Source organism: Granulicella mallensis MP5ACTX8 (assembly GCF_000178955.2).
GTDB lineage: Bacteria > Acidobacteriota > Terriglobia > Terriglobales > Acidobacteriaceae > Granulicella > Granulicella mallensis.
Map to the genome: position 1 here is coordinate 5,983,320 of NC_016631.1, position 57,671 is coordinate 6,040,990.

A 57,671-nucleotide genomic window follows, 5' to 3' on the forward strand; every position below is an offset into this window, starting at 1 on the left:
CGCAGCAGGACGCGTTCGACGTTGCCGTCCACCACAGCGACGCTCTCTCCGAAGGCGATGCTGGCAATCGCGGCGGCCGTATAGTCGCCGACACCCGGCAAGGCCTTCAGCTCTGCCGCCGAGCGCGGCATCTCCCCGTGCAGCTCGCCCACCACAAACTGGGCTCCGCGATGCAGCATGCGCGCGCGCCGGTAGTAGCCCAGGCCGCTCCACAGGGCGAGCACGTCGTTCTCTTCCGCTGCGGCCAGGGCCTGCAGCGTGGGGAAGCGGGTAAGGAACTCGCGATAGCGCTCGATCACCGTAGCCACGCGCGTCTGCTGCAGCATGACCTCCGACAGCCACGTCGCATAGGGGTCGTCGATCCCGCGCCAGGGTAATACACGGGCATGTTCGCGGTACCAGCCCAGCAACAACCGGCGAAATTCAATCGCGGGTACTTCAATTTCAGGAGCGATACCGGTCCCTGCAACAGCCTGTTTCATCGACTTAGTCTACTTGCCGGTTTGTGATGGGTACTCCGGGGCGTACACTTGGAGGAGTGCAGGCGGCCGGATGATCGCTGCCTCCCGCGGCTTGCTGTCGGGAGGGGGAGGAAAGTCCGAACTCCGCAGGGCAGTGTGCCGGATAACGTCCGGGACCCATGCGTCAAGGCATGGGGACGGCCAGTGCAACAGAAAGCAAACCGCCTCAGGCTGTTGAGCGGGCTTCGCAAGAGGCACGTTCATGCAAGCGGTCTGCGGTAAGGGTGAAAGGGTGGGGTAAGAGCCCACCGCGTTCGCAGTAATGCAAACGGCACGGTAAACCCCACACGGAGCAAGACCAAATAGGCAGGGAGACAGCCGACCCTCTTCAGTCGGCAGTCGCGCAACGGCCCGTTGCGCCCAGGTTGAAGGGCAAGAGCGTGCGCAAGCATGCTGACCGGAACCTGCGGGTAGGTTGCTGGAGCGCCGCAGTAATGCGTCGCCTAGAGGAATGATCGTCTAAAACAAAATTCGGCTTACGGGCCGCCTGCACAGAATTTCACATCGCTACACGGGAACAGACAACAACGATCGCCCCGGAGCATTTCATCTTTGCTCGGCACGGAATTTCCGTCGGCCCGGTTGACGGAAATTCATGGCTACTGCTGTGGGAATAGCGTAAACTTTGCCCATCATGGCCTCTTTTCGTACGCGCTCTCTGTCCAGATTTGCCCTGGCCTTCTCCGCTTCCGTCTGTCTGGCCTCTGTGTTGACCGGCTGCGGAACCGGGGCTCTCGATACCTCCAGCACAGGAACTCTCGGCATTCAGGGCCATGTTTTTGGTGGCCAGCAGCCTGTCTCAGGCGCCTCCATCTTCCTCTACGTCGCGGGTACCGGCGGCAACGGCTCTGCCGCGACCCCCATCCTCCAGGGTGCGGTCACGACCAGCGCGGACGGCACCTTTAGTATCGGCACCAACTACTCCTGCCCCTCCGGCACGGATCAGACCTATATCGCGGCGGTCAACGGCAATCCTGGGCTCGGCACGGGCAACAACAATGCGCTCGTCCTGATGGCCGCACTTGGAGACTGCAGCAACCTCAGCAGCTTCTCCTTCGTTAATATCAACGAAGTAACGACCGCAGCCGCAGCCTGGGCACTGGCACCGTTCACGACGTCTTACACCAACGTCGGCTCGAGCTCGACGAACACCAAGGGCATCCAGAACGCCTTCCTGGACGCACAGCTGCTCGCCGACTCCAGCACAGGCCTGCCCCCCACAACGCTTCCTTCGAACCTGACCTTCGAAACCAGCAAGCTGTACACCCTGGCCAATGCCATCGCCTCCTGCGTCAACTCGGATGGCGGGTCTTCCTGCAGCCCCCTGTTCAAGGCCGCAACGCCAAGCGGTGGGGTCGCACCGACCGACACCCTCGGTGCCGCGCTGAACATCGTCAAGCACCCTGCTCAGAATGTCGCGGCGGTCTTTACAGCAGCGTCGTCCCAGCCGCCCTTCCCGTCGCTGCCCAAGGCGCCGAACGATTGGACGATGACGATGACGGTCACCGGCGGCGGGTTGAGCAATCCTGACCCTATCGATATCGACAGCAACGGCTTCGTATGGGCGGGCAATCACAACGACTCTACCGGCCAGCCCAACACCTCCAGCATCAGTGAGTTCTCGCCGCAGGGCACTCCGCTCAGCCCCTCTACAGGGTACGGTTTTGGCCTCCTGGATGAGGTTCTGGGCCTGACCATCGACTCCAGCGACAACGTCTGGGTTACGAATGAGGAGAACAAGGGCGCGCTCAATGGAAGCCTCACTGGATTTTCCGGTGCAAGTTCGTCGACGCCGGGCACTCCTATCGTCAACAGCGCCAGCGGCGTGCCCTACTTCCTGGACCCCGATCCCACGAACGGGACCTACTTCCCGGTCGCCCTCTCGACCAACGCCAGCGACCAGATCTTCGTACTCAACCAGAATACGAACCACGAATCGGTCTTCAATCCCACCACGGGTGCCTTTTCGCCCCTGGCCATCAACAATGTCAACTTCCCTGTAGCGATTGCCGCCGATGCATCGGGTGGCCTCTGGATTGCCAATTCATGCGTCTCGGGCTGCAGCGCTACCGGCGGGCCTCCGAATGGGGCCGGCGACAGCACGGTTACGCACGTCGCCTCCGACGGCACGGCCATGCGGCCGGTGTGCTGCTTCACGCCGAGCAGCCTGGCTACTGACGGCCTGGGGAATGCCTGGATCGCAGACGGCGGAAACAACTCTGTCAGCGAGATTTCGCCCGCCGGCACGGTAGTCGTCAACCAGCTCCAGATTGGTGGACTTCAGAACCCTGCCCTTCTCAGCAGCCTGTCGATCGACGCGGGTGAAAATCTCTGGATCGCCAATCTTCGCTCGATCACGCCCAATAGGCAGGGAACGCTTTCGGGCATCGCAAGCACGAGCCTGACGAGCATTTCGCCGAACACCAGCGGATGCACGACCACGCAAGACGGAAACACCACCTGCACAGTCCCAGGCGGCTTCGGGCTGGATATCAATCTGCAGGCGCCGAGCGCTACGGTTCCCGATCGCAGCGGTAATGTATGGATCTCGAGTTCCAATTCGAACAGCATCGTCATGTTCTTCGGCCTCGCCGTCCCCACGGCGACGCCGATCCGGCCGACACCAACAGCACCATAAGGCAGAAAACAGCAAAACAGGAAACAGCACAGACGGGGCACGGCTTTTCGCCGTGCCCCGTCTAATTTGAGTAGGGTTGAACTTTAACCCAGGCACAACCGTTTTCTGTTAGCCCTTGAATTGAGCTGTTTCCCGTTTCCTGCCTTTAACCTTATGCCCTTGTCGAATCCTTGGCGCGTGCTTGCCTTCGTCCTGTTCACCGTTGACGCAGTTACGCTGGGTCTGCGAGCGCAGGCGCCTGCTCCCTCCTTCGAGATCCTGACCCATCGCATGGATGTCGACGTGGACGGCGCTCCGACAGCCTATGGCCCACCCAGCAAGCCGACGCTCGATTACCTTCGCAATGCGCACCTTCGCGGTATCCCCGGAGCGGAGATCGTCGGCTACCTTACCGACGACGACAATCCAAACATCCCCGTGGTGCAGGGCCCGCACGATCCGGCCCCGGGCTACTACATCTCGCAGACCGCCTATACCGATCCCGCGCTCACCAATGCGCGCGATCTCCGCCGTTACGTGGACGCGACACGGATCAACTACGTTGTGCTGGGACGGGAAGCTACGCGTAAGGGCGCCCGGCTCGGCGACTTCGTTGCAGTACACTCGCAACGCACCGGGCACAGCGTCTACGGCATCGTCGGCGATGATGGCAATCCCAGCGGCAATGAGGGTTCGCTGCATCTCTTGCAGGCCCTGGGCTATCCCTTTCACGATGGCAAGCAGGATGCCGTGGAGCGCAGAGAGATTGTCATTCGCTTTTTTCCACACTCCAATCCACAGCATCGGTTCTTTCACACCCAGGCTGCGCTGGATGATGCGGCCCGGAAGCTTGGCCTGAGCTGTGACTTCCCCGGGAGTCCCGCAGCCTCCAGCTCGCATCCAAAGAATCGTTAGCGCTGCATCCTCCTCAGGGGCAGTTCGATCTTCGGAAGAACACGGCTTCGGCCATGTCAGCCGATCGTTTACGACGCATAAGCACCGTAAGCACAGACGAAAACGTTGGGGTATCCTGATTCGGCATGGCGAAGGCCATGCTCTTCCGGGGCATGCCCTCCGGCCTTCAACCTCCCACCACACTGGAGTTCAAATGGAATACCGCTCTCTTGGCCGCTCCGGCCTCAAAGTCCCCGAGCTCTGCTTCGGCACCGGCACGTTCGGCGCCGGCAACGAATTTTTCAAAGCCTGGGGCGATACCTCGCAGGATGACGCCCGCAAGCTGATCGACATCTGCATGGAAGCCGGGGTCAACTTCTTCGATACCGCCGACATCTACTCCGACGGCGCCAGCGAGACGATGCTCGGCAAAGCGATCTCGCACCTCAAGCGCGAAGATGTGCTGCTCTCGACCAAGGCGACCTTCCGCTTCGGCAAGGGACCAAACGATGTGGGCAGCTCGCGTTATCACCTGACGCAGGCGCTTGAAAACTCTCTGAAGCGGCTCAATACCGACTACATCGACGTCTATCACCTGCACGCGTTCGACGCGACCACGCCGGTCGAAGAGACGCTGAATACGCTCGACACGATGGTGCGCGAGGGCAAGGTTCGCTACATCGCCTGCTCGAACTTCTCGGGCTGGCACCTGATGAAGTCGCTCTCCGTCAGCGAGCGCTATGGCTGGGCAAAGTATGTGGGCCACCAGGTCTACTACTCGCTGATCGGCCGCGACTATGAGTGGGAGCTGATGCCGCTCGCCGTGGACCAGGGCGTGGGCGCTCTGGTATGGTCGCCGCTCGGCTGGGGACGGCTCACCGGCAAGATTCGCCGTGGCCAGCCTCTGCCGGAGACCTCGCGCCTGCACAAGGCCGCGGACGGTGGGCCGGTGATGTCCGACGAATACCTCTACAAGGTCGTCGATGCTCTCGACGAAGTCGCCAAGGAGACCGGCAAGACGGTTCCGCAGATCGCGCTGAACTGGCTGCTGCGCCGCCCCACGGTTTCGACGCTGGTCATCGGCGCGCGCGATGAGAAGCAGCTTCGCGCAAACCTCGACAGCACAGGCTGGAAGCTGACGCCCGAACAGGTGGCCAAGCTCGATGCCGCCAGCGCGGTCAACCCGGCGTATCCGTACTGGCACCAGGTGCAGTTCGATGAACGTAACCCGTTCCCGACGCCGCAGACGTTTGGGAAGTAACGGCGCACACAAACAAGAAAAGGACGGCGCTGATGCGCCGTCCTTTTCTTATTCCTTCTTCGACCCCGCAAGACTGCAGCAGATCAATGTTCTTTGAATCATCTCGAAGTACTATTTTTCGACTTACACCAGAAGCGTCATTCTGAGCGGAGCAGCTCGCGTACTTTGCGAGCTGCGAAGTCGAAGAACCCCGAGAGCTTCTACATCGCCTCGACTTTCCGGAAATTTTCCACCCCTAACGCTCGTGCTTCTAACCTCTTCGGTTGGAACGGTCCTAGCAGCAGGAGCAAAACAAACTCTTCGGGGTCCTTCGACTTCGCGTCTCGCAAAAAGCGCGAGACGCTTCGCTCAGGATGACGTTTTTGGGGAGGGAAAGCGAAAAGCATAGGCGTTATAGCTATAGGCGCATCGAACAGGTCTATTGAAGCGTCAGTGCTAACCTAAATGCGTTTCTCTCAATGACCGAATCCTCCTCGCCAATTCGCATCGGCACCGCTGCCTGGACGCTCCCCAAACAACACGCGTCTCTGTTTCCGGAAGAAGGCTCTCACCTCATCCGCTATGCCCAACGCCTGAACTGCGTCGAGATCAACTCCAGCTTCCATCGGCCTCACAGACTCAAGACATGGGAGCGCTGGGCCGCGACCACGCCGGACGACTTTCGCTTCGCCGTCAAGGTTCCCAAGACCATCACGCATACTGCAAAGCTCATTAATACCGGAGCGCTGTTGCAGGAGTTTCTGGATCAGGTCCGCGGCCTTGGCGACAAGCTGGGTCCGCTTCTCGTGCAGCTTCCGCCCAAGCTGGCCTTCGATGAAGGCATCGCACATGAGTTCTTCACTACGCTCCGCGAACTCCATACCGGCGCGACCGTCTTCGAACCACGGCATGCAAGCTGGTTCGCTCCTGCCGTCGATCGTTTGCTCCGGGACTTCGAGATTGCGCGCGTTGCCGCCGATCCGCCCAAGGGCTCCACGCTCGCCGCGAAACCAGGCGGCTGGCAGGGGCTTCGCTACTATCGGCTGCACGGAGCGCCGCGCACGTACTACTCCGACTACAGTGAGGAATTTCTTCGGCAGCTTGCGAAGGATCTGCGCACGAGCAAGGTCGAGACATGGATCATCTTCGACAACACGGCCCTAGGTTATGCCACAGCGAATGCTTTGTTCTTGAATGAGCTTCTCGCGAATGAAACGGCATCCTGAGACGCTATTTGTTCCTAGTGTCCTGCACTCGACGACGCGTTCTTTGGTGGCCGAGGAATCAGGAACAGCAATGGAAGCATGCAAGCGCAAAAGACCGCGAGGTCACGAATGATATCCACGTAGGCCAGGTTCGCCGACTGCCGGTGAAGTTGGTTGTAGATGTAGGCCTGCGCCTGGTGCATCGCTCCGAGGGAAGGGCCGCCATCCGCCGGGCCTGTGCCGTTGCCTATCTTGAACGATCCAGCCATCGACTTTACCTGAGAATTGAATCCCTGATTGGCCGTCGTCAGATTTCGCACCATCATGCTCTCGTGCGCAGCCGTGCGGCGCGTCAGCATGGTCGCCATAAACGCCGTGCCGCACGAGCCACCGATATTGCGCGCAAGATTCGTCAGGCCCGAGACATCGTTGCTCTCGCTCTGCTTCACCCCAATGTACGCGATGGTGTTGATTGGAATGAACAGGAACGCGAGGCCCGACGCCTGGAACATACGCATGATGACGAGTTGGCCGTAGCTCAACTGCAGGTTCAGGTTCGTCATGTAGAGCAGCGATAGCGTCAGCATGAGAAAGCCATACGCAATCAGCTTGCGGGGATCGATCTTGCCCGACAGATAACCCACCACGGGCATCATCGCCATCATCATGAAGCCGGCAGGAGACAGTACTTTTCCTGCAAGCTCCGCTGTATATCCCATCAGCGTCTGCACGAACTGCGGAATCAGAATCGTCGTGCCATAGAGAGAGAAGCCGAGCACGAACATCAGTACAAAGCTGACGGCAAACTGCCGCCGCGTAAAGAGCGTGAGATTCAGGATCGGTCGATGACCGTCGCGCAGTTGTTTGAGCTCCCACCAGATCATCACGATGAACGCGATCACCATCGTCACGCAGAAAAACATGATGAGGTGTGAAGAGAACCAGTCGTCTTCCTGCCCCTTGTCGAGGACGAACTCCAACGATCCAAAGGTAAGACCCAGCAAGCCGAAGCCCAGGAGATCGAGTCTGATCCCGCCCTTTTGCGACTCCTTGACCTGCTTCTCGACCCAAGGTGGATCTTCAACGATGCGCGAGGTCAGATAAAGCGAAAGCAGGCAGATCGGCACATTGAGATAGAAGATCCAGCGCCAGTCGAAGTTATCGGTGATGTAGCCGCCGAGCGTCGGCCCAATGGCTGGGGCGACGACGACCGCCAAACCGTACATCGCAAAGGCCTGCCCGCGTTTTTCCGGCGGAAAGGTATCGGCAAGAATCGCCTGTTCGCTGGGTGCGAGACCGCCACCGCCAATGCCCTGCAGAACACGGAAAAAGACCAGCAATGGAAGCGTCGGAGCCAGCCCGCACATGGCGGACGAGATGCCGAACAGCGCGACGCAGATCATATAGAACTTCTTGCGGCCGATGAAGGTCGTCATGTACGCGCCCGCCGGCAAAATCACAGCGTTTGCAACAAGATAGGCCGTCAGAACCCAGGTGGCTTCATCCTGCGTGGCACCCAGGCCGCCCGCAATGTGCGGCAGCGCAACGTTGGCGATCGAGCTGTCCAGCACCTCCATAAACGTCGCGAGCGTTACGGTCATCGCGACAATCCACGGATTGATTCTCGGCCGCCACGGCACTGCCGGAGCGGAGGAGGTTTGACCTGCTGGAAGTTCGATTGCGGTTGCGGCTGCCATGAGTTGTTACTTCAGATTCCATGAAACGGCCAGCGATTCACGAATTTGCCGTAATTTCTACCTTTACGATCCGCTCCCTCGGGTGAGGGATCTTTACCGTGGCCATTCCGGCAGCCACTGCCGCCTGAATTCCCAGGTCCGCATCCTCGAAGACCAGGCAGTCTTCGGGTGCTACGCCCAGCCTCTTTGCAGCGATCAAGAAGGGTTCAGGATCGGGCTTGCCGCGCTGGTAGTCCCCGGCACAGACCAGGGTCTCGAACTTGTCCAGAATCTTCAGCGTCGTCAGCGATGCCGTGACCGCCTCTCGTGTGCCGCCGGAGACAACAGCAAAGGGAATCTTCCCGTAGCTGGCTTCAACGTGTTCCAGCACCTCCGGGACGGCCGTCAGGTCGGGAAGAATCTCGAAGTAGATCTCCTCTGTGCGCTTCATGACGGCAGCAATCGGCATGGTCAGCCCCTGCTGCTCATTCAGAGTGGCGATGATCTCGGCCATCGGCATGCCGCCCCAGGCGTAGAACAGGTCTTCGTGGAACACGCCACCCCACTCCGCGAGCGCCCGGTTCCAGGCAATGAAGTGCAGCGGCATGGAGTCGGCGATGGTGCCGTCGCAGTCGAACAGGTACGCCTTGAAGGGGCCATCAGGTAGCTTGAGTTTCATACCTACCAGTTTAGGGGATGACCCATGCGATCGACGGGCGGTGCCTCATCCTGCTGCAACGTGCTAGCCTTTTCCATTGGGCAACAACCGCTCGAAAGGAGCACGATGAACGCCAACCTCGAGCATCTCGTCGTACTCCAGGCGCAGGACCTGGAACTGAAACGCCTCCGCGAAGAGCTCGCCGAAGCACCCCGCCGCGTAGCCGCCGCAGAAGCCGCGCGTAGCAAAGCCGAGGCCTTGCTCGCCGCCGCCAAACAGGCGCTTACCAAAGAAGAAGTGCTGCGCCGCTCGCAGGAGTCGGACGTAACCGACCGCCGTGGCAAGATCGCGCGCTTGCGCAAGCAGATGGACTCCGCCACCAGCGCCGCGCAGATCACCGCGCTGGAACACGAGATTAAGTTCTCCGAAGAATCGATCTCCAAGCTTGAAGACGAAGAACTCGCCTCGATGGAACGCACCGAGCGCTTCGATGCCGAGAAAGAGACCGCCACCAAAGCCGTCGAAAAAACCACTGCCGCGCTTGAAGCCGAACGTGCTCGCGCCGCAGAGGTCACGCAGAGCAACAACGCAGCCGTCCAGGGAATCGAGGGCGAACGCCAGACCCTGCGCGCGCAGATCAAGGAATCCGACGCGGGAGAGGCGGCGCTCTCCACCTACGACCGCATCTCGAAGGCCAAGGGCACGGGAGTGTCCGAGGCGATCGACCACAAGTGCTCGGCCTGCCAGATGATGGTGCGTCCGCAGCGCTGGAACGACCTCACGGGCCGCGAGCACGACCACGAGATCTTTACCTGCGAGACCTGCGGTCGCATGCTCTTCTGGGATCCTCGGCGCGACGCTCCGGGAAGCTGGGCAGCGGGTGAACGGCTGGCCTCGGCCAAGGCTGTCGCCAAGTCGCTGGAGTCGCGCGCATGACCTCGCCGCAATCCCAGGGTTCGGAGCGCAAGATCATCTGCGTCGACATGGATGAGGTCATCGCCGACGCGCTGGGTGAACACCTGCTGCGCTACAACCGCGACTTCAACGAGAGGCTCACGCCCGCCGACCTGCACGGCTCCTGGCTCTGGGACTACGTGCCTGCCGAACGCCTCAAGGCACTCGATCAATACATGCGGACGGACGACTTCTTTGGCGTGCTCGACGTGATGCCGCACGCCCAACGGGTTCTCGAACGCCTGCAGAAACGCTACGACATCTACATCGCCACGGCAGCGATGGAGGTGCCGACGAGCTTCAACGCGAAGTTCCGCTGGCTGGCCCAGCACTTCCCCTTCATCCCGACATCGCACATCGTCTTCTGCGGCAACAAGAGCATCCTCCGCGCCGACTACCTGATCGACGACAACCCCAGGCAATTGCGGCTCTTCCACGGCGAGGGCATTTTGTTCAGTTCCCCCGCGAATGCCTTCGTCACCGGCTTCCGCCGCGTCAATAACTGGCTGGATGTGGAGAAGATGTTTCTGGGGTAACGCTGACCTTTCGTCTCAGGTCTACACAGATATCTAAAACTCTCCATTTAGTGGAAGCGATGCTAGCCTCAATGTGATGGTTCTGAATCGCCGATGCCCCGTCCTTGTGCTTCCGCTGCTGGCCCTTGCTGGGCTGGGGATGGTGGGGTGTGCCAATCCTGGGCCTCCGCGACCGCCTTCGTTGAAGTTGCCGGCGTTTGTGAAGGATCTTGCCGCTACTCGGCGGGGAGACGTCGTTGAGTTGCGGTTTACAGTGCCGCAGCGGACTACCGATGGCCTTCCTCTGCGCCTTACGACCGTCACGGCAAAGTTCTGCCGGGCTGTCGATACGGGTTCCTGTGTTCCTGTCGCTGAGTTGCCGGAGCAGAACTTTGCGGTGACGGCCAAGAGGCAGCCCGGTCAGACGAACGGGACTCAAGCGGGCGTGAATCAACCGGCGAAAGAGCAGGCGGACCAGCCGAACATAGCCGTGGCGCACGATACGCTGCCTGCTACGCTGACCGCAGGAGCGGCGCGGGTGCTGACCTATCGCGTTGAGCTCTATAACGATACCAACCATACCGGCGGCTTCTCGGAGCCAGCCTATGCCGCCGGGGGAGCTACACCTTCGCCCGTCGAAGAGCTGCATGCCCAGGGGTCTCGGCTGGGAGTTGTGTTGAGCTGGAAGCCCTCGGCCAGGCCTGCGACGGATGACGGTATCGTGGTGCTGCGTCGCGAGGATCTTGCACCAAAGCCGAAGGCGCCCGTCGCCCACAAGGCAAAGGTCGCGGCTCCTGCAGCCAGTTCCTCGGAGAAGAAGCCGGTGACGACGCACGGCAGTTCGACGGAGCCCAAGCCGGCGAAGACCAAGAGCGACGCCGAGTCCGATATTGTGTGGCTTACCACCGCTCCGCAGCCCGATCCGCTTGCGGGAGATTCTGAGGCGTCCGCTCCTGCGCAGCCGGTTCGCGACGGCATCACGCTGGACGATACCGCGATCGCGGACGAGCCCTATCGCTATACCGCCGAGCGGCGGCGGTCGGTCCAGGTCGGCGGGCGCACGATGGAGATGCAGAGCGAGGTCTCCGCTCCGGTTGAGTTCACCCTACAGGATGTCTATCCGCCGCCCGCGCCTACCGATCTCAATGCGGCGAGCTTTGCTAATCCGCAGTTGACGGTTGATCTGATCTGGCAGCCGGTCGATACGCCTCATCTTGCCGGGTATAACGTCTATCGCGAGACGCTCGATAGAAATGGTTCGGCTACGGGTGCGAAGACGCGCCTGAACCAGGTGCCGGTTCCTGCGCCTGGCTTCCATGACGTTACGGCGGTGGCTGGTCAGCGTTATCGCTACAGCGTTACGGCTGTGGATGCGAAGGGGAATGAGAGTGAGCCGGCGGTGACGGTGCTTGGGCCTGAGGGGCAGTAGGCCTGGCGCTGCTTGCCTGTGCCCCAAGCCAAATAGTGCCTGACGAATCGGAGATCCCGGTTTTAGAGTGAAATCAAGCTCGCTGCATGCATTGATTTTTGTTTTACGTCTCCCACCAAATCGTCATCCTGAGCGTAGCGTCCCGGCCTTTGGGGACGCGCAGCCGAAGGACCCCGAGGGTGGCAGTCTTGCCCAAAACTTGTGCAGCGTTTCTACCTCGAACGTTCGTGCCTGAACTTTCGCGCTGGAAAAGGTCCTGACCTCCTGGGTGAGATCAAGTCCTTCGGGGTCCTTCGACTGCGCACCTCGCAAAAACGCGAGATGCTCCGCTCAGGATGACGGATCTTGGGGGAAATGACGGATCTTGGGGGAAAATTTGTGGGAGGGAGATGCGAAGAGAGCCCCGGCTGAAAAAAACCGCGCCTATCCGGTTCGTGCCTTGCCTGATGGACCGTGGCAGGTGAGAAGCAGATTCCCTGCGGGAATGACAACAAGAAAGGCAAGAACAACTGCAAAGGCGCAAATTGCCAAGAATTGATTAGTTAAATGGGATAAGCCGCCACTCGCGCTTCCATCAAATGGGGCCCGTGAGTTGCATGACAACTCAAATATGCGCGAGCAGCGGCTCCACTTTATAAGACGCGGGCAACCGGCGAAAAGGTTGGTCGACCTTGTCTTTTGGCCGAAATCTTTGAATCTGGAACTTCCCACAGGGGCTGCGCGTCCAATCGCGCATGAGCGCTTCTGCAAATACCCCAATAAGTTACCGCAATCTTGGCTCTACAGGCACCCGTATTACGCCGCTGTGCCTCGGCATGATGACCTACGGCTCCAAAAAGTGGCGCGAGTGGGTCCTAGAAGAAGACGAAGCCCGTCCCCTGGTGCGCCGCGCCGTTGAGGCCGGTATCAATTTTTATGACACCGCGGATGTGTACTCGCTCGGCGAGAGCGAGGTTGTCACCGGCAAGCTGCTGCAGGAGTTCCAGCCGCGCCGCGAAGAGCTGGTCATCGCCACCAAGGTCTTCAATCCGTTGAGCGACGGCGCGAACGACCGCGGACTCTCGCGCAAACACATCATGGCCTCGATCGACGCTAGCCTGAAGCGCCTGAAGGTGGACTATGTCGACCTGTACCAGATCCATCGCTTCGATCCGCATACGCCCATCGAGGAGACCTGCGAGGCGCTGCACGATGTCGTGAAGGCGGGCAAGGCGCTGTATCTCGGCGCGTCGAGCATGTATGCGTGGCAGTTCCTGAAGATGTTGAACTTCCAGCGCGAGAATAGCCTGGCGCAGTTCGTGACGATGCAGAACCACTACAACCTGGTGTATCGCGAGGAAGAGCGCGAGATGATTCCGTTGTGCCTCGACCAGAAGGTGGGCTGCATTCCGTGGAGCCCGCTGGCACGCGGCTTCCTGACCGGCTCGCGCAAGCGCGGCGACGGCAAGAGCGAGACGACCCGCGCCCGCACCGACGACTTCGGCCATAGCCTCTACTATCGCGAGACGGACTTCGACGTCGTCGACCGCGTGATTGAGATTGCCCAGCAGCGCAATGTGAAGCCCGCGCAGATTGCCCTTGCGTGGATTCTCGCGAAGCCGGGGATCAGTGCTCCGATCATTGGTGCGAGCAAGCCGTATCAGTTGGAGGATGCGCTGGGGGCGTTGTCGTTGAAGCTCACGGAAGAGGAGATCAAGCAGCTCGAAGCGCCGTATGAGCCGCATCCGATTCTGGGGCATAGCTACTAAGGTTGGGCATAGCCCTGTAAGGGCGATCTATCGCGACTCACATCGATAGATCGCCCTTTCAGGGCTTAGCTTTTTCTCTGCGCTGTAACCCAGGGTTCCACCCTGGGCTTTGATGGCATCGCCCCTTCGGGGCTGGAGTCTGGGGCCCCGTTTCAGGGCAATGACCGTGGGAAGAGTGGAAGCAGATTCCCTGCGGGAATGACAACAAGAAAAGCAAAGGCAACAACAACAGCAAAGGCAACAACAACAGCAAAGACAAAAGCAACGGCAAAACAAGGAGACGGAGGGAGATGGACGGTCGGTTTCCTGCGGGAATGGCCCAGAAAAAAGAATGGGCAGGAGTAGTCGTGCATCCGACACATTTCTGCCGTGCCGTCTTGGTAGAATCAAAGTCTCTTGGCTACTTATCTCATTACCGGTATCGCGGGCTTCATCGGCTCGCACCTCGCACAGGCGCTCGTCGAACGGGGGCACCATGTTCGCGGCATCGATAATTTCTCGACAGGGCGGCGTGAGAACCTCGCGCACATCGCCGAAAAGGTCGATCTGCTCACCGTCGATCTGGTGAACGCCGACGCTGTGGCCCGCGCCTGCGTGGGGGTGGACGCCATTCTGCACCAGGGAGCGCTGCCCAGCGTGCCGCGTAGCGTGAAGGACCCTCGGCCGAGCCATAACTCCAATCTCGACGGCACGTTCAACCTGCTCGAAGGCGCGCGCGCGGCGGGCATCCAGCGGGTCGTCTATGCAGCGTCGAGCTCGGCCTACGGCAACCAACCGGGGTTTCCGCGCGTGGAGACGATGGCCCCGCAGCCCATCGCACCCTATCCCGTGCAGAAGCTCGCCGGCGAGCTCTACATGCAGAGCTACGCGCGCGTCTATGGCATGGAGACGGTATGCCTGCGCTACTTCAACATCTTCGGCCCGCGCCAGACACCCGATTCGCCCTACTCCGGCGTGATCGCGAAGTTCTGCCTGCAGATGCTGAAAACAGGTAAAACCAAGGACGAGCAACCGACCATCCAGGGCGACGGCGAACAGGGCCGCGACTTTACCTACATCGCCAACGCGGTAAGCGCGAATCTGCTGGCGCTGGAAGCACCGGCCGAGAAGATTGCGGGCCGTGTCTTCAACGTCGCCTGCGGCGAGCGCCATAGCCTGAACGAGACCTATCAGATCCTCGCCAGGCTCACCGGTTATAAGAAACCGGCGGTTTATACCGAAGCTCGCGCGGGCGATATTCGTGACTCCCTGGCCGACATCTCGGCGGCGCGGGAGGCCTTTGGCTATGAGCCGATTGTCAGCTTTGAGGAAGGTCTTGCACAGACCGTGGCCTGGTATCGCGAACAACTAGCATCCAGACATGGGGCACGAGCGTCAAAAGCAACAACATGATCTACACAAGTACTCTCCCCGACTGGCTAGCCCAGGTCGCTGCTCGTGAAACCCATATTGCCATCATCGGCCTTGGCTATGTGGGATTGCCTCTCGCTCTTTTATTCGCGGAGGAACGTTTTCGTGTAACCGGCCTCGATATCGATGCGGAAAAAGTCGCCACCCTGAACGATGGCCGCTCGTATATCCATCGCATCGAGCCCGAGCACATCGCCACCGCAAAGAAGGCGGGCTTTCGCGCCACGACAGATTTTGCCGCGCTGCAGGAATGCGACGCCATTCTGATCTGCGTGCCTACGCCACTGCATCCCGACCATACGCCGGACATGAGCTTCGTCACCAGCACCGTGGAAGCGCTGGCGCCGCACACGCGCGCGGGGCAACTCGTGGTGCTCGAGAGCACGACGTGGCCCGGCACGACCGACGAGCTCGTCGTCCCCATGATCGAGCGGCTGGGACGCAACGGCCTGCGCGTTCTGCGCAACGACGACAGCGACGACAGCCTGGAAGGTCTGATGGTTTCGTTTTCGCCGGAGCGCGAAGATCCCGGCAATCTCATCACGCCGCGCCGCGAGATTCCGAAGGTGATTGGCGGCGTGGATACGCGCGCGACACGCGCGGCCGCCGCACTCTACGGCGCCATCTTCAACCGCACGGTCGCGATGTCATCCCCCGCCGCAGCCGAGATGACCAAGCTGCTCGAGAACATCTATCGCTGCGTGAACATTGCACTGGTGAACGAGCTTAAGCAGCTCTGCCTGGCGATGAATATCGACATCTGGGAGGTTATCGACGCGGCCTCGACCAAGCCCTTCGGCTTCCAGGCGTTCTATCCGGGGCCGGGCATCGGAGGCCACTGCATTCCGGTTGATCCGTTCTACCTGAGCTGGCGCGCCAAGCAGTTCAACCAGCCGACGCGGTTCATCGAACTCGCCGGAGAGGTGAATGAGGCGATGCCCGCGTTCGTCGTCCACACGGCGGAGCGAGCTCTGGGGCGCGAAGGCAAAGCTCTTGCCGGAGCGAAGGTGCTGGTGCTCGGCATCGCCTACAAACGCGATGTCGACGATCTGCGCGAGTCGCCCGCGCTGACGATCTTTGAACTGCTGGAGCGCGCTGGGGCGAGCGTGTCCTACAACGACCCATTCTTTGACGAGGTTGGCGTAGGCCGCAAGTACACGCTCAAACGCCGGTCCACGCCGCTCGACCGCGTGGGTGAATTCGATTGCGTGCTGCTGGTTACGGACCATTCGATCTATGACTATGAGGCACTAGTCGAGGGCAGCAAGTTGTTCGTGGATACCCGCAATGCTACGCGGGGGATGGTGTCGGAGAAGATCGTCCGCTGCTAAGAGCTGTTGTTTGTTTTTCGTCGTCATCCTTGAGAGAGCGTAGCGAACGAAGGACCCCAACAAGCGCAAAGTACGCGCATGCAGGGGACCCCGGTACGGCTCAGGATGACGATGAAAACAAGCAACGGCGTTATGCGTAAGCCCATAGCAGTTACGCCACACTACCCGCCGACACCGCACTCGCCCACGCCCACTGAAAGTTGTACCCGCCCAGCCACCCGGTCACATCGACGACCTCGCCGATGAAGTACAGACCGGGCATGCGGCGGCTCTCCATCGTGCGTGCGTCCAGCTCGGAGGTGTCGATGCCACCCACCGTCACCTCCGCCTTTGCAAAGCCCTCTGTGCCCGCGGGCGTCAGAGTCCAGGCGTGCAGTTCGGCCTCCATGCGGGCGATTCCGGTGTTCGTCCAATCATGCGAAGGCTGCGCCGCAACCCAGCGCTCGGCCATGCGTGCCGGAAGCACTGTACGCAGGGCGCTCACAAGACTTGCCGGCTCACGCCGCGCGTTCTTCTCAAGCAGCGATGCGAGCACTTCACGGCTGGGTGCGAGATCGAAGCGTACCTGCTCGCCGGGCTTCCAGTACGACGACACCTGCAGCACCGCAGGGCCGCTCACTCCGCGATGCGTGATGAGCAGCTTCTCTCGAAACTCCGGCGTGGTTTGCGGACGCGATTTGGCCTTGCCGGAGGCTCCTGCGCGAGCCATTACCTCAAACGAAACGCCGGAGAGATCGCACCAGCGCTCGCGGTCCTCAGGGGCGAATACCAGCGGCACCAGAGCGGCGCGCGGCTCAACCAGCGAATGCCCGAACTGCTGCGCGAGCTCATAGCCGAAGCCCGTTGCGCCCATCTTCGGGATTGATAGACCGCCCGTGGCTACCACCACCGACTCACACGTGAAGTCTCCCACGCTGGTTTCGACAATGAACTTCGTCGCATGCGCGAGTGTGCTTTCGCGGCGCACAGTGTTTACCTTCACGCCACATCGAATCTCGACACCGGCCTCACCACACTCGCGCTCGAGGAGCGTCACGATGCGCTGCGCGGAGTCGTCACAGAACAACTGTCCCAGCGTCTTCTCGTGGTAGCGGATGCCGTGCTTCTCCACCAGTGCGATCATGTCCGACGGCGTAAACCGCGCCAGTGCTGACTTCGCAAAGTGGGGGTTGGCACTGAGAAAATTCTCTGCGCGGGTGTGGACATTCGTGAAGTTGCAGCGTCCTCCGCCGGAGATCAGAATCTTGCGGCCTACGCGTTCACCGTGATCGAGCAGCAGCACCCGCCGTCCGCGACGGCCGGCCTCGAAGGCGCACATCATTCCTGCTGCGCCGGCGCCGAGTACGATCACATCGAATTCAGGTAAGAGTGGAGACATCCTTTTCGATTCTATGGATAAAGCTGAAGGGAGCATGGGCCTTTAAGTTGCGGACAAAAGGTCTTTTGTTTATATCCCCACGAAATCGTCATCCTGAGCGAAGCGTCCCGGCCTTTGGGATGCGAAGTCGAAGGACCACGAGGGTTGACCCCTTGCCCATACTCTTAGCACCTTTTCTACCTCAAGCGCTCGAGCCTGGACCTTTGTGGTGGAGAAGGTCCGGAGATCATGGGCGAGGTCAAGTCCTTCGGGGTCCTTCGACTCCGAGCCTCGCAAAAAACGCGAGGCTCTCCGCTCAGGATGACGATTCTGTGGGGAGGACGTGAACAAGAATTTCCGGCACTACTTGCGCCGCCTGTAGGGCAGATATACCGGCTCCCAGATGTTCGCGCGCAGGGCTTGTTCGAAGGCCTCGCCGCGCACGGCAGCCAGGCCTTCCGCAGCGGCTTCTCGTCCGACCGCCAGCGCGACGCTGATTGAGACCTCTCGCAATGTGTCGAGCGGTGGCAGCAGCGCACCCTGCGAATTTTTTACCGTTGGAGACATGCTCGCGAGCGCCTGCGCGGCGGCCATAATCATCGAGTCGCTCACCCGTTTGGCGCGTGCACTGAGAATGCCCAACGCCATTCCGGGAAAGATGTACGAGTTGTTCGTCTGTGCGATGCGATGTTGTTTACCCTCGTAGTCGACCGCACCAAATGGACTTCCGGTGCCGACGATCGCACGGCCTTCGGTCCATCGCAACAGGTCCGCCGGATGCGCTTCACTGCGGCTGGTTGGGTTCGACAGCGGGAAGATGGCCGGCCGCGCAACCCCAGCGGCCATGGCGCGAATCACATCCTCCGTGAACGCGCCGGGCTGGCCGGAGACGCCGATCAGGACCGTCGGCCTCACGCGCTTCACGACCTCCAGCAAGCCGATACCGTTGTCTCCGCGTTGCCAATCGGCCACCGAGGCTTTTGGCTGCGCGAAGGCTGCCTGCTCTGTGCGCAGGCCGTCCATGCCTTCCACCAGCAAGCCGTCTTTATCCACGGCGTAAAAGCGGCTACGCGCCTCAGACTCGCTCAGCCCCACCTGCGCCAGCGCGCTACAGAGCAGCCCGGCGATTCCCCGCCCTGCTGAGCCGAAGCCCAACACGGCAAATCGTTGCTCCCGTAGAGGCACGCCAGTGACGTTGACCGCAGCCAGCACGGTAGCCGTTGCCACCGCAGCCGTGCCCTGGATGTCATCGTTGAAGCTCGGCAGTGCGTCGCGATAGCGATCCAGCAAGCGCCCGGCATTATGCCCGGCGAAGTCCTCCCACTGCAACAACACATGGGGCCAGCGCTTCTTTACGACGCGCACGAAGCGATCGACGAAGCGGTCGTACTCTTCGCCGCGCACCCGTTCGTGCTTCCAGCCGAGATACAGTGGGTCGGCGATGCGCTCGGCGTTGTCCGTGCCGACATCGAGAAAGACCGGCAGACAGCTCAGCGGATGAATGCCCGCCAGCGCCGTGTACAGCGCGAGCTTGCCGATGGGAATGCCCATGCCGCCCGCGCCCTGATCGCCGAGGCCCAGGATGCGCTCGCCGTCTGAGACCACGATGCAGCGCACGCCGTCATAGCGCGGGTGCTTGAGGATCGTCTCGATACGCTCACGATTCGGATAGCTCAGGAACACGCCGCGCGGCTTGCGCCAGATCTCGGAGAAGCGCTGGCAGCCTTCGCCGACAGCGGGCGTGTAGACCACCGGCAACATCTCCTCGACGTTGCGGGTGATGAGTGCGTAGAAGAGCGTCTCATTCACGTCCTGCAGGTCGCGCATGAAGGTGTAGCGGGAGAAGTCGTCAGGCAGCGCGTGAAACGCCTTCATGCGCCGGGCTACCTGCTGATTGAGGTCGCCCACCTGGGGCGGCAGCAGGCCGTGCAGCGAGAAAGCATCGCGCTCGGCTTCGGTAAAAGCCGTGCCTTTGTTGAAGATCGGCGTACTCAGCAGACCGAGACCGGTAAGGGAGGTCTCGACAAACTCGGGCGTTGCGCGCGGCGGGGCCATCCCGCTGATTTTACAGAACCGGGCTTTGGGAATCGCTTATTTGGTCTTCTTGAAGCTCTTCTTCAGCAAACCCCAATCGTGCTCGGTCTTGTCGGCATAGGAATGCGCAAAGGCGAGAATCGCGCGATCGAAGCGATCGGAATTGCCGAGATACGCCGAGATGGCCACCGGATCACCCGCCCGCGCATGCCCGCGTGCGAGCAACTCGCCACAGAGATCAGCATAGCCCTGCAGGCCAACGGCATCGAGGGTCAGGAGATCGAGCGAGGCCTTGTGATCGTTCAACTGACGCACCAGGTAATCGCGCCCTTCAATGGAGGTATAGCCGAGGAAAGGATCGGAGGTAAGCTGCAGGGCACGCTGGCCGTCGACTACGCGATGTCCCTGGTGCGTATGACCCGAAGCGTCCTCAGGGAGATACGGAGCGTAGGCAGAGGCCGCCTCTTCCTTGATCTGCAGGAAGAGCGGATCGGTGGACTCGGCGCGGCTCCAGCCTTCGAAGTACACACAATAGTCGCGCTGCCCGACGGAGCCGGTGCCGACGACCTTGAACGCCACATCGACTGCGCCGTACTGCGCGAGAAAGTGGCGGCGCTCCGGCTGCAGCGTGCGGACGTAGGGCGTCAGCGCATCGAGCACCGTCTGCGCCTCCTTGGGTCCGAGCCTTTCGAGCAGCGGCGGCTCGGATCGAAAGCGGCGCGACGCCGTTGCATTTTTGACGGCCGCCTTCGTGCCGGGACGAGCGGGCTCGGTGAGCTTGACCAGCAATCTCTGCGGCGTGGAGCGTTCGGCTGTCTCCAGAATCGCCGGGATGGGATCGATGTGCCCGAGCCGGTGGATCTGATACCGCGCAATCTCCAGCACCGGCATGACCGAGAACTCGCTCATCGAACGGCGATAGCGCTCGGTGAAGGTCGCCACCGCCTCCTGACGGGCAGCCCGCCGAATGCCGGCCTCGCGGCCCGCAAGCAGGAGACTCGTGGCCATCCGCTTGACGTCCCACTCGAACGGCCCGTGGATCGTCTCATCGAAGTCGTTAATGTCGAAGACGATGCGGCCGTCGAAGCCCGCATAGGCGCCGAGGTTGTTGACGTGCGCATCGCCGCAGAGCTGGGTGGTGATCCCGGTGTTGGGATGGCAGGCGAGATCGGCAGCCATGATCGGCACGGCACCGCGAAAGAATCCAAAGGCTGATGCGACCATGCGCTCGTACTTGACCTGCACCAGCCGGGCGATGCGGCCACGCATGGAGTCCCGCAATAGATCGAGCGGCGCCTGGGGGCAGGCCGAGAGGTCAAAGTGGGCGTGAGCGCTGCGAGCCAGTTGTTTGCGGGCACGAACCCCCAGGGCGTGGCGGTCGGCATGAGTCAGCGGTATGGACATAGGATCCTCTGTAGGCAATCAAGGGCGTTTGCCCGATGATAGTGGATGGAGAGGACACCCGAATGAATGCAGCGGAAGATCTTGCAGTAATCGAAGAACAGGAAAAGGCGTTGCGCTTCACCGCCTTCGACGCGGACACGGCCTGGAAACTGGGCGGCATCCTGCGGTCAAAGCTGGTCGAACGCGGTGCGGGCGGAACGGTGGAGATCGAACTTGCCGGACAGGTATTGTTCGCCTGCACGACGGCAGGCGCAACGCCGGGACAGGCGGACTGGATTCGCCGCAAACGCAACACGGTAAAGAGGTTCGCGCGCAGCTCCTATGCCATCGGCCGCATCCTCGAACGGGATGGGGAGACGCTGCTGGGGAGGCATGGGCTGGAGCTCAAGGACTATGCCGCGCATGGGGGCGGGTTTCCGATCCATGTTGTTGGGGTGGGATTCGTGGGGAGTTTGATCGTCTCCGGATTGCCGCAGCGTGATGATCATGGGCTGGCGGTTTCTGCGCTAGCGGAGGTGCTGGGGATAGCGGTGCCGGAGCTGGGATAAAGACGGGCAAGAAAGCGTCTTTGTCTTTGCTGTTGCCTTTCTTGTTTTTGCTTTTTTTGTTGTCATTCCCGAAGGGAATCTGCTTTCTCCCGTTCTTTGGTTGTACTGCGTAGAAGGTGCGGGCAAAAACGGGAAGGAATAATTTTCGCTAGCGCATAACGTTTGTCGTGATACGAGCGAAGACGGGAAGCAGATTCCCTTCGGGAATGACAAGCAAGAAAGGCAACAGCAAGAACAAGAAAAGCAACAGCAAGAGCACACACTCGCTACACTTGAACAACATGTCAACACTCCGCATTACCCGCCGCGCCGCTGACCGTCTCCTCTCAGGCCACCTTTGGATCTACCGGACAGACCTTGAGGCCATAGAAGTCGAACCCGCGCCCGGCTCGCTTGTCACCGTCACCGACGCACGCAACCAGCAGCTCGGCACGGCACTTTATTCCAGCGCCTCGAAGATCGCGGCGCGTCTTGTCTCGCGCACACCCGAGCTCTCCCGCGAGCAGTACCTCAGCGACATCCGCACCCGCATCGAGGCAGCCCTGCAACTGCGCCGTGAGCTCGCGCCCGTCAACGAAGAGAACAACGCTCATCGCCTGCTCTTCAGCGAGGCCGACAACCTTCCCGGCATCCTTGCCGACCGCTACAACGACCTCGTCATCCTGCAACTGCTCTCGCAGGGCACCGCGCAGGACGACGTTCGCCAGACCGTCGTTGCGGCGCTTCGTGCAGGCCTTGCTCCCAATGGCGAGCCGTTGACCCTGTGGGAGCGGCCCGATCCCCGTATTCGCGAGATGGAGAAGCTTGAAGCGCCCGCACCCGGCCCGCTCTTTTCGGCAACGGATTCTCCCGCGACGACGACCCAGTTCACGCTCAACGGCCTGCGCTTCGGGTACGACGTCGGCGCCGGGCAGAAGACCGGCGCGTTCCTCGACCAGCGTCTGAACTACGCTGCGGCAGCGGCCCAGGTGCGCGCTAGCGGCCGCACCGGCCGGGCACTCGATGTCTGCACCTATCACGGCGGCTTCGCGCTGCATCTGGCGCAGGTCTGCGAACGGGTCACCGGTGTCGACGCCAGCCGCACCGCGCTCGAAGTTGCCGACCAGAACCTCGCGCTCAATCCACAGTTGAAGGCCGAGACCGATTGGATCGAAGCGGACGCCTTCGAACTGCTGAGCGCCTACGACACACAGCACGAACGCTTCGACGCCATCGTGCTCGACCCGCCTGCCTTTGCGAAGTCCAAGCGCGCCGCAGAGGGCGCATTGCGCGGCTACAAGGAGCTGAACCTGCGTGCGCTGCGCATGCTCTCCGCCGGCGGAACGCTGATTACGAACTCCTGCTCGCACCACGTCTCGCTCGAAGACTTTACCGGCATCATCGCCTCGGCCGCAGCCGATGCCGGACGCCGCGTGCAACTGATCGAGACCCGCGCCGCTGCCCCCGATCATCCCGAGGTGCTCACGCTGCCCGAGACGCGCTACCTCAAATGCCTGATCTGCCGCGTGGATTAGGGAGTGTCTGACGAATCGAGGACAACAGCGAATCACATATTTTGTTTCCCCACAGGGACGTCATCCTTCGGCTCGGCGCCTCGCGTTTTTGCGAGGCGCCGAGCCGAAGGACCCCGAGGGACTTGGCCTAGCCTATGATGTTGGGACCTTTTTCCAGCACGAAAGTCCGAGCTCGGGCGCTTGAGGTGGAAAAGGTGCAAAAGGTATAGGCAAGATTGCAACCCTCGGGGTCCTTCGACTCCGCGCCCCAAAAGCTGGGACGCTACGCTCGGGATGACGATTCTGCGGGGAGACGTAAAACAAAAGCTATGAGTGCAGAGAACTTGGTTTCGCTCTAAGGCTGGGTCTCCGATTCGTCAGACACCACCTAGCCCCTCACCATTAAACGTTGGCCCGCATCCAACTAGGATTGAGAGAAGATCATGCGACTTTTAACTGCGACTTACCTTTTGCTTCTGACTTTGAACACCTCGGCCCACGCCGCCACCGGCGTACTCGGCGACTGGATCACCCCGACCCAATCCGTCGTACGCCTCTACCCCTGTGGCAGTGATGTATGTGCGAAGATCGTCAAGGTTTCTCCCACTTCGCCTGAAACAACGGACCTGAAGAACCCTGATGCCGGGCAGCATAACCGACCGCTTTGCGGGCTCGATGTCGGCATGGGTTTCCAGCGGATCGATGCCAATCATCTCGATGGCGGGCATCTCTACGATCCCCAGTCCGGCAGAACCTACAAGGGGACGATCACCGCAGAGGGCGATGACCTCAAGCTGCATGGGTATATCGGGATTTCGCTGTTGGGACGTACTGAGATATGGCATCGCGTGTCGACGGTCGTTGCCTGTAAATAATCGCCAACAGTGCCGGGTTTTAGGTAGTGTCTGACGAATCGAGGACTGTTTTTTGTCTTTGCTTCTGAGATAGGCCCGGGCTTTAGCCAGGGCATGACGGGACCAATACGAATGGGGCTTCAGCCCCTGGGACGAGCCTTCCTCTCTCTTGGCATCTCTGCCTGCGGGGAGGAGAGCCTATCCCAGGGGCTGAAGCCCCATTTATCGACCGTTCTGAATGTCCGGGCTAAAGCCCGGACCTATCTCAGAAGCAAAGACAAAAACAAAAACCGCTATCTTCGATTCGTCACACTACCTAGTGTCGCCTTCGTTAGAAGAGAAGCTTCAAAGCCAGCTGAGTGTTGAAAGGTTCGCCAGGACCGATGCCGGGCGCTCCGTTGAAATCGCCGATCGTATCCGTGCTGCGCCCGAAGGAACTCGATCCAAAAGACGAAGAGCTTGGAGGCGCGAGATTGATACGGTTGGTGATGTTATAGAACTCAGCACGGAACTGGGCCGAAACGCGTTGCGTGATGTGCGTCGTCTTGAAGAGTGATAGATCTGCCGACGCATAGCCCGGTCCGTAGTAGGCATTGCGACGCAGTGTGCCGAAGGCTCCGACCGCAGGCGCAGCAAAGGCCGCTGGGTTAACCCACTGCACATAACGCGAGGTCTTCGTCGGAATGAAGTTGTGTGAGACGTCGAACGGCTTACCGACGAGATTGACCCGTTGATAGCCTTCGTTCGTTCCCGTTGTATCGCTGGAGGTAGTGATGTTGAACGGCGCGCCGCCATGCAGATTGATCAAGCCGTTGGCTTGCCAGCCTTCCGCCAGCCACTTAGGACCTTTGCCGAATCTGGGCAGCTCATAGCTGACAGCGCCATTAAAACCATGACGAGTGTCATAGTCCGAGTTGCCGTATTCACCTCTGAAGTTATTGCTGTTCTGGGGCAGCTTGCTGCGGTACTGCGTCATGTCGTCCAGATTGTGGCTCCAGGTGTAATTGAATTGTGAACTAACACCATGCCACGCACTGGTACGCACCGTTGCCTGCAGAGAGTTGTAGTTGGAGTTTCCAATCGTCTCCACCTGGTTAATCACACCGTAGGTTGGGAACTGCGAGTAATAGGGACGGGAAGATTGCTGTACCGATCCGGGCTTGCCGCCAAGAACTCCTACGAGTGGATTGGTTGGCGAAGCCGGATTCAAACCAGACTGATTAATATCCACCAACGCCACCTGATGCCGGCTTTGGCTGCCCACATATCCCAACGAGAAGATGGCCTTCGACCCTAAAGACTGCTCGATGCCCAGGGTGTAGTTGGAGGTGATGGGTGTCTTGAAGTTCTGGCTCACTGAAAACAGGTTCAGGATGCTGGAAGGACTTCCCTGGAAGAGAGGCACGCCCGTCTCCCAGGTATAAGCATTCTGGCTGATGGTCTGTACGGGTGAAGTGCCAGTAGGATTGCCTTCAAAGCCGTTGGGGCCGCCGTTGCCGGGACGGTTGTCGAGGAAGGGGCTCAGCGAAGTTGAGTCATAGAAAACGCCATAGCTGCCCCGCAGAACGAGGCGGCCATTCTCCTGTGGCTGAAAGGAGAAGCCGAGGCGTGGAGCGACGTTCGTGTACTGCGTTGGGTAAAGGCTGCCAATGCCGTCTCCCTGCACAACGAGGCCGCCGAGCGAAGGAACAAAGGTGGGCAGATCTTTGGTGCCGTCATGCAATGGACCTTCATAGTCGTAACGAACACCATAGTTCACATTCAAGCGATGCGTGACCTGCCATGAGTCCTGGGCAAACAAATCAAAGTTATTCACGTACACCAAACGCTCTGCGTTGCCGCGCGCCAGGGATGACGAGACTACTTTGCCGGCAAGGAAGTCCGCCAATGCGGCCACATTCGAATCGGAACTATAGGGGTTTGTCTTATACCCGCCCTGCGAACCATCGAACGTAAAGGTTCCCAGTCCGTTGCGGTAGTAGAACTCATCAAGCTGGGCCTTGCGGAACTCCCCACCAAAACGAAGCTGGTGCGAGCCGATGTTATACGACAGAGCTTCCGTGACGTGCCCAACAATGTCGTTGCGACCCTCCGGAGGCGTCTCACCGGTTGGATCGAAGCTACCGATCTTAATGAGCGGTGCGCCATTGGCGACATCGGTAATCAGGCCTGCGGCATTCACATCGAAGCTGTGATTGAAGTCGTGAAATACCTGGTTGTAAGCACTGACACCAAACAGCAACTGATTCGTCAGGCGCGGCGTAACAACAGCGTTATACACGATCGAATAGTTCTGAACGTGGATAGGAGCTACCTCGTAATAATCCTTGATATAGGACCCTACAGGCGCTGTCTGATTTCCCTGGCCGACGATCCAGCGGGCGGAGATACTATTTTTCTCGTTGAAGTTGTGATCGAGTTTGATGACTCCATTGTTGCTATAGCCGTTTTCAGCCGAGGGAATATAGTTGTTCGCGGTCGCGGGCCCAGTCAGAACAGAAGCTGGCCAGAGAAGATTTAATACATTTGTTGAAAGTGGATTGACTGAAAGCCCATTCAACCCAAGCAGGTTTTGCGCCTCTGCCTGATAGGCAGTCGAGGGCTCGGTTCCGGTCGTCAACACACCGATGAGAAACTGCTGTCTTTCATACGAAGCAAAGTAGAAGGTGCGATCGCGGCGGATGGGACCGCCAAATGAGAAGCCATACGCCTCGTTGCGCAGCTTCGTCCTGGGAACGAAGACCGGGTCCGCGGCGAGCGCCTCGTTGCGGTTGTAGTAGTACGCGCTGCCATGCAGGCTGTTAGTCCCGGACTTGATCACCAGGTTGGCCGTTGCACCTGGATTGCGTCCGGTTTCAGCGGTCGATTGTGTCTGGATCGAGAACTGGTCGACGGCATCCAGCGGCAACACCGTTCCTGCAATGCCGCCAATACCGCTCTGGTTGATAGCCGAGTTATTGGCCCAGAGATCGTTGTTGTCCGTACCGTCGAGCTGCCAGTTCGTCTGGTTGGTGCGCGCTCCGTTGATGGCGCCGAGCACGCCGGTATAACCGGCAAAGCCGGGAATGACGCCAACGATCTTCTTGAAGTCACGGCCATTGAGCGGCAAGGACTGCAGAGACTTGCCCCCGATAACAGTCGTCTGCTGCGTTGTCGTCGTGTCGAGCGACAGAGCATCGGCCAGAACTTCAACGGAGGTGCTTTGATCCGCAACGTTCAGGTGCAGTGGCAAGGTATAGATTGCACCTGCGCTTACCGTAACGCCCTTTATATTGATCGGTTGAAATCCAGAGGTGGCGACGTGGATTGTATAGCTGCCAAGCGGCAGATCCTGAAAACTATAGCCACCAGACTTTGAAGTTATGGTGGTGTGAACTACACCTGTCTCTTCATCGGTTGCCGTAACCTGAGTATCAGGAATTGCCGCGTCGGACTTATCCGCGAGTGTGCCGTTGATGCCGCCGCGAAAGGTCTGAGCGATGGCTTGCGCAGGTGTCATGACAAAAAGCGTCAGTAAGAACCCTGATAGAAAAACATGGATGATTTGTTGCTTGATCGTTCGAGTGCTACCCATGATGCCTCCAAACTGTGTTGCGAGTAATTGGGTAAGAGACCAACGTAAAAAGAAAATGGCCCGCAGGGAAAACCTGCGGGCCATTTAGAGAAAATTGGAGTCAGCTTTATCAGCGGACACAGTCTCTGGCCCATGCGCAGGCACGGCAACACTCGGAGCAGACAGACACGAGTAGAGAGACTGAATTCATAAAGAACTTATAGCAGAGCTGAATATCTGTTGCAATGGTAGTAACTACCGAGTATGTCGAGAATAGTTTCAGCTTTACTCGTTACCTATATATTCTTGTTCAGAGCATCACAGAATCGTCATCCTGAACGTAGCGCCTTGTGCTTTTGCGAGGCGCGGAGTCGAAGGACCCCGAGGGGGTTATCTCGCCCATAGTGTTGGGATCTTTCCAGCACGAAGGTCCAGGCTCGAGCGCTTGAGGTCAAAAAGGTGCGAAGGGCATGGGCTGGATTGCGATTCTCGGGGTCCTTCGACTTCGCGTCCCCAAAAGCCGGGACGCTACGCTCAGGATGACGATTCTATGGTGATATAAAAAGCACCATAGGTGCATCTACCTTGATTCGGTTCAGGCCGAAACTGCTTTAGCTATCTTGCCTTCAACGCACGATCGAAGAACTTCACAGCCATCGCGGCCACCTGCGCATGCACCGCATCGCGATTTACCCCGGCGTTGTCCGCACAGTAAACTCCCAACTTGCTCTTCCCCGCGGCTGTGCATGTATCGAGAAAGGTATAGTGCTCCACGCCGCCCGAGAGCAGGGTCTCCCGCGAGCCACGTACGTTCATGTGAATCCAGTTCGCGTTATCGCGAGGGTCGGCAATCGGATCCGTCTTGCCCACAACCATCTCTACCGGAAGGCGCATCGCCCGCAGGCTCTCATCCGTGAGCACCATGCCATTGGCGGGAGCGATTGCAAATACGGCCTGCACCCGCTCGTCGCGAAACGACTCTCCCGAGCGGGCCAGCGATTCCCTGCTGGACTTGCGCACCGCCTGTAACATCTCCTTCGGACTGCCCATACCGCGCATCTCGGGTACATGGCAGGAGGTTGTGTCCGGATGCTCCTTGCAGAAGTCGAAGAGGATGCTGATGTCCGTCTGGGCGCCGGCTATCTCCATCACGGCGTAGCCACCGATGGAGAACCCCGCCGCCCCCACTCGCTGCGGATCGATGTGCGGCCCAAACTCCGCGTCTGCCAACACTCCGTCAAGGACCTCGCTCAGATCGGTCGCGCGCTCCCATGACAGGATGAAGCCTTCGCTGGTGTAGGGTTCGTGCGAGTTGTTGCCCGGGTGGTCCACCGCGACCGCGATATACCCTGCCCGCGCCAGCGCCGTGCCCAGCCAGGCAAACTGCTCCGCGGAACCGCCAGAGCCGTGCGACAGCAGCACCAGCGGAAGCTTCCGCAAGGCAGGTGCGAACTCCGCATTGAGCGCTGCAGAACCGGCCTCAAACAGCGGCTCGTCCGGAGGCCCAATCAACTGCTTCGTCTCCGTGGCCGTTGAGGCCGCCGGATACCAGATCGTGCAGCGCAGCTCCTTATGCTCTGCCCCGCGCCAGTTGCGCCTCTGCTCCGGATGAAACACGCGCGTCGCCAGGCCAACGCGCGCGGTGGATTGGGCGGACAGGGGTGCGACCGCAGCACATCCTAGTGAAACCAAGATGAGAATCAGTCTCCGCATGATTCCAGCTTAGATGCAGTTTCTGCGATCTGGTGCTAAGTCAGTTCGACAAAAAGTATGTCCAGTGGCTGGATTTGCTGGCCAGGTAGCCATCGTTCCCTCCGCGGCTGAAGCCGCTTTCGGGGCTACCCTGACGGCGGGGCTGAAGCCCGCCCTTTCAAAACAAATACGGAACTAAGCTGGAACAAAGCTTGATACACGACCTACTCCGGTAGTGCATTCATCTGCTCTTTGTACTTTTCCGCATCGAACTTCCTGCCGGTACTCGCGCCCGACATATAGCGGCGTTTGCCGAACACGGGACGCTCGCCCCAGGCACGGTCGAACTTGCCCAGCACGGCCCATGCCACACCTGCATATCCGTTCGGGTCGCGGCCATCCAGAAAATACCGGTCATTCAAATAGATGGCCCACTTCATCGCCGTCGCGGTGTTGCGCGTCCACTCCACGATCTTCTTGGCCCAGTACATGCGCAGATAGTTGTGCATCCAACCGTAGCGCACCATCTGCAACTGTGCGGCGTTCCATAGCTCGTCGTGAGTGCGAGCGCCCTCGAGCTGCGCGAGCGTGTAGAGCACCTCGCGTTCATCGCGATCATGCTCGGCGATCGTCGCGCGGGCCCAGTTATCGGCGCATCCAGGCGAGTCGTACTCCGGCTGGTAGCGCACGAAGTTCACCGCCAGTTCACGCCACACGATCAGTTCGTTGAAGTAGCTATCGCGCGCGGCGGCCAGCTTCGGTTGACGCTTCACCTGTGCGTTCAGCGCGAGCGCAATCGTCAGAGGGCCGAGGTGCCCGAAGTGCAGATACGGGCTCAGCTTGCTCGAACCATCGAGCTCCGGGTGATTGCGGTCGCGGTCATAGGTCTCCAGCATCTGGCCGCAGAAGAGGTGCAAACGCTTCATCGCCGCGTGGTGACCTCCCTGCCAGGCGGCAACCGGAAGAACGGAGCGGTCGAAGTCCTTCCACCCGCGGGTCATGTCCTCGCGTATGTCGTCGGTGTGCAGTCCGCGCGGTTTTCGCCAGACCTTTAGTGCCGCTGGATTCTCATAGTCGTGCAAAAACTCCGGCAGTGCGCGATACAGCCGGGGACGCGCGACGCCCGCGCTGAACTGCGCCTTCTCCAGCAGCTTCGACGGCACGATCACGTCCGCGTCCACCGTCCAGAAGGGAACGCGCAGGCTCTTCGCTAGCTTGGCGCGCCATCGCTCCGGCTCGCGCATCGGGTTCTCGTCGCCAATCACCATCGCGGCGTCCACATCCGCGAAGAAACGCTCGTGATCTTCCTCAGGAGCGCGACGCATCACGAAACCCACACCACGCGCCGCGCAGTCCTCTTCTATATCGGGCAAGCCTTGGTTGAGGAACGCATAGTGCCGTAGGTTCGCATGGGGAAAGTTTTTGATCCCCGCGAAGTACGCGACGCACGGCAGTCCCAACACGTTCGCGACCTCGATGGCTTTGTCGAGTGCGTGATTATCGCGCCCGCGCTGTGCCCGCTGCATCCAGTAGACGACGCATTTCCCCTTTGCCGGAGCACCCGCGCGCCGGACCGTTACCCGCGCATCATCGGCCAGGGCGCGCAGCTCTTTCGATAGGCTCTCATCTCGCGCAAACGCTTCGGCGATTCTTGCGTGCTCTGCATCCTGCTCCTGTGCACTCTTCAATGGAACTCCCTCGTCACCCTATCGATGCCCGATGCAACCTCAACGTTATCCTGCTGCCCTGCAATTACCATGGGTTTTGCGAGAGTCTTTATGTCCGTCGATACCCGTATCCCCACCGTACCGCCCACCGTTGAGCCCGTCACCCTGCGCCGAGCCACAGCCGCCGATGCCGCCGCGCTCGCACTCGTCGGCGCCGCCACCTTTCTCGAAGCCTTTACCTGGATGCTGCCCGGCGCCGACATCGTCGCCCACTGCGCGAAGAATCACACGCCCGAAGCCTATGCCGCCTACCTCGCCAAACCCGATACCCGCATCACGATGGCCGTGGCTGGTGCGGACGTGCCCGTAGGCTACACCATGCTCACCGCGCCCGAGCTTCCCAGCTTCGACGTTCTGCCCACCGACATCGAGCTCAAGCGCATCTACCTGTTCTCGCGCTTCCGCTCGTCGGCTACCCCGGTCGCGGGGCACCCCGGTGTTCGCACGGCGCAGGCCCTCATGGACGCGGCCATCGCCGACGCCCTCGCCCTCGGACGCACCCGCCTGTTGCTCGGAACGCACGCCGGCAATGAGCGCGCCATTGGCTTCTATCGCCGCAATGGATTCAACGAGGCCGGGACCCGCACCTTCACCGTCGGCACGCAGGTCTGTTGCGACCTGATCTTTGCACTCGACCTGTAATGTGTATCTTGTCTCTATCTCTAAGTCAGATCTGAGATCCAGCTTAGAGACACCTGCAAGATCGATGCGAGTTTTCTAGCAGGTTCTTCGAGGTTTTTTTGGCAAAAGCGACGGCAACCACTTCGAGCGTAGAGGCGACAGATGGCTTAGCTTCACACAGACCCTCGCGGCGAGGTTTCTACCGGCCCGAGTTGGATGCACTGCGCTTCTTCGCCTTTCTCTGCATCTTTTGCCATCATTCGCTCAGTCGTCCCAATGCTGGCACTAACCTTCGAGACACCCTTTCCATCAGCCTGAAGTTTGCCGTAAGCCTGTTCTTTCTGTTGAGCGGATACCTGATCACCACCTTACTTTCGATGGAGAAGGAGCTCACCGGACGAGTACACCTCGGCTCTTTTTATAGACGGCGAATCGCGCGGATATGGCCGCTGTATTACTGGTTTCTCGTCGTTGTGCTTCTCCTCGGCATAGGAGTGCTCCGTCTGCTGCCCTCAGGCCAGGCCCTTGCCGTCTTTTTCTTCTTCAGCGGCAACTGGCTTCTTGCCTGCGGCACGGCAAAAGCACTGGGCGCCATCGGGATCTTGTGGAGCGTCAATGTCGAAGAGCAGTTCTACCTGGTCTGGCCGATGATTACGAAGTTCTGTGGACGGCGCAATCTGTTTGCGGTGTCCACAGCCATTCTGGCCGTCTCTTATGCCGTCCTGGTGTGGCTTGGCGTCCGCGGCGGTTTTTCGGATGCCTCTTTACGATTCAACTCACTAGTAGAAATGCAGTTTTTCGCAGCCGGAGCCTTGGTGGCGGCGTGGCTACCGCGGCAGGGGATCAGGATGCCGGGAGCGGCACGTCTGCTGCTCGGCGCAGTGGGACTTTCCTGCTGGGTAGCCGGAACACACCTCTTTGGCGATACAGCGGCAGGGGCTCTTGCAATCTGGTGGACGCCGACCGCACTTTACGGCTGCGTCCTGGTTGGGTGCGTCGCCCTGTTTCTCAGTTTCTTCGGGATGCCCGAAGCCTGGATTCCGCAACCCATTCTTTGGTTGGGTAAAATCTCTTACGGACTCTATGTCTATCACATACTCGTACTTACGCTTATGCCACGATGGCCGGCAGGTTGGAGGCACTGGACTGGCATCTCCGCAGCACGGCTCTGCCTTGAACTGCTGCTGGCTATTCTCCTGGCGGGGCTCTCCTATCGTTGGATTGAACAACCCTTTTTACGCTGGAAAGAGAGTTTTACCTTTGTACCAAACCGGCCCGCTTAGAAAGCTCCAATCCATGGGTGGCCAAACACACCCCGACCTAATCTATGCCAGGCCGCTGGGGGCAGACGCTGGATGAAGCTGACGCCCTCGCCCTATCGCGGCCGCTCTTCTACCTCTGCGGCAACCCAATCTCAGACCACCGCGCCGGGGTTTTCCAATTCAAACCGGCAGAAAGTCATCGCCGCGACTGGTGCGCCCTCTACGTCGCGCGCGAACCAGAGCATCTACCACCTCCGCTGCGGACTCTGCGGGCATGACTATGGCTGCAACGGGCTCGACATCAAGGCCCGCCTCTGCCCGAGCTGCCAGTCCGGTGCCCCCGGCGAGCCGCTCCGCGAACGCGGGCCCATGTTCGATTTCGGGGTGTAATTTAACCTCCGCTCAATACAATCACATTCCAATAGAGATTTTCAGAGGCCAAGTTCGTCCGATTATCGGATATACTTCGCCCATGTGTCTGCTCTCATTCCGCACTCCCGTCTCGTGCCAGGTATCTTCGCCATGGATGTGAATCACCGCGTCGCCGAAGTCACCCGCCGCATCGCGGAGCGCAGCCAGGTTACCCGCTCCCGCTATCTCCAGGCTGTCGCCGCCTCCTCCCGCACGACTCCGCGCCGCCAGGCTCTGGGCTGCGCCAATCAGGCGCACGGATTCGCTGCCTGCGGTTCCCACGACAAGGCAGCCCTGCGCCAGGGAGATGAGGGAAATATCGCCATCATCACGGCCTATAACGACATGCTCTCCGCGCACCAGCCCTATGAGCGCTTCCCGGAGCTGATCCGCGCCGCCGCGCGTGAAGCCGGTGGGGTGGCACAGGTCGCCGGCGGTGTTCCCGCCATGTGCGACGGCATCACGCAGGGCGAAACCGGCATGGAGCTCTCGCTGTTCTCGCGCGACGTAATCGCCCTCTCGGCCGCCGTCGCGCTCTCGCACCAAACCTTCGACGCCGCCGTCTTCCTCGGCATCTGCGACAAGATCGTCCCCGGCCTGGTCATCGGGGCGCTGTCCTTTGGACATCTTCCGGCGGTCTTTCTGCCCAGCGGCCCGATGCCCTCCGGCTTCTCCAACGACGAGCGCAAGATCCTCCGCCAGCGTTATGCCGAGGGCAAGGTCAGCCGCGCCGAGCTGCTCGAGGCCGAGGCCGAGTCGTACCACAGCCCCGGCACCTGCACCTTCTACGGGACCGCCAATACCAACCAGATGATGATGGAGATCATGGGCCTGCACCTGCCCGGCTCCTCCTTCGTGAACGCAAACACGCCGCTGCGCGATGCCCTCACTCGCGCCGCCGTTCACCGCACCCTGGCCCTGACCGCTCTCAGCCCGGAGTACACCCCCATCGGCGCGATGCTCGACGAGCGGGTCTTCGTCAACGGCCTGGTTGGGCTGCTGGCCACCGGAGGCTCGACCAACCACACCATGCACATGATCGCGATGGCCGCCGCTGCGGGCATCAAGCTCGAGTGGAGCGACTTTGCCGCGCTCGCCGAGGTCACGCCGCTGCTCGTCCGCGTCTATCCCAACGGCAAGGCCGACGTGAACCACTTCCACGCCGCCGGGGGCATGGGCTTCCTGATCCGCGAGCTGCTGGGTGCGGGCCTGCTGCACCGCGACGTCAAGACCATCATGGGTACCGGGCTCGACCGCTATACGCAGGAGCCCTTCCTGAACGCCGAGGGCGAGCTGACCTGGCGTGAGGGCGTGGACGTCAGCGGTGAGGCGAAGATCCTGCGCCCAATCGCCGACCCGTTCGAGCCCCATGGCGGCCTCGGCGTGCTCCAGGGAAATCTCGGCAAGGCCATCGTTAAAACCTCGGCGGTGGCGGACGACCGGCACGTGATTGAAGGAGTTATCCGCACCTTCCACAGCCAGGAGGAGATGCAGGGTGCATTTCTCGCGGGTGAGCTGCACCGCGACCTCATCGTCGTCGTGCGCTTCCAGGGGCCGCGCGCTAACGGCATGCCGGAGCTGCACAAGTTGCTGCCACCGCTGCAGGCCGTGCAAAGCCACGGCTTCAAGGTGGCGCTGGTCACCGACGGACGGCTCTCCGGGGCCTCCGGCGATGTGCTCTCGGCGATCCACCTCACGCCTGAAGCGGCGGACGGCGGCCCCATCGCCAAGCTGCGCGATGGCGACCGTCTCCGCATCGACGCCCGAACCAACGAACTCACCGCGCTGGTGGATCCCGCCGAGTGGGAGGCCCGCGTGCCGGTCCATGAAGACCTCTCGGAGTCGCAATTTGGGGTGGGCCGGGAGCTTTTCAGCATGTTCCGCAATACCGTGGGGACGCCGGACCAGGGAGCTTCGATCTTTTCAGGTCGGAGCTGAGGAGTTTAGGGCGGGAAGGTAGAGGACAACCGCTTTCGTAGCACCTCCGCTGCATCTTTTCCAGTGCCCTTCACGTCTAACTTAGTGGTACACTATGTTTCGCTGGAGACGTGCGCCTTTGAGTTGCCGAAGCCTCAAGCCCTGAGTGACTTCCGCCCGCGCCCGCGGCCTTGACCGCATACCCCGTCCTAGCGATTCCGACACAACCCAGGGAGACCTCCGCGTTCGCACGTACGAGCGTGATCTTTTCCCATAATTTTTCTCGCGCCAACCCGCGCCGAGATTCCGCTAGGAGCGCCAAACGTGGCAGACGAACTCGATAAGTACGAAGAAGACGTAGACCGAATCATCGACACCGGCAAAGAAAAGGGTTACCTCACCTACGGTGAAGTCAACGACCTGCTCCCCGGAGACATCACCTCGCCCGACGAGCTTGATGATCTGATGACCACCATTAACACCCAGGGCATTGAAGTGCTCTCGGGTGAAGGCCGCCGTGCGGCCAGCGAACGCGCCGCCGAAGACTCCGATAACGAGTCCGGCGAAGAAGGCGACGATGTCGAACTCGACCTCTCGCCCGGCACGCTCGAGAAGACCAACGACCCCGTCCGCATGTACCTGCGCGAGATGGGCACCGTTCCCCTGCTCACCCGCGAGGGTGAAGTTGAGATTGCGAAGCGCATCGAGCGCGGCCAGCTGCGCGTGATGAAGGCGATCTCGCGCTCGCCGATCGTCATTCGCGAGATCACCGGCCTCGGTGAAGACCTCAAGCGCGGCGTCCGCAACATCAAGGAAGTCGTCGTATTCGACGAAGAAGAGCTAACCGAAGAGATCCTCGCCGCGCGCGTGAAGCAGACCGTCGCCCGCATCGACGAGCTGATCAAGCACCAGAAGAAGGCCGCCGACTTCGGCGCGCGCGTCGCTGAGCCGCATGGCAAGGACGCCAAGGCCAAGGAGAAGGACAAGCGCAAGAGCCGCTGGCTCATGGGTCGCGAACATGTGTTCGTCAACCGCATCGTCCGCGAGCTGAAGTACACCAACGGCGAGAAGAAGCGGCTACTCGACAAGGTCAACAAGACCGTCGACTCCATGCGCACACTGGAGCGCCAGATCCGCTCGCTCGAGGCCAAGTTCGAGGCCTCGCGCTCGGAAGAGCTGAAGAAGGAATACAAGCGCCAGCAGAAGAACTGCCGCGTCGATCTGCAGCGCGTCGAAGCTGACTCGGGCATCTCACTCGACGATCTCAAGCGCACCCAGCGCGAGATGATCCAGGGAGATATGGACGCCGAGAAGGCCAAGCGTGAGCTGATCGAAGCCAACCTTCGTCTCGTGGTCTCCATCGCGAAGAAGTACACCAATCGCGGACTGCAGTTCCTCGACCTGATTCAGGAAGGCAACATCGGCCTGATGAAGGCTGTGGACAAGTTCGAGTACCGCCGTGGCTACAAGTTCTCGACCTATGCCACGTGGTGGATTCGTCAGGCCATCACTCGCGCCATCGCCGATCAGGCCCGCACCATCCGTATTCCGGTGCACATGATCGAGACGATCAACAAGCTGATCCGCACGTCGCGTCAGCTGGTGCAGGAGCTCGGCCGCGAGGCGTCCTCGGAAGAGATCGCCAAGCGCATGGATATCCCTGTCGCGAAGGTCCGCAAGGTCCTGAAGATCGCGCAGGAGCCCATCTCGCTCGAGACGCCGATCGGTGAAGAGGAAGACTCGCATCTTGGCGACTTCATCGAAGACCGCATGGCCGTCAGCCCGTCTGACGCTGTGATCTCGGTCAACCTGAAGGAGTACACCTCACAGGTGCTGCGTACCCTGACCCCGCGCGAAGAGCGCGTGATCAAGATGCGCTTCGGCCTCGAGGACGGCAGCGAGCACACGCTCGAAGAGGTCGGCCAGTCATTCCAGGTCACTCGCGAGCGCATCCGCCAGATCGAAGCCAAGGCTCTCCGCAAGCTGCGCCATCCGTCGCGCTCGCGCAAGCTCAAAGCATTCGTCGACGGCGTCAAGGAACTCTAAGCCGTATCAATAACAAACGAAGGGCGCGCCTTGATGGCGCGCCCTTCGTTTTTCTCTACACTCTGCTTCTAAGCCTGTGCTGCGGGCACGAACCCATCGCATCCCGAGATGGGGGTCACCTTGAGGTGCAGTGCCGCGTGTTTGGGGTGGCCGCATTCATCCAGCAGGCCCTCATCGGCTTTCTTGCTGGAGAGAATCGACACCAGAACTGTAGCCTTTGCGTGCTGTTCGCCAAAGTGGCTGCACAACCCGCACTGTCCGTCGTGAACTGCCTGCATAGTGACCTCCCGAGGCTAGCTTCGCGCCCGCTCTCTTCTTCATGGGACTCCATGCGAAGGACAGGCGTTGCCTGATGCCGCCAATTCTCTACCGTGCGAAAACCCCTGTCAACATTGGCGATGTGCGACCGAATCAGTCCGCAGCACTTCTTTGCTGCATGTGAACGGGTCATGAAAAGCCACAAGCATTGGTGGCATAGCTTCAGCCATGCCACGAATGCTTGTGTTGCCGCGCGGCTTTACAGATTGCGGAAAACTCTTAGCTGGGATGAAACGGGCCGTTGGCCCTAAAGATCAGATGGGGACTTTTTCCGCAGCCCATTTTTAGCCGCTGAGGAAATCCTGCCAAGCGTGCTGCGATTTGCCAGCCCTCGCTGAAGCGGTGCTCGACGTATTCTTGTCGGCGAATGCACCATTTCCATGAGGATCTTCTGCATACTGCAGTCTCTACAAGGCAGGCGCGGCCAAGAGCCGTTGCGCTGGATAAAACTTGTGTATCGTGAACACAAATTATTCTTATCGATCCCTTACAAGAGGACATCAGGATCTCCTCACAACGCTGCAGCGAAAGCGTTTAAACCCCTTTGTCCATCAGGGTTTTCTCAGATTTGCTCCAAGGAGAAGATTGCTTATGCGAAACACATGAGCGGTCAACAAAAATGATGAGTTAACTTTGCAGTCAACATCGATTAAAACTTGTTCAATGGGTGAAAAAAGCTATTGTGTCTTGAGGTCCGAACCTGTATGTTCACCTTATTGGGCCCTCAGCTCTATAGCATTTGAATCCTCTGGCTTTTGCGCCTGAGAGAAAGGTGGACACATGCTTACTATTGCTATCAACATTGCCGGCCTCATTGCCTTTCTGATGGGTCTCATCTCGATCACCGTTTCGTAGTTCACCCCAGCGATCGCCTGCTCCTAAGCAGGCGATCGCTGTGCCCTTTAACGGCCATTTTCGGTACTCGCTCCCGTCAGCAGCGACGCCCCATGCCATCGCAGGGCGCTGTGCCCATGAATTTTCAGCGTTTGCTAAGCCGCGAACTGCGCAAGAAATCTGTTGAATCAAACCACCGAAACGCTGTATGTTACTCTCATCGGGCCCCCACATCATGCAAACGCTCTGGTGTTATTCAGAGAGAAAGGTATTTAATCCTGTGCTGACCATCACTCTCAACATCGCTAGCCTCTTCGCTTTGCTCACGAACCTTCTTTTCATCCACTTCTAGTTCACTCCAGCGATCGCCTACTTCACAAACGGGTGATCGCTGTGTCCTCCACGCCACTTAAACTCGCGTCAGCGGCAACGCCCATGCCATCGCAGAACACTGTACCCCATGAGTTAAGGGCTTGCTAAGCCGCGAAGCGCACAAAAAAATTGTTGTATCAACCCTCCAAAAACGCTGTATGTTGCTCTCATCGGTTTCCGTGCAACTCAACCGCTCTGGTGGTATTCAGGCAGAAAGGTAAATCATCCTGTGTTGACCATTACTCTTAATATCGCTAGCCTCTTCACGCTCCTCGCGACCCTCCTCTCGATCACCGTCTCGTAGTTCACCCCAGCGATCGCCTGCTCCACTAGCGGGTGATCGCTGTGCTCTTTAAGGGCAGTTTTTTACGGTCTTCGCTCCCGTCAGCAGCGAACAAACAGACGGCCAACCTTCCTCATCGGACACGTTTCGTTAAGGGCACGCAGAAATACAGCTTCCGATATTCAGAACGGGAGAGAATCACCCGCGTCGTTACGCGCCCGCATGCAAAACAAGACACCCAGCGATTGCTCGCTGGGTGTCTTGGGGTTGAGGTTGAATTAGAACTGATACTTGAGCGCAAACTGGATCTGCCGAGGAACGTAGTTGGCCGAAGCACTTGTGATCTGGCCGAACGAACTCGACTGGATACTGTAGTGATTGCCTGGTTGAGTGATGTTCCCATTCCCGTCGCTCGTCTGACCGCTGCCCGCATAGTTCGGTACAGTGAGGGTATTCGGTGTGACGCTCAGGGTATTGTTTGGATTGGCGAAGTTCGTTGTGTTCACGATGTTGAAGGCTTCTACACGGAACTCAAGGCTGGATGTTTTATAGACAGGGAAGGTCTTGAAGATCGAAAAGTCAACCTGACGGAAGTGCGGTCCGTACAGTGAGTTCCTGCCTTCAGATCCCAAGGTCCCCGAAGTTTGCGGTTGGAATGCGCTCGTGTCAAAGAACTCGTTTAGATCGAACCCACTTTTATTGGCTTTGCCATTTTGGTTGGGACGCGAATTCCCTGTGGAACCGAAGGTTGTGCTAACGACGCCGTTATTCTGCAGCACAGTAAAGGGGAGACCGCTTGACCAGCGCAGCAGGGTATTGGCCTGCCAGCCTTTGCCTGCCAGGCCTGCAAGGCCTTTCAGGTTCTTGCCAAACGGCAGTTCGTAATTCGCAGTGAAGTTCAGGCGGTTGCGGAGATCAAGATCGCTGTTGCCGTACTCGATCGTGCTGAGTTTGCCGGGAACAGCTCCATAACCATCGTTGACCTCATTGCTATACCCCAGAACATTGTCAAGACTGTGCGCCCAAGTATAGTTGGCTCCGATCGTCAGGCCCGCCGCAGCACGTCGGGTCAACGAGATCTGAAGGGCCTGATAGTTGGAAGCGCCTGTACTTGTGAACTGGGAGACCTGTGTTGCATTCGGCAAAGTAGCTTGATAGGGACGCAAAGAGTTAAAGGCGGCTGCAGTCGTTGTTCCCTGCTGGCGAGCCAGTGCCTCCAGCGCAGTGTTGGAGATCAGAGCAGGTACGTTCTGATCATTGGTGATCTGCGCCAGATGCCGGCCAAGTTCGCCGACATACGTAATCTCCAGCACATTGACGCCAAAGCTGCGTTCCACGCCCAGGTTGAATTGTTCCAGATAAGACGTACGGAACCCGGCATTGAGAACACCATTGACACTTCCCGAGGGGTCCGTGGCGCTGGAGGCTGTGGGTGCGGGCAGGCCTTGCGCGAACCGAGTCGGCGCAACACCGGTTGCAGGGTTTACCGGGCAGCTACCGTTATTGCATTGATAGTCAGAGACGAAGGGCTGGGATTTTTCCGAGCCATTCGAGGTGTAGTTGCCCTGGAAGTAGGACATACCATAACCGCCGCGAAGTACCAGGTTCGGCCTTGGCGTGTAAGCGAAACCAAACCGGGGACCAAAGTTGCTGTAGGTCGGGTTCAGTCCAGCATACTTATTGACACCATTCTGACCGGCAACCAGCAGAACGCCCTTCACAGGATCGAAGTTGGTCAGCGCGTTATTGATTTCTGTAAAGGGAGTCAGCACCTCATAACGCAGACCAATATTAAGCGTCAGATTCGATGCGGCACGGAAGTCGTCCTGAATAAAGACGTCCGGCTCCCATTCCCGATAGTGCGGCGTAACAAGGTCGTTGGAACGCTGCACATTGGCGAAGTTGCCTTGGAGCAGTGCTGCAAGTCCGGTGGCATCCTGGTTAAGAGCATTGAAGGTGTAGTCTCCGATGCCGTAGTTGTTTTGCAGATTCTCGGCCTGGCGCCGGATCAACGCGGCACCGACCTTGATGCTGTGTTTGCCGTGATTGATCGTGAGCGAGCCGTTCTCCTGGAAGGTATTGTCGATATCTTTGATGGGGATAAAGGCACCATCGCCGATGTCGCCGTAACCGGCTGTTGACGCCGGCGTGAGACCAGACGTGGTGGCATCGCCGAGATTAATTCCGGGCAAGCCCAGAGCGTCGTCTACATTGACACCATAGTTGAGGGGCAAGGATTGATTGTTGACGCGCGTGAATCCAAAGCCGAGTTGGAGGAGCAGGTTCGGACTGATGGTGCGCACGAAATTAATCTGCGCATTTTGCGCCTTGTCGACTGCCTGGCCATAGTAGTTGAAGATCGCACCGCCTGGAGCGATGTTCAGTCCGGCTAAGCTGGTGATGGGGAAGAGACCTGGAAAGTTCGACGGAACATTGTTGTAGGTGTAGCGGCCGTAGATCAGATCCTTTTGATCGATCTGCCAGTCCACACGTCCATCGTACGTATCCGAGTTGCGCGTTGTTACCGGAGAGGCCGTAAAGCCTTGCGTGTTTGGATTGCTTGGATTGGCAGGAGTGTTCGCCAGCGGGTAGAGCAGAGCGTAGTTCAACCCGACCGGATCGATCGGGCCACCGTCGGCAAGCAGTGAACTGATTGCCGCCATGTTCCCGCTATGGAGAGTTTCATATTGCGATGGAAGCAAGGTTTGGAATGTCTGCGGGTTCTGACCCAAAACCTGACGCAAGCCTTCGTAGTCGCCGAAGAAAAAGAGCTTGTTCTTCACGATGGGTCCGCCTAACGAACCACCGAACTGATTCTGGCGTAGCTCAGGTTTTGGAAGAGGTTGACCATTCGGCTGTGTCGCGCCGAACTCATACGGCGTTGCATTCAATGCGTCATTTTCGAAGAACTCATACACCGAACCGTGGAAGGCATTGGTGCCGGATTTGGTGACGATATTAATGACCGCACCACCGGTACGCCCTACCTCTGCCGAGTAGTTGTTCGTCTGGACGTTGATTTCTTTGATGGCCTCAATGGAAGGCCGAACGCCAATACCGCCGATGATGCGTTCGTTGTTATCGAGACCGTCAACGAGTTCATCATTCAGAATCTCCGATTGGCCATTCGCTACTACCGCCGAGGTTTGGCGACGGTCATCCGGACGCGCGCCGCTCGTCAGTCCATTGCCTGGACCTTCATTCGCGCCGGGCGTGATCTGCACGAGGTTGATGTAGTTGCGTCCGCTGATGGGGAGATCCTGCACAGACTGATCCGTGACCGTGTGCGAGATGCTGGAGGTGTCTGTCTGTAGTGCCGGAGTCTGTGCGTCCACTGTGATGGTGGTGGCTTCCGATCCGACTGAAAGCTTCGCATCTTCGCGGGCGCGATCCCCAGCATTCAAGGCGATGGCGGGGATCATAAAGGTCTGAAAGCCCGTTTCCTTGATTTGTACCGAATAGCTGCCCGGGCCAAGCTGTGTAAAGGTGTAATCGCCCGAGTCACCTGACTGAGTGGTTCTTACTTCTTTTGTCCCTAAGTTAGTGAGTGTCACAGTAGCCTTAGGCACGCTTGCGCCGGTGGTGTCGGTCACTGTTCCAGTAATGTCGCCTGTGGTGCTCTGTGCTGATAGGAAGGATGTTGCGGTGATGGCGAAGCATGCGCTCAATAAAATAGCTTGTACTTTTGAACGAATGCTTAAATACTTGGCCCCTGAAAACAATTGCATGATACTGTGCTTCATTCATTTCCTCGTGCAGTGCGGATATAGCGCTCGAACAGCTCTGCTGCCTGCGGTGAGAAGCTTAAGCTGTTCGCTATACGACTGGCAAGACGCGCAGTACCCGATTCGGCAATGGTCTGCGGGGTCGATACGAGGTAGGATGCGGGGCGATGGACGCCACCCTTAGACGCAGTTCTTATCGCAAAGTATGACTGCTCGGCTTTAATTTTTATATCGATTAACCTGCGTTAGAGGTATCCAACTGCGAAGCCTCTACTGCATCCTTTCCGAATCGGAAAGGATGCAGTAGAGGATGCAGGACGCTTGGCCATCGCTCAAAAGGTTGAGCATGAAGAAGTTGCGTCTTATAGGAGTGTGCGTAAAAACTTATATGCCAGCGCTGCGTTAGTCTCGTTCAACCGTTTCAACGTGGGGTTCGTTAAGGGCACGGCTTCAGGGCCTGCCCTTAACCAAATAAATCTGGAGTGCGCCATCAAGGCCACCGCTTCAAAGTATGAAAAAAGTGAGAATTTAAACGTTTGTTTTGAAGGGGGCGGGACTTCAGCCCCCGCCGTTAGAAGTCGCAAGAGGCCGTGACTTTAGTTACGGAGGGAATGCGCCTGGACAAGCTCAGAGGCTTCTAAAGGGCCAAAATATTCCAATGGACAGAGTCACTGCCCAATAGACATCGTCCCCTCCGCGGCTGAAGCCGCTTTTGTCTTACCCCTTACGGCGGGGCTGAAGCCCCGCCCCTTCAAAGCCAAAGCACAACGAATTTTGAAATAAAGCTTGGTGCCACACTCGAACGCGCAGATACACAGCTATCCGCTCTTCGAGCTACGCGCACCCATGCAGGGGAATCACATCCACCAGGTCCAGCAGCGTCAGGATGCCGATAATGATCGCGATCCGCTTCGCGCGAACGAAGTCGGGATCGTCCGTCTTGATCGAGCCGAACCTGATCCACCAGCGAATCGCCATCGCAGGGATCGCGACCCTGAGAAACAAAAGTCCTCCCACACCGGCCAACCCCAGGAAGGGAACGATCTGGAGAAAGAAGAACGGCACCAGCATCCAGGCCATGATCTTCAGGACGCTGGCATCGCTGCACGCCGCGCTGATCCTGCTGGTAGCGGCAGCAGACACCTCCGCAGCCGCAGGGTCGATGAGTGCAGAGCAATACGGACATTGCCGTACCGAGGTGTTGATGGTCTCCCTGCAGTTCGGGCACGGAAGTACATGAACTGCGGAGGAAAGATTCAGGCTTCCCATGCTGGTGTCCTTGTCGATGCGGGCTTAGGTTGGCACGGTGGCGGGATATTGCTCGTTAGAAGAATACTGTGGCAAGTAACGATCTCGGGTGTGCCACACGTTCACCGCCGATGATGTTCGAGATTCACTCCTAAATGTCTTGGGCATCCATAGTATCTATAAGTGTTAGTGTTTAACAAGCACCTACAGATAGCGTGCTGCGGGGTATGCTATGACATCAGAACTGGCAAGATTGATCGAAGCGGCAAAGAATCGTCCGTTTCCTGAAGAGGAACGGCAAGCGCAACGACGCAGCTTCGCTTATGGCAATGCAAAGATTGAAAACGATCGCGTAACGTGGGAAATGATCGTTGAAGCTGATGAGCAGATCATGGCACAGGGAGCCACTGCCAAGTAAATGGCGGACGAGACGCGGCATAGTCGCGCGTTAGATGCGGAGATCATCACCGATTCCGATCAACTTGCACGCAAAGAAGCATTCAACACAATTGAGCAGTTTCGGGCCGTTGCGGACATGGTAGAAACCTTTCTGCAACCTGAGCGGACCTTCAAACTGCGTCCGTCGCATTTCCTTCATCTTCATCGTGCGGCTCTCAATGGGATATCTGCTTACGCTGGCAATTGGCGACCATCTGGAATCGAGATTGGAAAGAGCAAGCACAAGCCACCAGGAGCTTTTGAAGTTCCAGAACGTATCGAGGAACTGTGCGATTACGTCAACGATAAGTGGATAGAGAAGAGCCCAATCCATCTCGCTGCATATGTAATGTGGCGCTTGAACTGGATTCATCCATTTACAGACGGGAATGGCCGGACATCTCGTGCAATTTCGTATTTAGTGCTTTGTGTCAGGCTAAAGGCGCTGCTTCCCGGTAAGCTTACTATTCCTGAGCAGATTGAGCAGGACAGGACGCCCTATTACAAGGCGCTTGAGGCTGCTGATAATGCGTGGGAGAGAGGCAAGATCGACTTGACGGCAATGAAGCAGTTGCTCGCTGCCATGCTCGCCAAACAGCTTCATGCGGTTTATGAAGAATCTGAGACGGGCGGCGAGTAAATTCTCTCAATAAGAGAAATCTACTGCACGATGAAGTAAGTCTTCAAAGACACTATGCGCAAACACAACAGCTGCAGCAAAAGTCAATCGGTCAGCATCTTCCAATGCTTTTGGCTCGCAATGGGTTATACCCAGGCTCATGCATCTAGGGTTGAAGAGGTTGCCGAAGATTCGTGGCGCGCTCATGCGTATTACCCCAGCAGCTAAAGTCGCATCGCGCGGCTAGCCTTTACGGCACCCTATGGAAACCCGAGGCTTGAGCCATGGTAGATACCGCGGCTAGGCAAGCTGTGTGACCACCTCAAACACTCGTTCGCCTCTGGGGACGATGACGACGGCGTCCTGATGAGGTCCACCGAATTGCGCTGGTTTGCCGTTGACCGTCGCGCTGACCAGCTTGCGACCGTCTCCGGCGCGGAAGGTGACGTGGAGCTCTTTGGGAAGGTCGCCCTTTGCCGGCAGGGTGATGCTGGCTGCCAACGTGTTGGAGCTGCGGGTTTCGAGGTGGTAGTCGACGCGTCCCCAGCGGGTCGGTGCGCCTGAGATGGCGATGGGCTTGCCTGTGGCTACCCACTCTCGCGGCAGGGCGCGGCCGAAGTGAAGACGGTCTTCATCGGAGTCCTCGAAGACCAGCATCCAGCGGATCAGGAGGGGAATCGTCTGCTGGGCGGGGATGCAGAAGAGTGCGCCGCCGCCGGTGATTCCGGAGACCTCGCCGGCGGTCCAACTGCCGCGTGAGTGGTCGTGGTAGCGGTGCGAGTAGAGGAAGAGGATGTACTCCTCGATGCGGTTGAGGTGGAGCAACGCTGCCGCGTAGCCGTAGGAGACGAATCCCAGGATGGCGCGGTCGTGGGGATTCGCACGGCCTACGTTGGCCACGACCCCGGCAGTGGTGGCACCGTAGGCACGCATGCAATCGATGACGATGTTGGCCTGGGCGGCGGGAAGCACGTCAGGCTGGAGGAGTTCGGCGTAGCAGCGGTGCGTCCAGCCCTGTTCGCTGGGGTGCTCCTGTTCGATCGACTCGCGGAAGGTGAGCTTCACACCGGGCATGGGGCCGATGTAGGCGGGCTTCATGTCATGCCGGATGTTGGCCTCGATGCTCTTCGTCAGTGCTGCCTGAAGCTGCTCGCTGCGACGTGTCCAATCGGTGGCGAGAGCCTCGCCGCCGGGGAACTTCAGCTTGCGCCATGTGCCTGCGATGTCGCGCCAGCCGCGGACGGTGAAGGCGCTGTTCGAGAAGTAGGGCTTGTCCCAGATCGAGGGGTCCGGCATGAGGCAGGAGTCGGACTCGCACCATCCGTGAAGCAGACCGTAGCCCGGGTCGGTGGGGCTGAGTTTGAGTGACTCGTCCTGCAGTTCGGCGAGGAGCGTGGCAGTCGCTTCGATCTTTTCGCGGTGCTTGATGAGAAGCGTCTTGTCGCCGGTGAGCTGGTAGTAGCGCGCGATGAGGAAGAGCGTGAGGCCGAACTGTGCGGTCTCGGCTCCGCGCATGTTGATCATGCCCTTGCTGTCGGTGAAGTCGGAGAAGTAGTTGTCGAAGATATCGTGCGCGAGATCGAAGCGGCCGCACTCGAGGTTGGCGTAGAGGGCCATCGTGAAGATGTCCTGAAAGCCGTCGTACTCCGGGCCGTAGTAGTCGCGATCGACCGCGCCGTACTTGGGATAGACGCCGCCGGGACGCACCATCTGCTCCTTGACGAAGGCGTAGCGGACCATGTCCGTCCAGCTCTTGTCGGGGAGGCTGAGGGGCACCAGGTCGTGGGTCTGGCGCTCCCAGTATTCGGCGAACTCGAGCAGGCCGAGATAGAACTCTTCGGGCTTCGGGTCCTGGCGACGGCGCGTGTAGGCGGGATAGCTGTAGCCGAACTCCACCTTGGCGATCTTGCCGTTTTGAATGTGCGACGTGCGGTGCCAGGTCTGCACGATGAAACGGTCCTTGGCGAGGACATCGCCGAAGACGACGATCTCGTAGTAGGAGCCGTTGTCGCCGGGGAGAACCTTGCGCACGGCCGGCATCCATCCGCCCACGAGCCCTTCGTGGCGCTGGTTGGAGCGCTCCTGCGTGAGCTCTTTGAAGTACTGGATGGGATGATAGGTGCGCGTGCTGCCGCTGGGATAGACGGGCATCGTGTCGCTGCACTCGCGCGTGCCGACGAAGGTGTTCCAGCTGGGACGGTAGTTCGGGTTGTTGCCCTCATGGTGAGCGGAGTTCATGGGTGGGGCGGCCTTGTGCACCTCTTCTTCCCTGGGGTCTCCGTGGGCAAGAAGCTTGTCCGCGAGGAGGTCCGCGCCGGCCATGCCGATGTCCTTGATGTCGAGCCCGAGATGCTGTGGGCCGTCGTCGGCGAAGGTGGCCTCTGCGGTCTTGGGCAAAACACGGGCCGTACCTGCGGATGAGACGAAGGTGAGGACACCGTCGCGCACGCTGAGGTCTTCGTAGACCGTCCAGGTCTCGCCCTTACGGGTGAAGCTCGCGAGTTTGGTGTGGCCTTCTACAGAAGCAGCGGAGGCAGGAACAGAGCCTGTCCGCGAGGGGTGGAGTGCCTGTCCGGCACCCTGCGCGCTGAGCGTGTGGAGGACTGCCGTGCTGGCGGCCATGCTCTTGATGAAGTCGCGTCTATCCATGGTTCGGAATCCTTTCGCCTTGCGTTACGGATGCGTGGGATGGTCGCCGTAGAACTTCCAGGAGGTCTGGAAGTCCGCCGTCAGCTTGACGTTTTCGAGATCGGCGCGCAGCATCTCGATGGGCATCGCTCCCTCGTGGAGGATGGCGTCGTGGAACTGGCGGTCGGTCATCTTGTGCGAATCGACAAGCTCGTGGTGCATCGCGCGGAACTGCAGCGCGCCCATCAGGTACGAGCACTGGTAGAGAGGCCCGACCGAGCCGTCGAACGAGCGGCGGACCTCGGCGAGGGCGTTCTCGGAGTCGAAGCCCACGTTGTCGATGAGGAACTTCACGCACTGCTGCGGCGTCCACTTGCCGAGGTGGAAGTTCATCGTGAAGAGCACGCGGGCAGAGCGGTGCATCCGCCAGACGAGCGCTCCGACGCGCTCCTCAGGAGTGCTCTCAAAGCCCTTCTCGTAGAACAGCATCTCCCACCAGAGCGCGTTGCCCTCGCCCCAGAACGGCGTGGAGAACGGGCGGCGATAGGTGCGGTAACGGGCGTTCATGTAGAACTGCAGGAAGTGCCCGGGGATCATCTCGTGGAACGCCGTGGCGTGCGCGAAGGGAATGTTGTTGCCGCGCATGCTCATCTCGCGCTGCTCGTAGGTCATGGTGTCGGTGGGGTAGGAGACGCTGATCTCGTTGCCGCCGGTGAAGAACGGATTTACGAGCTGCCGCTGGGGCGTCATCATGATCATCGTCCAGGTCTCGTCGGCGAGGGGCGGGACGGTGACGAGATCGTTCTTCTTCACGAAGTCGCTGCCCTCCACGACGAGCTTGCGGATGAGCTCCGGCTGCTCGCCGGGCGGGACATGCATCTGCTTGACCTTCTCGACCGCGGCCTGCCAGTTGTCGCCATAGCCCATCTCGTGCGACGCCTTGAGCATCTCCTTCATGCACCAGTCGTACTCGGTCTGTGCGATGGAGATGAGCTCTTCGGGGGTGTACGGAATCATGTCGTCGGAGAGCTGGTTGAGCAGGGCGTCACGTCCGACCGGATCGCCGATGATGGTGGTCTTATCATCAGCCGCGATGCCGATGAGCTTTTCTTTCAGGAAGCCGCTGTAGGCTGTCAGCTCCTTGTCCGCGTCTTTGTAGGGCACGTCGACCCACCAGCTGAAGGTCGGATCGTAACCGTTGTACTGGCCGAACCAGTCGTGCAGGGCCTCGCTGAGTTCGTGCGTCGCGATGACGGCGCGGTTCGCGACCACAGGATCGATCTTGGCGTGTCCCTCGGTTTTGGGATCGAACTGCTTGCGGGCCGCGTCGATCTGTTTCACCATCTCGGCAAGCAGCGCGGCATCTTTCTCGGCGTCAGGCCGCTGCATCAGCCGCTTCTTATCGAGTAGCTCTTCGATGCCCGCGGCAAAGGGCAGCAGCGGCTGCATCTCTTCGATCTGGTGCTTCTGAATTGCCAACTGATGAAGGTTCGCGGTGAGGCAGTTCTTCAGGAGAAGGTAGTCGACGCGGTCTTCCTGCGAGAGAGCGTTGAAGTCGACGGCGCTGAGAGTGACGAGCTCGTCCTGATAGAACCTGGTGAAACGCGCCATGTGGCTCGGCGAGATCGAGAGCGGATACGCCCGATTGAGGGACATGCGGTCCGCGCTGAACTGCTCGATCAGCGACGGCATACGAGCGTTCGAGTCGGTGGATGGGGCCGCCGGGGCAGCGTGGACAAGCGCGCCGGACAGAGCGGCTGAGACGAAGAAAACCCAAAGCACCCGTGGACAAATCCGCATCGTTCAAGCCTTGTTGGAGCTGGAATAGCAGCGAAAGAGGGTTCAGGGAGTCCCTGCGCCTCTCCTTGCCGGTAGGAAAAGTTATACCGAAAGAATTTTCAGTTGTATACAAATTAGTATTTGTTTACTCTCGCGACTAAGGGTTGTTCGCGAACGCCAGGTTTATACAAAGCACGGAAGATGAGGGTCTTCTCCATGAAAAAGCACTCGCGCAGGTCGGTCGTGGCAGGGTTGGGCGCTGTATCCGCAGGAGTGCTGCTGCGGCAGCGGTTTGCTTACGCTGAGTTGCTTGCGCCCTCCGCCGTTGCAACAGGCTCCGTCGGGATGGACGTGACGATCACGGCCGTTACGGATTCCACCTTGAGGATCTCGATTGCGGCAGTCGATGAGACGCTGGACCGCTACTACGAGGACGGCAGCATCGCTCCGCGCGTCTTTGCGAAGCCCATGCTTACGCTCCGCACGGACGCCGCAGGGCAGAGTATTCCGTGGGGCGAGTACACGGTACGCATCGCTACCGGACCGCTGAAGATCGCGGTCGAACATCCGCAGCGCGGCGTCATCCAGGAGCTTGTCTTCCGCCCAGACCTCAACCAGATCGGCTTCGGCTACAACAACGCGCCGGTCTACGGCATGGGCCCCGGCGTTCATCCGATGGATCGCCGCGGCGTGAAGGACATGATGCGCAACGGCGCGGGCGACAACCTGCGGATCTTCGGCGCACGCAATCCAATCCCGTGGGTCATGGGCAAGGGCTGGGGGCTCTACTTCCACGAGCCCGGCGGCCAGTTCGATCTCTCCGGCGACACCGGAATCTTCAAACCCAGCGACGTCGCGCGCGGCCAGGACCTCTACCTCTGCGTCTCTCCGACCCCCGCCGGACTCCTTCGCCAGTACGCGGAGATCACCGGCTTCCCTCACCTCCCGGCCAAGTGGACGCTCGGCTTTCAGCAGTCGCATCGAACCATCGACAGCCGCGAACAGATCCTCGATGAGGCTCGAACGTTTCGCGAGAAGAAGCTACCGTGCGATGCGGTGATCTATCTCGGTACGGGCTTCTGTCCCTCCGGCTGGAACACGGGCCATGGCTCGTTCGTGTTCAACAAGACGGTCTTTCCCGATCCTGAAAAGATCCTCAGCGAGTTCCATGACCTGCACTTCAACGTCGTGCTGCACGTGGTGAACCCTCCGGAAAATCTGCACGGCAAGGTGGACGATGCGGGCTCTGCCGCAGCCGTAGCGGGAGACGCCGCCAACTACTGGCAGCAGCACGTGCCGTTCGTGAAGATGGGCGTCGATGGATGGTGGCCCGACGAGGGCGATGTGCTGCCCGTGCCTTCGCGGCTGGTTCGCAACCGGATGTACTGGGAGGGCGGCCGCCTGAGCGCTCCGGACAAGCGACCGTTCGCGCTGCACCGCAACTGCTATGCGGGAATTCAGCGCTGGGGCTGGCTGTGGTCCGGCGATACGTTCTCTACGTGGAAGACGCTGGAGACGCAGATCATGATGGGTATCAACGCCGGCCTGAGCGGCGTTCCCTATTGGGGTACGGACATTGGCGGCTTTGTGCCGACGAAGGAGTTCACCGCGGAGCTGTTCGTGCGATGGTTCCAGTTCGGAGCCTTCTGTCCCTCGTTCCGCTGCCACGGACGCACCTGGCAGCTGCGCCGTCCCTGGGGCTGGAATACGGGAAGTTACGGCGCGTCAGAGATGGGAGAGAACGCCCAGGCGTTCCTGCCGAAGCCCGAAGACCTGCATAATGCCGCAGTCGAACCTATCTGCCGCAAGTATCTCAACACGCGCTCGCAGCTCATGCCGTATCTCTACTCCGCGACCTGGGAGACGCACAAGACGGGCATCCCGCTCATTCGCAGCCTGGGGCTCTCGTTCCCGGAAGACCAGACCGCCTGGGCGACCGCCGATGCTTATCTCTTCGGGCCAAGCCTGCTGGTGGCTCCGGTGTTCGAGCCGGGAGCGACGGAGCGCAAGGTCTATCTTCCCGCAGGCGGGTGGTACGACTTCTGGACAGCGAAGCCTGTCGATGGCAGCAAGACTATAACCGTGCAGGCTCCGCTTGAGGCGCTGCCTCTCTTCGTTCGCGCTGGAGCCATCGTCCCTACCGGCCCGGTGAAGCAGTATGTTGCCGAACACTCTAACGAGCCGGTTCACCTGACGATCTATCCGGGAGCCGACGGCAGCTTCCAGCTCTATGACGATGACGGCTTGAGCTTCGCCTATGAGAAAGGCACATTCTCCATCGTCGACCTGAAGTGGGACGACGCAAAGCGAACGCTGCACTACAGCGTCGCGCACGGAGGTCTTGCCGCAGCGAAGGAGTTGACCGTTTCGCTTGCAGGCGGTGAGGCGAAGACGATCATGCCTCATCAGGCTCCGCAGACGGTAGTGTTTTAGAACAGTTTCCATATAGATGCTGAGGGTTCTATCCAAATTACCCCTACCTTGTCATCTCGACCGGAGCATGACGGCACTATGTCATGCGTAGTGGAGAGACCTGCAGTTTGCCGACGAGGGCAATATCGCCCGCACAAGCAAACTGCAGGTCTCTCCACTACGGCGGCAAAGAGCGCCGCCTTCGGTCGAGATGACAGTTTTGTAGGAACGTCGAAAATAAATGCGCTACATCTCTAGCCAATTCAGCACATAGGAGCGCGATGAGATTCACTTCAAGAAAATTTGCGTTGAAGTTCCTTGCAGCCATCGCCTTGCTTGTTACCTTCGGCCCCGCAGCTCACGCGGAGACGCTGCAAGACTTCGCCAAAGATTTCTGGACGTGGCGCGCGCAGGAGCAGCCCTTCAGCACCGACGATATCCCCAGGCTCGATCGCCCTGCGAACCTCGTCATCGATTGGTCGCCTCAGGCCGTCACTCGCTACCGCGCCCAACTCCTCCGCTTCGAGGGACGCTTCGCGAAGCTCGCAGATCCCGCAGCGCCCATCACGCAGCAGGTGGACTACCGGCTCATGGGCTCCGCGCTGGCTCGTGTGCACTGGGAGCTGGATATCGACGCGCGTTGGCAGCGCGACCCTAGCTTCTACATCGACCAGACACTCGGCGCGCTGTACCTTCCCCTGCTGCCTCCACCGCCTTTTTCCAGTGCGCGACAGGACGAACTGGTCTCGCGGCTGGCATCGTTTCCGGCGACACTCGATGCGGCCCGCAAGAATCTCACCGACATGCGCAAGCCTTTCGCAGACCTTGCCATCGAACAACTCGCAGACATCGCGCCTCGTCTCCGCACCGTCATCTCGGAGGTAGAGCCGCAGCTCGACGCGGAACATGCCCACGCGCTGGAAGCCTCTCTTGCAGCCTCCACAAAGAGCCTTGAGGACTTTCGCGCCTGGCTCCAGCAGCAGCACATCGCGAAGACAGAGACAGCAATCGGCCGCGAAAACTATCTCTACTTTCTGCGCCAGATCGCGCTTATGCCTTACACACCGGAGCAGATGCTGCTGATGGCGCAACAGGAGCTTCATCGCACCCTCGCGGTCGCCGCCTACGATACAGCCCGCGACGACAAGACGCAGCCGCTGCCGGTCTTCAAATCCACCGAGGAGCAGATGCAGCGGGAACAGTCCGATGAGCTCGCGATCCGTGCCTACCTGCAGTCCCACCACATCCTGACCGTTCCTACCTGGGTCAAACACTATCGCAATCTTCCGCTGCCGGCGTATGTCGCACCGCTTGAAGACCTGTCACCGACCGACGACCTCACCTCGCCACTGCGCCTCGACCAGGACGGCACCAGCTACATCGCCGCCATCCACCCCGGCACCCAAGGCTTCTTCGCTACGTCGCTCGATCCGCGACCCATCATCCTTCATGAGGGTGTGCCGGGCCACTACTTCCAGAAGGTGCTGAGCTTCGCCAATCCGGACCTCATCCGCACGCACTTCTACGATTCAGGACCGAACGAAGGCATCGGCTTCTACTCCGAAGAGATGATGCTGCAGGCCGGCCTCTTCGACCGCGACCCGGGTACCCGCCGCCTGATCTACAACTTCATGAAGCTGCGTGCCCTGCGCGTTGAAGTGGATGTAAAGCTCGCGCTGGGCGAGCTCACGATGGCGCAAGCGATGGAGTACATGACGAAGACCGTTCCTATGAGTTCGCACACAGCGCATGATGAGGTCGCCCTGTTTGCCACGGCCCCTGGACAAGCGATGACCTACCAGATCGGCAAACTGCAGATCATGGGCCTGCTCGCGGATGTAAAGCAAAGACAGGGAGACAGCTTCTCGCTTCAGAGCTTCCACGATTTCGTCTGGCTCAACGGTAATGTACCGCTCTCGCTCCAGCGCTGGGAGCTGCTCCATGACCCCGTGGATGTTCCGGCACTCAAGCTGCACTGATCGATCCCGTTGTTGCCTTTGCTTTTCTGGCTTGTCATTCCGAGCGCAGCGAGCGAATCTGCTTCCCCCCGCTCTTCGCCCCTATCACCCAGAAACACCTGGGCAGATGGAAGCCATAGATTGCATCAGCGCATAACGTTCGTGCTGGCATCGGAGAAAAACGGGAGAAAGCAGATTCGCTCGCTGCGCTCGGAATGACAACCAGAAAAGCAAAAGCAGGAGGCAGCAGAGGCCGTCGAAACAAAGACGCACTCTTCAAACAACAGCTACCGCGCAAACCTTACCACCATCCCTCCCTGCTCTATCCGCTCCCCAACGCCAAACCGGATATCTCACTTTGGATACAATCATGTATACTTCCCAAAAATAACCGGTTCCCGGGAGCCACCATGCGTACGCTGCACCTCCGCCCTCTTACCGCCACAGCCTTCTGCCTCTTCTCCCTCGCCCCCGTCCTCCACGCACAAGGAACCTTAGCGGACTACCAGAGAGCTCATGACCTGCGGTTGAAGTCGCGCGATCTCGTGGTGAACACACCCGGGACGATGGCCTGGATCAACAACACCGACCACTTCTGGTACCCGAAGTCGGTCAAGGGCGGCACCGAGTTCGTCCTGGTCCATGCGGACGCCGGCGAAAAGAAGGCCGCCTTCGACCAGGAGAAGCTGGCCGCCGCGATCTCCAAGGCGGTAGGCAAGCCATACACTGCGCTGAAGCTGCCGTTCGCTCCGAGGCAGGAACGTCCCGGCGCGCGTCCTATGCCGGAAGCACCTGGAAGCACCGCGCCTCTGACCTTCGTCGATGACGAGCACGCGATCCAGTTCGGCACCGAGGGTTCGCTCTACAAGTGCACGCTCTCCGACTACACCTGCACGAAGACAGGCCCCATTCCGCGCCCCGGTCGTGAGGGACGTCCGGCGCCTGAGGACCAGTCGCTGCTCAACCCCGAGGCCAGTCTCGAAGGCCCGGGTGGAGACCCGGTGGATGGACTCGAGTACCATCCACCCGCTCCGCAGGATGATGACGAAGGCCACTTTGAAGCCAGGCAGCCTGCCTGCGCGCCAACGCCGCATCCGCAGGACCGCCCCCAGGGGCGCAGGGAGCGCGCCGGAGTCGGCTCGCAGTTGCTGGGTCAGCTTCCGCCTGAGCCGCCTGAGGTTTGTGCGTCGTTCGACGGCAACTACGAGGCGTTCGTGCAGAACTTCAACGTCTTCATCAAGCCCAAGGGCGATAAGCCTGCCTATCCCATCAGCTTTGACGGCTCTGAGGGCAACTATTACTCGCTGCGTTCCTTCGCCTGGTCGCCGGACTCGAAGAAACTCGTCGCGTATCACACGCGTCCCGGCTACGATCGCGAGGTCACGTATATCGAGTCCTCACCGGTTGACCAGATCCAGCCCAAGCACAGCACGATTCACTACAACAAACCGGGCGATACCCTCGACATCGCCTACCCTGCCCTCTTCGACGTAGCCACCAAACAGCAAACAGACATCGACCCCACGCTCTTCCCCAATCCTTACGACATCAGCGAACCCGTGTGGTGGAAGGACGGTCGCGGCTTCACCTTTGAGTACAACCAGCGCGGCCACCAGGCCTATACCGTCATCGAGGTCGATGGGAAGACCGGCAAGGCGCGGCCACTCATCTCGGAGCAGACCAAGACGTTCTTCTACTACAGCAACCTCGGCCCCGGGCTCTCCGCTGGCAGGAAATACCGGCACGACGTCAACGACGGCAAGGAGATTATCTGGGCGTCGGAGCGCGATGGATGGGAGCACCTCTATCTCTACGACGGCGTGACCGGCAAGTTGAAAAACCAGATCACCAAGGGCGATTGGCTGGTCCGCAATGTGGATTGGGTCGACGATGCCAAGCGGCAGATCTACTTTGAGACCGGCGGCATCGTTCCCGGCCAGGACCCGTACTTCACGCAGCTCTACCGCATCAACTTCGACGGCACCGGTCTCACCAAGTTCACCGATGCCGACGGCATGCATTCGGTCAGCTTCTCGCACGACCACAAGTTCTACATCGACACCTGGCAGCGCATAGACCTCGCTCCGGTTGCGCAACTGCGCCGGACCGAGGACCAGAAGGTCGTTCTCGATCTCGACAAGGGCGACACTTCTGCGCTAGTAGCGGCGGGCTTCAAGTTTCCGGAGGTCTTCGTCGCCAAGGGTCGCGATGGAAAGACCGACATCTGGGGCACCATCACCCGGCCTTTGAACTTCGACCCTTCGAAAAAGTATCCGGTGATCGAAGATATCTACGCCGGTCCGCAGGGCTCGTTCGTGCCAAAGACCTTCACCCCTGTGGCATCGGATCAGGCGCTGGCGGAACTCGGTTTCATCGTCGTCCATATCGACGGTATGGGCACGAGCAATCGTTCGAAGGCCTTCCACGATGTCGCGTACAAGAACCTCGGCGACGCCGGCTTCCCGGACCGCATCCTCTGGCATAAGGCCGTCGCCGCGAAGTATCCGTACTACGACATCTCGCGCGTCGGCATCTTCGGCACCTCGGCCGGCGGCCAGAGTTCGCTGGGCGGAGTTCTCTTCCATCCAGAGTTCTACAAAGTCGTCGTCACCAACAGCGGTTGCCATGACAATCGTATGGACAAGATCTGGTGGAACGAGCAGTGGATGGGCTGGCCCCTCGGGCCGCAGTACGCCGCATCGTCGAACGTCGATAATGCGTACCGCCTGCAGGGCAAGGCGCTGATCGTCATCGGCGAGATGGACACCAACGTCGATCCCGCGTCCTCGCTGCAAGTGGTCAACGCGCTGGTCAAGGCGCACAAGCACTTCGACATGCTCTACATCCCCGGTCAGAACCATGGCGTCGGCATTCTCAGCGATGAGCACTATCGCGATGACTACTTCGTGCACAACCTGCTTGGCGCAGAGCCGCCGGACTGGAACAAGGTCTCGCTGGCTGCCGAACCCACAGAAAATTGAGGTGTTTCATGAGCTGTAATCGGAAGCAGAATCTCCTGCAGGCTGGACTATGGGCCTGCGTGGCGCTTAGTTCGGTGGGTGTCCAGGCGCAGTATCGACAGGAGTCTGGACACTCCATCGGCACCGTCACTACGCAGGGCAATCTCATCGTTCTTACGCTGGATGAAGACGTGCTGGGGAAGGCGAATCTCTTCGACCTAGCCCATCACACCCTGCGGTTTACCCCCGAAGGTTCGCGCTATCGAGTGGAGGCCGTTCCGGTAAAGTGGGACTCCGAGTTTGGCACGGAGATGTCTGGACCCGAGGCGAATCTCAAAGGCTTCTCCTTCCCCTTCTCCGGCAAGACCTGGAATACCTTTTCTGTTGGCGTCACGGGGTCCATCGCCTTCGGTGAAGCACCCACAGCAGGCCGACAATCCATCGCCGAACCCAATCGCTCCGGCGGCCTGGCGATCAACCGTTTCGCCGAACTCAAGCAGGCCGGCTCGGCCATCATCAACACCGTTCCCGCCATCAGCGTCTTCTTCAAGCCGCGCCTCTCCGGCAAGCGCTACCTCAAGGAGACCGCAGACCGTGCCGTCATCACCTGGAGCCTCACCGAGCCCATCGGCGGCGTGCAGGACATGTACTGGACGCCGACGGTGAACCGCTTTCAGGCAGTCCTCTACAAGGACGGTACGATCGAGCTCAACTACGACGACGTCCACGCCGAAGACGCCATCGTCGGCGTCTACCCCGTGGTCACGACCGGCAAAGAGACTGCGATCGCCACTGTTCCCGCTACGGAGAACGCGGCCATTGCCGCCAACCTCAACATCAAGAGCCTGAAGGTCTCCGCTGTCGACGGCCTGTTTCTCAAGGTAGACATCGAGACCCGTGGCCTCATCCTTCCTGAGACCGATCCCGCCGCCATGAGCATCGCCTACCGCGTCTGCATCGACCGCAACAAGCCCACAGCA

General features: G+C 59.6%; 38 protein-coding genes and 1 other RNA gene (2 of these 39 cut by a window edge). 25 read left to right on the forward strand and 14 right to left on the reverse strand.

Annotated features, from left to right (window positions below):
* On the reverse strand, positions 1-482 hold the 5' end (the start) of the coding sequence (locus tag ACIX8_RS23295) for an A/G-specific adenine glycosylase (protein ID WP_014267858.1). Its footprint begins 577 nt before the window's first position; the window shows 482 of its 1,059 coding nt (coding positions 1-482); its start codon is at positions 480-482; its stop codon lies off the left edge, out of view.
* A gap of 58 nt (positions 483-540) precedes the next feature.
* On the opposite strand from ACIX8_RS23295, the gene rnpB reads away from it, so the two are divergent.
* From rnpB to ACIX8_RS23315, 5 genes are all read left to right on the forward strand, one after another.
* Positions 541-1,016: RNase P RNA component class A (rnpB, locus tag ACIX8_RS24965), an RNA gene on the forward strand.
* A gap of 139 nt (positions 1,017-1,155) precedes the next feature.
* Entirely contained in the window at positions 1,156-3,159 is a 2,004-nt protein-coding gene (locus ACIX8_RS23300) for an NHL repeat-containing protein (RefSeq protein ID WP_014267859.1), read from the forward strand.
* A 153-nt stretch (positions 3,160-3,312) separates the two neighbouring features.
* Positions 3,313-4,053, forward strand: a complete 741-nt coding sequence (locus ACIX8_RS23305) for a hypothetical protein (protein WP_014267860.1) — start codon at positions 3,313-3,315, stop codon at positions 4,051-4,053.
* Positions 4,054-4,246: 193 nt separating this feature from the next.
* A complete protein-coding gene (locus ACIX8_RS23310; protein WP_014267861.1) occupies positions 4,247-5,293 on the forward strand; it encodes an aldo/keto reductase in 1,047 nt (348 codons plus the stop codon).
* A 458-nt stretch (positions 5,294-5,751) separates the two neighbouring features.
* Positions 5,752-6,498 carry a DUF72 domain-containing protein gene (locus ACIX8_RS23315; RefSeq protein ID WP_014267862.1) on the forward strand — a complete coding sequence of 249 codons (747 nt, stop codon included), beginning with the start codon at positions 5,752-5,754 and terminating at the stop codon, positions 6,496-6,498.
* 14 nt (positions 6,499-6,512) lie between these two features.
* On the opposite strand, the gene ACIX8_RS23320 is transcribed toward ACIX8_RS23315, so the two are convergent.
* Entirely contained in the window at positions 6,513-8,174 is a 1,662-nt protein-coding gene (locus tag ACIX8_RS23320; protein ID WP_044177402.1) for a DHA2 family efflux MFS transporter permease subunit, read from the reverse strand.
* Between the two features lie 37 nt (positions 8,175-8,211).
* Positions 8,212-8,832, reverse strand: a complete 621-nt coding sequence (locus ACIX8_RS23325; protein ID WP_014267864.1) for an HAD family hydrolase — start codon at positions 8,830-8,832, stop codon at positions 8,212-8,214.
* Between the two features lie 105 nt (positions 8,833-8,937).
* Between ACIX8_RS23325 and ACIX8_RS23330 the strand changes: the two genes are divergently transcribed.
* The 6 genes from ACIX8_RS23330 to ACIX8_RS23355 all read left to right on the forward strand — a co-directional run bounded on the left by ACIX8_RS23330 (position 8,938) and on the right by ACIX8_RS23355 (position 16,198).
* Positions 8,938-9,747 (forward strand): zinc ribbon domain-containing protein, encoded by an 810-nt coding sequence (locus ACIX8_RS23330; RefSeq protein ID WP_014267865.1) that lies wholly within the window; start codon positions 8,938-8,940, stop codon positions 9,745-9,747.
* Complete coding sequence (locus ACIX8_RS23335; RefSeq protein WP_014267866.1) at positions 9,744-10,301, forward strand: 5' nucleotidase, NT5C type; 558 nt, start codon at positions 9,744-9,746, stop codon at positions 10,299-10,301. Before ACIX8_RS23330 ends, ACIX8_RS23335 begins: the two co-directional genes overlap by 4 nt.
* A 76-nt stretch (positions 10,302-10,377) precedes the next feature.
* Positions 10,378-11,709 carry a fibronectin type III domain-containing protein gene (locus ACIX8_RS23340; protein ID WP_014267867.1) on the forward strand — a complete coding sequence of 444 codons (1,332 nt, stop codon included), beginning with the start codon at positions 10,378-10,380 and terminating at the stop codon, positions 11,707-11,709.
* Positions 11,710-12,443: 734 nt separating this feature from the next.
* Positions 12,444-13,457, forward strand: a complete 1,014-nt coding sequence (locus ACIX8_RS23345) for an aldo/keto reductase (protein WP_014267868.1) — start codon at positions 12,444-12,446, stop codon at positions 13,455-13,457.
* A gap of 396 nt (positions 13,458-13,853) precedes the next feature.
* On the forward strand, positions 13,854-14,849 hold the full coding sequence (locus ACIX8_RS23350) for an SDR family oxidoreductase (RefSeq protein ID WP_014267869.1): 996 nt from the start codon (positions 13,854-13,856) through the stop codon (positions 14,847-14,849).
* Complete coding sequence (locus ACIX8_RS23355) at positions 14,846-16,198, forward strand: nucleotide sugar dehydrogenase (protein WP_014267870.1); 1,353 nt, start codon at positions 14,846-14,848, stop codon at positions 16,196-16,198. Before ACIX8_RS23350 ends, ACIX8_RS23355 begins: the two co-directional genes overlap by 4 nt.
* Positions 16,199-16,349: 151 nt before the next feature.
* Here ACIX8_RS23355 and ACIX8_RS23360 read toward each other — a convergent pair whose 3' ends face one another.
* From ACIX8_RS23360 to ACIX8_RS23375, 3 genes are all read right to left on the reverse strand, one after another.
* Complete coding sequence (locus ACIX8_RS23360; RefSeq protein ID WP_014267871.1) at positions 16,350-17,576, reverse strand: BaiN/RdsA family NAD(P)/FAD-dependent oxidoreductase; 1,227 nt, start codon at positions 17,574-17,576, stop codon at positions 16,350-16,352.
* A 342-nt stretch (positions 17,577-17,918) separates the two neighbouring features.
* Positions 17,919-19,610 (reverse strand): NAD-dependent malic enzyme, encoded by a 1,692-nt coding sequence (locus tag ACIX8_RS23370; RefSeq protein WP_014267872.1) that lies wholly within the window; start codon positions 19,608-19,610, stop codon positions 17,919-17,921.
* 36 nt (positions 19,611-19,646) lie between these two features.
* Positions 19,647-20,993: a DUF2252 domain-containing protein gene (locus ACIX8_RS23375; protein ID WP_014267873.1), complete on the reverse strand. Its 1,347-nt coding sequence runs from the start codon at positions 20,991-20,993 to the stop codon at positions 19,647-19,649.
* A 62-nt stretch (positions 20,994-21,055) separates the two neighbouring features.
* Here ACIX8_RS23375 and ACIX8_RS23380 point away from each other — a divergent pair, with 62 nt between their 5' ends.
* The 3 genes from ACIX8_RS23380 to ACIX8_RS23390 all read left to right on the forward strand — a co-directional run bounded on the left by ACIX8_RS23380 (position 21,056) and on the right by ACIX8_RS23390 (position 23,909).
* On the forward strand, positions 21,056-21,541 hold the full coding sequence (locus ACIX8_RS23380; protein ID WP_014267874.1) for a heme-degrading domain-containing protein: 486 nt from the start codon (positions 21,056-21,058) through the stop codon (positions 21,539-21,541).
* Positions 21,542-21,822: 281 nt separating this feature from the next.
* Positions 21,823-23,055, forward strand: a complete 1,233-nt coding sequence (locus ACIX8_RS23385; RefSeq protein ID WP_044179425.1) for a class I SAM-dependent rRNA methyltransferase — start codon at positions 21,823-21,825, stop codon at positions 23,053-23,055.
* A gap of 422 nt (positions 23,056-23,477) precedes the next feature.
* A complete protein-coding gene (locus tag ACIX8_RS23390; protein ID WP_014267876.1) occupies positions 23,478-23,909 on the forward strand; it encodes a DUF2147 domain-containing protein in 432 nt (143 codons plus the stop codon).
* Positions 23,910-24,219: 310 nt separating this feature from the next.
* Here the strand turns inward: ACIX8_RS23390 and ACIX8_RS23395 are convergent, their stop codons facing one another.
* From ACIX8_RS23395 to ACIX8_RS23405, 3 genes are all read right to left on the reverse strand, one after another.
* Positions 24,220-27,462: a TonB-dependent receptor gene (locus ACIX8_RS23395; protein ID WP_014267877.1), complete on the reverse strand. Its 3,243-nt coding sequence runs from the start codon at positions 27,460-27,462 to the stop codon at positions 24,220-24,222.
* A 594-nt stretch (positions 27,463-28,056) separates the two neighbouring features.
* Positions 28,057-29,133 carry an alpha/beta hydrolase family protein gene (locus ACIX8_RS23400; protein ID WP_190273726.1) on the reverse strand — a complete coding sequence of 359 codons (1,077 nt, stop codon included), beginning with the start codon at positions 29,131-29,133 and terminating at the stop codon, positions 28,057-28,059.
* A gap of 224 nt (positions 29,134-29,357) precedes the next feature.
* On the reverse strand, positions 29,358-30,821 hold the full coding sequence (locus ACIX8_RS23405; RefSeq protein ID WP_014267879.1) for a deoxyribodipyrimidine photo-lyase: 1,464 nt from the start codon (positions 30,819-30,821) through the stop codon (positions 29,358-29,360).
* Positions 30,822-30,890: 69 nt separating this feature from the next.
* Between ACIX8_RS23405 and ACIX8_RS23410 the strand changes: the two genes are divergently transcribed.
* The 5 genes from ACIX8_RS23410 to rpoD all read left to right on the forward strand — a co-directional run bounded on the left by ACIX8_RS23410 (position 30,891) and on the right by rpoD (position 37,117).
* Positions 30,891-31,502 carry a GNAT family N-acetyltransferase gene (locus ACIX8_RS23410; protein WP_223295423.1) on the forward strand — a complete coding sequence of 204 codons (612 nt, stop codon included), beginning with the start codon at positions 30,891-30,893 and terminating at the stop codon, positions 31,500-31,502.
* A gap of 98 nt (positions 31,503-31,600) precedes the next feature.
* Positions 31,601-32,764: an acyltransferase family protein gene (locus ACIX8_RS23415; RefSeq protein ID WP_014267881.1), complete on the forward strand. Its 1,164-nt coding sequence runs from the start codon at positions 31,601-31,603 to the stop codon at positions 32,762-32,764.
* Positions 32,765-32,836: 72 nt separating this feature from the next.
* Complete coding sequence (locus tag ACIX8_RS23420) at positions 32,837-33,133, forward strand: hypothetical protein (protein ID WP_014267882.1); 297 nt, start codon at positions 32,837-32,839, stop codon at positions 33,131-33,133.
* A gap of 132 nt (positions 33,134-33,265) precedes the next feature.
* On the forward strand, positions 33,266-35,092 hold the full coding sequence (gene edd / locus ACIX8_RS23425; protein WP_014267883.1) for a phosphogluconate dehydratase: 1,827 nt from the start codon (positions 33,266-33,268) through the stop codon (positions 35,090-35,092).
* A 303-nt stretch (positions 35,093-35,395) separates the two neighbouring features.
* Positions 35,396-37,117: an RNA polymerase sigma factor RpoD gene (rpoD, locus tag ACIX8_RS23430; RefSeq protein ID WP_014267884.1), complete on the forward strand. Its 1,722-nt coding sequence runs from the start codon at positions 35,396-35,398 to the stop codon at positions 37,115-37,117.
* 68 nt (positions 37,118-37,185) lie between these two features.
* Here rpoD and ACIX8_RS23435 read toward each other — a convergent pair whose 3' ends face one another.
* From ACIX8_RS23435 to ACIX8_RS25780, 3 genes are all read right to left on the reverse strand, one after another.
* Positions 37,186-37,395, reverse strand: a complete 210-nt coding sequence (locus ACIX8_RS23435; RefSeq protein ID WP_014267885.1) for a hypothetical protein — start codon at positions 37,393-37,395, stop codon at positions 37,186-37,188.
* Between the two features lie 1,807 nt (positions 37,396-39,202).
* Positions 39,203-42,592, reverse strand: coding sequence for a TonB-dependent receptor (locus tag ACIX8_RS23440; RefSeq protein WP_190273727.1), 3,390 nt, complete (start codon positions 42,590-42,592; stop codon positions 39,203-39,205).
* Positions 42,593-43,483: 891 nt separating this feature from the next.
* Complete coding sequence (locus tag ACIX8_RS25780) at positions 43,484-43,918, reverse strand: hypothetical protein (protein ID WP_014267887.1); 435 nt, start codon at positions 43,916-43,918, stop codon at positions 43,484-43,486.
* 211 nt (positions 43,919-44,129) lie between these two features.
* Here ACIX8_RS25780 and ACIX8_RS23450 point away from each other — a divergent pair, with 211 nt between their 5' ends.
* Together ACIX8_RS23450 and ACIX8_RS23455 are read left to right on the forward strand one after the other, a co-directional pair.
* Positions 44,130-44,315, forward strand: coding sequence for a hypothetical protein (locus ACIX8_RS23450; RefSeq protein WP_014267888.1), 186 nt, complete (start codon positions 44,130-44,132; stop codon positions 44,313-44,315).
* Positions 44,316-44,975, forward strand: a complete 660-nt coding sequence (locus ACIX8_RS23455) for a Fic family protein (protein ID WP_014267889.1) — start codon at positions 44,316-44,318, stop codon at positions 44,973-44,975. It abuts the gene before it with no gap.
* Between the two features lie 279 nt (positions 44,976-45,254).
* On the opposite strand, the gene ACIX8_RS23460 is transcribed toward ACIX8_RS23455, so the two are convergent.
* Together ACIX8_RS23460 and ACIX8_RS23465 are read right to left on the reverse strand one after the other, a co-directional pair.
* A complete protein-coding gene (locus ACIX8_RS23460; protein WP_014267890.1) occupies positions 45,255-47,603 on the reverse strand; it encodes a hypothetical protein in 2,349 nt (782 codons plus the stop codon).
* 24 nt (positions 47,604-47,627) lie between these two features.
* Complete coding sequence (locus ACIX8_RS23465; protein ID WP_223295424.1) at positions 47,628-49,364, reverse strand: DUF885 family protein; 1,737 nt, start codon at positions 49,362-49,364, stop codon at positions 47,628-47,630.
* A gap of 213 nt (positions 49,365-49,577) precedes the next feature.
* Here ACIX8_RS23465 and ACIX8_RS23470 point away from each other — a divergent pair, with 213 nt between their 5' ends.
* The 4 genes from ACIX8_RS23470 to ACIX8_RS23485 all read left to right on the forward strand — a co-directional run.
* The gene (locus ACIX8_RS23470) at positions 49,578-51,794 is read left to right on the forward strand and encodes a glycoside hydrolase family 31 protein (RefSeq protein WP_014267892.1); all 2,217 of its coding nucleotides are present in this window, start codon (positions 49,578-49,580) and stop codon (positions 51,792-51,794) included.
* A 260-nt stretch (positions 51,795-52,054) separates the two neighbouring features.
* Entirely contained in the window at positions 52,055-53,752 is a 1,698-nt protein-coding gene (locus ACIX8_RS23475; protein ID WP_014267893.1) for a DUF885 family protein, read from the forward strand.
* A gap of 389 nt (positions 53,753-54,141) precedes the next feature.
* Complete coding sequence (locus tag ACIX8_RS23480; protein WP_014267894.1) at positions 54,142-56,712, forward strand: DPP IV N-terminal domain-containing protein; 2,571 nt, start codon at positions 54,142-54,144, stop codon at positions 56,710-56,712.
* An 8-nt stretch (positions 56,713-56,720) separates the two neighbouring features.
* Positions 56,721-57,671: the 5' end (the start) of a hypothetical protein gene (locus ACIX8_RS23485; RefSeq protein ID WP_014267895.1), read on the forward strand. 1,317 nt of this gene lie beyond the right edge of the window; the window shows 951 of its 2,268 coding nt (coding positions 1-951); its start codon is at positions 56,721-56,723; the stop codon falls past the right edge of the window.

Bases quoted from the DNA above. Each gene is read 5' to 3' on its own strand.
- ACIX8_RS23300 (WP_014267859.1), top strand. From the start codon at position 1,156: ATGGCCTCTTTTCGTACGCGCTCTCTGTCCAGATTTGCCCTGGCCTTC.
- ACIX8_RS23305 (WP_014267860.1), top strand. From the start codon at position 3,313: ATGCCCTTGTCGAATCCTTGGCGCGTGCTTGCCTTCGTCCTGTTCACC.
- ACIX8_RS23310 (WP_014267861.1), top strand. From the start codon at position 4,247: ATGGAATACCGCTCTCTTGGCCGCTCCGGCCTCAAAGTCCCCGAGCTC.
- ACIX8_RS23315 (WP_014267862.1), top strand. From the start codon at position 5,752: ATGACCGAATCCTCCTCGCCAATTCGCATCGGCACCGCTGCCTGGACG.
- ACIX8_RS23320 (WP_044177402.1), bottom strand. From the start codon at position 8,174: ATGGCAGCCGCAACCGCAATCGAACTTCCAGCAGGTCAAACCTCCTCC.
- ACIX8_RS23325 (WP_014267864.1), bottom strand. From the start codon at position 8,832: ATGAAACTCAAGCTACCTGATGGCCCCTTCAAGGCGTACCTGTTCGAC.
- ACIX8_RS23330 (WP_014267865.1), top strand. From the start codon at position 8,938: ATGAACGCCAACCTCGAGCATCTCGTCGTACTCCAGGCGCAGGACCTG.
- ACIX8_RS23335 (WP_014267866.1), top strand. From the start codon at position 9,744: ATGACCTCGCCGCAATCCCAGGGTTCGGAGCGCAAGATCATCTGCGTC.
- ACIX8_RS23340 (WP_014267867.1), top strand. From the start codon at position 10,378: ATGGTTCTGAATCGCCGATGCCCCGTCCTTGTGCTTCCGCTGCTGGCC.
- ACIX8_RS23345 (WP_014267868.1), top strand. From the start codon at position 12,444: ATGAGCGCTTCTGCAAATACCCCAATAAGTTACCGCAATCTTGGCTCT.
- ACIX8_RS23355 (WP_014267870.1), top strand. From the start codon at position 14,846: ATGATCTACACAAGTACTCTCCCCGACTGGCTAGCCCAGGTCGCTGCT.
- ACIX8_RS23360 (WP_014267871.1), bottom strand. From the start codon at position 17,576: ATGTCTCCACTCTTACCTGAATTCGATGTGATCGTACTCGGCGCCGGC.
- ACIX8_RS23370 (WP_014267872.1), bottom strand. From the start codon at position 19,610: ATGGCCCCGCCGCGCGCAACGCCCGAGTTTGTCGAGACCTCCCTTACC.
- ACIX8_RS23375 (WP_014267873.1), bottom strand. From the start codon at position 20,993: ATGTCCATACCGCTGACTCATGCCGACCGCCACGCCCTGGGGGTTCGT.
- ACIX8_RS23380 (WP_014267874.1), top strand. From the start codon at position 21,056: ATGAATGCAGCGGAAGATCTTGCAGTAATCGAAGAACAGGAAAAGGCG.
- ACIX8_RS23385 (WP_044179425.1), top strand. From the start codon at position 21,823: ATGTCAACACTCCGCATTACCCGCCGCGCCGCTGACCGTCTCCTCTCA.
- ACIX8_RS23390 (WP_014267876.1), top strand. From the start codon at position 23,478: ATGCGACTTTTAACTGCGACTTACCTTTTGCTTCTGACTTTGAACACC.
- ACIX8_RS23395 (WP_014267877.1), bottom strand. From the start codon at position 27,462: ATGGGTAGCACTCGAACGATCAAGCAACAAATCATCCATGTTTTTCTA.
- ACIX8_RS23410 (WP_223295423.1), top strand. From the start codon at position 30,891: ATGGGTTTTGCGAGAGTCTTTATGTCCGTCGATACCCGTATCCCCACC.
- ACIX8_RS23420 (WP_014267882.1), top strand. From the start codon at position 32,837: ATGAAGCTGACGCCCTCGCCCTATCGCGGCCGCTCTTCTACCTCTGCG.
- edd (WP_014267883.1), top strand. From the start codon at position 33,266: ATGGATGTGAATCACCGCGTCGCCGAAGTCACCCGCCGCATCGCGGAG.
- ACIX8_RS23435 (WP_014267885.1), bottom strand. From the start codon at position 37,395: ATGCAGGCAGTTCACGACGGACAGTGCGGGTTGTGCAGCCACTTTGGC.
- ACIX8_RS25780 (WP_014267887.1), bottom strand. From the start codon at position 43,918: ATGGGAAGCCTGAATCTTTCCTCCGCAGTTCATGTACTTCCGTGCCCG.
- ACIX8_RS23450 (WP_014267888.1), top strand. From the start codon at position 44,130: ATGACATCAGAACTGGCAAGATTGATCGAAGCGGCAAAGAATCGTCCG.
- ACIX8_RS23455 (WP_014267889.1), top strand. From the start codon at position 44,316: ATGGCGGACGAGACGCGGCATAGTCGCGCGTTAGATGCGGAGATCATC.
- ACIX8_RS23460 (WP_014267890.1), bottom strand. From the start codon at position 47,603: ATGGATAGACGCGACTTCATCAAGAGCATGGCCGCCAGCACGGCAGTC.
- ACIX8_RS23470 (WP_014267892.1), top strand. From the start codon at position 49,578: ATGAAAAAGCACTCGCGCAGGTCGGTCGTGGCAGGGTTGGGCGCTGTA.
- ACIX8_RS23475 (WP_014267893.1), top strand. From the start codon at position 52,055: ATGAGATTCACTTCAAGAAAATTTGCGTTGAAGTTCCTTGCAGCCATC.
- ACIX8_RS23480 (WP_014267894.1), top strand. From the start codon at position 54,142: ATGCGTACGCTGCACCTCCGCCCTCTTACCGCCACAGCCTTCTGCCTC.